Source organism: Xylophilus rhododendri (assembly GCF_009906855.1).
In the GTDB taxonomy this organism is placed as follows: domain Bacteria; phylum Pseudomonadota; class Gammaproteobacteria; order Burkholderiales; family Burkholderiaceae_C; genus Xylophilus; species Xylophilus rhododendri.
The window spans coordinates 2,244,139-2,300,714 of record NZ_CP047650.1; the positions used below are offsets into that span (position 1 = coordinate 2,244,139).

The 56,576-nt window shown below is 69.5% G+C and carries 50 protein-coding genes and 1 pseudogene (2 of these 51 only partly in view); 25 read left to right on the plus strand and 26 right to left on the minus strand.

Going from position 1 to position 56,576, the window contains the following annotated elements; all coding sequences use genetic code 11:
- A protein-coding gene (locus GT347_RS10380) for an aminotransferase-like domain-containing protein (RefSeq protein WP_160551880.1) crosses the window boundary here: on the minus strand, positions 1 to 207 show its 5' portion. The gene continues 1,005 nt to the left of window position 1, outside the view; 207 of the gene's 1,212 nt are visible here — the first part of the coding sequence; it begins with the start codon at positions 205 to 207; its stop codon lies beyond the left edge, outside the window.
- A gap of 271 nt (positions 208 to 478) precedes the next feature.
- Between GT347_RS10380 and GT347_RS10385 the strand changes: the two genes are divergently transcribed.
- Positions 479 to 2,470 (plus strand): helicase-related protein, encoded by a 1,992-nt coding sequence (locus GT347_RS10385; protein ID WP_229722823.1) that lies wholly within the window; start codon positions 479 to 481, stop codon positions 2,468 to 2,470.
- A 177-nt stretch (positions 2,471 to 2,647) separates the two neighbouring features.
- Complete coding sequence (locus GT347_RS10390) at positions 2,648 to 4,795, plus strand: TonB-dependent receptor (protein WP_229722824.1); 2,148 nt, start codon at positions 2,648 to 2,650, stop codon at positions 4,793 to 4,795.
- Here GT347_RS10390 and GT347_RS10395 read toward each other — a convergent pair.
- The 17 genes from GT347_RS10395 to GT347_RS10475 all read right to left on the minus strand — a co-directional run bounded on the left by GT347_RS10395 (position 4,792) and on the right by GT347_RS10475 (position 26,626).
- Entirely contained in the window at positions 4,792 to 6,516 is a 1,725-nt protein-coding gene (locus tag GT347_RS10395; RefSeq protein WP_160551882.1) for a M14 family metallopeptidase, read from the minus strand. The genes GT347_RS10390 and GT347_RS10395 overlap by 4 nt on opposite strands.
- A complete protein-coding gene (locus tag GT347_RS10400) occupies positions 6,513 to 7,379 on the minus strand; it encodes an ABC transporter permease (protein ID WP_160551883.1) in 867 nt (288 codons plus the stop codon). Before GT347_RS10400 ends, GT347_RS10395 begins: the two co-directional genes overlap by 4 nt.
- Positions 7,380 to 7,388: 9 nt before the next feature.
- A complete protein-coding gene (locus tag GT347_RS10405) occupies positions 7,389 to 8,312 on the minus strand; it encodes an ABC transporter permease (RefSeq protein WP_160551884.1) in 924 nt (307 codons plus the stop codon).
- 21 nt (positions 8,313 to 8,333) lie between these two features.
- Positions 8,334 to 9,863, minus strand: coding sequence for an ABC transporter substrate-binding protein (locus GT347_RS10410; protein ID WP_160551885.1), 1,530 nt, complete (start codon positions 9,861 to 9,863; stop codon positions 8,334 to 8,336).
- Between the two features lie 38 nt (positions 9,864 to 9,901).
- Positions 9,902 to 11,752, minus strand: a complete 1,851-nt coding sequence (locus GT347_RS10415; protein WP_229722825.1) for an ABC transporter ATP-binding protein — start codon at positions 11,750 to 11,752, stop codon at positions 9,902 to 9,904.
- A gap of 73 nt (positions 11,753 to 11,825) precedes the next feature.
- Complete coding sequence (locus GT347_RS10420) at positions 11,826 to 14,159, minus strand: molybdopterin-dependent oxidoreductase (RefSeq protein ID WP_160551886.1); 2,334 nt, start codon at positions 14,157 to 14,159, stop codon at positions 11,826 to 11,828.
- A gap of 10 nt (positions 14,160 to 14,169) precedes the next feature.
- Positions 14,170 to 14,898 (minus strand): IclR family transcriptional regulator, encoded by a 729-nt coding sequence (locus GT347_RS10425; protein WP_160551887.1) that lies wholly within the window; start codon positions 14,896 to 14,898, stop codon positions 14,170 to 14,172.
- Positions 14,899 to 14,931: 33 nt separating this feature from the next.
- Complete coding sequence (locus GT347_RS10430) at positions 14,932 to 16,407, minus strand: aldehyde dehydrogenase (protein ID WP_160551888.1); 1,476 nt, start codon at positions 16,405 to 16,407, stop codon at positions 14,932 to 14,934.
- Between the two features lie 41 nt (positions 16,408 to 16,448).
- Positions 16,449 to 17,534: an AbrB family transcriptional regulator gene (locus tag GT347_RS10435; protein WP_160551889.1), complete on the minus strand. Its 1,086-nt coding sequence runs from the start codon at positions 17,532 to 17,534 to the stop codon at positions 16,449 to 16,451.
- A gap of 59 nt (positions 17,535 to 17,593) precedes the next feature.
- Entirely contained in the window at positions 17,594 to 18,358 is a 765-nt protein-coding gene (locus GT347_RS10440; RefSeq protein WP_407704161.1) for a class II aldolase/adducin family protein, read from the minus strand.
- Positions 18,359 to 18,381: 23 nt separating this feature from the next.
- Positions 18,382 to 19,767 (minus strand): aminotransferase, encoded by a 1,386-nt coding sequence (locus GT347_RS10445; protein WP_160551891.1) that lies wholly within the window; start codon positions 19,765 to 19,767, stop codon positions 18,382 to 18,384.
- A 27-nt stretch (positions 19,768 to 19,794) separates the two neighbouring features.
- Positions 19,795 to 21,468, minus strand: a complete 1,674-nt coding sequence (locus GT347_RS10450; RefSeq protein ID WP_160551892.1) for a hydantoinase B/oxoprolinase family protein — start codon at positions 21,466 to 21,468, stop codon at positions 19,795 to 19,797.
- Positions 21,465 to 23,537, minus strand: coding sequence for a hydantoinase/oxoprolinase family protein (locus GT347_RS10455; RefSeq protein WP_160551893.1), 2,073 nt, complete (start codon positions 23,535 to 23,537; stop codon positions 21,465 to 21,467). The genes GT347_RS10450 and GT347_RS10455 overlap by 4 nt, the downstream gene beginning before the upstream one ends.
- A gap of 76 nt (positions 23,538 to 23,613) precedes the next feature.
- Complete coding sequence (locus GT347_RS10460; protein WP_160551894.1) at positions 23,614 to 24,285, minus strand: amino acid ABC transporter permease; 672 nt, start codon at positions 24,283 to 24,285, stop codon at positions 23,614 to 23,616.
- A gap of 12 nt (positions 24,286 to 24,297) precedes the next feature.
- A complete protein-coding gene (locus tag GT347_RS10465; RefSeq protein WP_160551895.1) occupies positions 24,298 to 24,972 on the minus strand; it encodes an ABC transporter permease subunit in 675 nt (224 codons plus the stop codon).
- Positions 24,972 to 25,769, minus strand: a complete 798-nt coding sequence (locus GT347_RS10470) for an amino acid ABC transporter ATP-binding protein (RefSeq protein ID WP_160551896.1) — start codon at positions 25,767 to 25,769, stop codon at positions 24,972 to 24,974. The genes GT347_RS10465 and GT347_RS10470 overlap by 1 nt, the downstream gene beginning before the upstream one ends.
- Before the next feature lie 5 nt (positions 25,770 to 25,774).
- Positions 25,775 to 26,626: a substrate-binding periplasmic protein gene (locus tag GT347_RS10475; RefSeq protein ID WP_160551897.1), complete on the minus strand. Its 852-nt coding sequence runs from the start codon at positions 26,624 to 26,626 to the stop codon at positions 25,775 to 25,777.
- Positions 26,627 to 26,765: 139 nt separating this feature from the next.
- Here GT347_RS10475 and GT347_RS10480 point away from each other — a divergent pair, with 139 nt between their 5' ends.
- Together GT347_RS10480 and GT347_RS10485 are read left to right on the plus strand one after the other, a co-directional pair.
- Positions 26,766 to 28,178, plus strand: coding sequence for an aminotransferase-like domain-containing protein (locus GT347_RS10480; RefSeq protein ID WP_160551898.1), 1,413 nt, complete (start codon positions 26,766 to 26,768; stop codon positions 28,176 to 28,178).
- A 32-nt stretch (positions 28,179 to 28,210) separates the two neighbouring features.
- Entirely contained in the window at positions 28,211 to 29,695 is a 1,485-nt protein-coding gene (locus GT347_RS10485) for an FAD-linked oxidase C-terminal domain-containing protein (protein ID WP_160551899.1), read from the plus strand.
- A gap of 66 nt (positions 29,696 to 29,761) precedes the next feature.
- On the opposite strand, the gene GT347_RS10490 is transcribed toward GT347_RS10485, so the two are convergent.
- A complete protein-coding gene (locus tag GT347_RS10490; protein WP_160551900.1) occupies positions 29,762 to 31,201 on the minus strand; it encodes a TackOD1 domain-containing metal-binding protein in 1,440 nt (479 codons plus the stop codon).
- A 234-nt stretch (positions 31,202 to 31,435) separates the two neighbouring features.
- Here GT347_RS10490 and rocF point away from each other — a divergent pair, with 234 nt between their 5' ends.
- Positions 31,436 to 32,344, plus strand: coding sequence for an arginase (gene rocF / locus GT347_RS10495; protein ID WP_160551901.1), 909 nt, complete (start codon positions 31,436 to 31,438; stop codon positions 32,342 to 32,344).
- Positions 32,345 to 32,446: 102 nt separating this feature from the next.
- Complete coding sequence (locus tag GT347_RS10500) at positions 32,447 to 33,712, plus strand: MFS transporter (RefSeq protein ID WP_160551902.1); 1,266 nt, start codon at positions 32,447 to 32,449, stop codon at positions 33,710 to 33,712.
- Between the two features lie 13 nt (positions 33,713 to 33,725).
- Here the strand turns inward: GT347_RS10500 and GT347_RS10505 are convergent, their stop codons facing one another.
- Positions 33,726 to 34,436 (minus strand): YggS family pyridoxal phosphate-dependent enzyme, encoded by a 711-nt coding sequence (locus GT347_RS10505; RefSeq protein WP_160551903.1) that lies wholly within the window; start codon positions 34,434 to 34,436, stop codon positions 33,726 to 33,728.
- A gap of 50 nt (positions 34,437 to 34,486) precedes the next feature.
- Between GT347_RS10505 and GT347_RS10510 the strand changes: the two genes are divergently transcribed.
- Genes GT347_RS10510 through GT347_RS10525 form a run of 4 tightly spaced genes read left to right on the plus strand, consistent with a single transcriptional unit; the run spans position 34,487 to position 38,352 of the window.
- Positions 34,487 to 35,530 carry a type IV pilus twitching motility protein PilT gene (locus GT347_RS10510; protein ID WP_160551904.1) on the plus strand — a complete coding sequence of 348 codons (1,044 nt, stop codon included), beginning with the start codon at positions 34,487 to 34,489 and terminating at the stop codon, positions 35,528 to 35,530.
- A gap of 55 nt (positions 35,531 to 35,585) precedes the next feature.
- Positions 35,586 to 36,218, plus strand: a complete 633-nt coding sequence (locus GT347_RS10515; protein ID WP_160551905.1) for a Crp/Fnr family transcriptional regulator — start codon at positions 35,586 to 35,588, stop codon at positions 36,216 to 36,218.
- 28 nt (positions 36,219 to 36,246) lie between these two features.
- Complete coding sequence (locus tag GT347_RS10520; protein WP_160551906.1) at positions 36,247 to 37,386, plus strand: PilT/PilU family type 4a pilus ATPase; 1,140 nt, start codon at positions 36,247 to 36,249, stop codon at positions 37,384 to 37,386.
- A 36-nt stretch (positions 37,387 to 37,422) separates the two neighbouring features.
- Positions 37,423 to 38,352 carry an NAD(P)-dependent oxidoreductase gene (locus GT347_RS10525; RefSeq protein ID WP_160551907.1) on the plus strand — a complete coding sequence of 310 codons (930 nt, stop codon included), beginning with the start codon at positions 37,423 to 37,425 and terminating at the stop codon, positions 38,350 to 38,352.
- A gap of 73 nt (positions 38,353 to 38,425) precedes the next feature.
- Here GT347_RS10525 and GT347_RS10530 read toward each other — a convergent pair whose 3' ends face one another.
- The gene (locus tag GT347_RS10530; RefSeq protein ID WP_229722826.1) at positions 38,426 to 39,739 is read right to left on the minus strand and encodes a phospholipase A; all 1,314 of its coding nucleotides are present in this window, start codon (positions 39,737 to 39,739) and stop codon (positions 38,426 to 38,428) included.
- Positions 39,740 to 39,884: 145 nt separating this feature from the next.
- Positions 39,885 to 41,957, minus strand: a complete 2,073-nt coding sequence (locus tag GT347_RS10535; protein ID WP_160551908.1) for an ATP-dependent helicase — start codon at positions 41,955 to 41,957, stop codon at positions 39,885 to 39,887.
- A gap of 153 nt (positions 41,958 to 42,110) precedes the next feature.
- Between GT347_RS10535 and GT347_RS10540 the strand changes: the two genes are divergently transcribed.
- From GT347_RS10540 to GT347_RS10555, 4 genes are all read left to right on the plus strand, one after another.
- The gene (locus GT347_RS10540; protein ID WP_160551909.1) at positions 42,111 to 43,067 is read left to right on the plus strand and encodes an AEC family transporter; all 957 of its coding nucleotides are present in this window, start codon (positions 42,111 to 42,113) and stop codon (positions 43,065 to 43,067) included.
- Positions 43,068 to 43,245: 178 nt separating this feature from the next.
- The gene (locus tag GT347_RS10545) at positions 43,246 to 43,497 is read left to right on the plus strand and encodes a hypothetical protein (protein ID WP_160551910.1); all 252 of its coding nucleotides are present in this window, start codon (positions 43,246 to 43,248) and stop codon (positions 43,495 to 43,497) included.
- Between the two features lie 30 nt (positions 43,498 to 43,527).
- A complete protein-coding gene (locus tag GT347_RS10550) occupies positions 43,528 to 44,121 on the plus strand; it encodes an SIS domain-containing protein (protein WP_160551911.1) in 594 nt (197 codons plus the stop codon).
- Between the two features lie 13 nt (positions 44,122 to 44,134).
- A complete protein-coding gene (locus GT347_RS10555; RefSeq protein ID WP_160551912.1) occupies positions 44,135 to 44,884 on the plus strand; it encodes a BON domain-containing protein in 750 nt (249 codons plus the stop codon).
- Between the two features lies 1 nt (position 44,885).
- Here GT347_RS10555 and GT347_RS10560 read toward each other — a convergent pair whose 3' ends face one another.
- The 3 genes from GT347_RS10560 to GT347_RS10570 form a co-directional block, all read right to left on the minus strand.
- Positions 44,886 to 45,827 carry an ROK family protein gene (locus GT347_RS10560; RefSeq protein WP_160551913.1) on the minus strand — a complete coding sequence of 314 codons (942 nt, stop codon included), beginning with the start codon at positions 45,825 to 45,827 and terminating at the stop codon, positions 44,886 to 44,888.
- A 73-nt stretch (positions 45,828 to 45,900) separates the two neighbouring features.
- A complete protein-coding gene (locus GT347_RS10565; protein WP_160551914.1) occupies positions 45,901 to 46,095 on the minus strand; it encodes a DUF2905 domain-containing protein in 195 nt (64 codons plus the stop codon).
- A 9-nt stretch (positions 46,096 to 46,104) separates the two neighbouring features.
- The gene (locus GT347_RS10570) at positions 46,105 to 47,256 is read right to left on the minus strand and encodes a class I SAM-dependent methyltransferase (RefSeq protein WP_160551915.1); all 1,152 of its coding nucleotides are present in this window, start codon (positions 47,254 to 47,256) and stop codon (positions 46,105 to 46,107) included.
- A 17-nt stretch (positions 47,257 to 47,273) separates the two neighbouring features.
- Between GT347_RS10570 and GT347_RS10575 the strand changes: the two are divergent.
- From GT347_RS10575 to GT347_RS10610, 8 genes and pseudogenes are all read left to right on the plus strand, one after another.
- A pseudogene (locus tag GT347_RS10575) lies at positions 47,274 to 48,088 on the plus strand (SDR family oxidoreductase).
- A gap of 29 nt (positions 48,089 to 48,117) precedes the next feature.
- Positions 48,118 to 48,489 (plus strand): dihydroneopterin aldolase, encoded by a 372-nt coding sequence (locus tag GT347_RS10580; RefSeq protein WP_160551916.1) that lies wholly within the window; start codon positions 48,118 to 48,120, stop codon positions 48,487 to 48,489.
- A 62-nt stretch (positions 48,490 to 48,551) separates the two neighbouring features.
- Entirely contained in the window at positions 48,552 to 48,761 is a 210-nt protein-coding gene (locus GT347_RS10585; protein ID WP_160551917.1) for an antitoxin MazE-like protein, read from the plus strand.
- Positions 48,761 to 49,093 (plus strand): type II toxin-antitoxin system PemK/MazF family toxin, encoded by a 333-nt coding sequence (locus GT347_RS10590; RefSeq protein WP_160551918.1) that lies wholly within the window; start codon positions 48,761 to 48,763, stop codon positions 49,091 to 49,093. Before GT347_RS10585 ends, GT347_RS10590 begins: the two co-directional genes overlap by 1 nt.
- A 24-nt stretch (positions 49,094 to 49,117) precedes the next feature.
- On the plus strand, positions 49,118 to 50,056 hold the full coding sequence (ttcA, locus tag GT347_RS10595) for a tRNA 2-thiocytidine(32) synthetase TtcA (protein WP_160551919.1): 939 nt from the start codon (positions 49,118 to 49,120) through the stop codon (positions 50,054 to 50,056).
- Between the two features lie 25 nt (positions 50,057 to 50,081).
- Entirely contained in the window at positions 50,082 to 50,711 is a 630-nt protein-coding gene (locus tag GT347_RS10600) for a DUF4136 domain-containing protein (RefSeq protein WP_160551920.1), read from the plus strand.
- An 89-nt stretch (positions 50,712 to 50,800) separates the two neighbouring features.
- Complete coding sequence (locus GT347_RS10605; protein WP_160551921.1) at positions 50,801 to 51,442, plus strand: histidine phosphatase family protein; 642 nt, start codon at positions 50,801 to 50,803, stop codon at positions 51,440 to 51,442.
- A 258-nt stretch (positions 51,443 to 51,700) separates the two neighbouring features.
- Positions 51,701 to 52,627, plus strand: coding sequence for a hypothetical protein (locus GT347_RS10610; protein WP_160551922.1), 927 nt, complete (start codon positions 51,701 to 51,703; stop codon positions 52,625 to 52,627).
- An 18-nt stretch (positions 52,628 to 52,645) separates the two neighbouring features.
- Here the strand turns inward: GT347_RS10610 and ruvB are convergent, their stop codons facing one another.
- A complete protein-coding gene (gene ruvB, locus GT347_RS10615) occupies positions 52,646 to 53,710 on the minus strand; it encodes a Holliday junction branch migration DNA helicase RuvB (protein WP_160551923.1) in 1,065 nt (354 codons plus the stop codon).
- Between the two features lie 73 nt (positions 53,711 to 53,783).
- Between ruvB and GT347_RS10620 the strand changes: the two genes are divergently transcribed.
- The 3 genes from GT347_RS10620 to GT347_RS10630 form a co-directional block, all read left to right on the plus strand.
- Positions 53,784 to 54,437: a lysophospholipid acyltransferase family protein gene (locus GT347_RS10620; RefSeq protein ID WP_229722827.1), complete on the plus strand. Its 654-nt coding sequence runs from the start codon at positions 53,784 to 53,786 to the stop codon at positions 54,435 to 54,437.
- A gap of 96 nt (positions 54,438 to 54,533) precedes the next feature.
- Entirely contained in the window at positions 54,534 to 54,710 is a 177-nt protein-coding gene (locus tag GT347_RS10625; protein ID WP_160551925.1) for a hypothetical protein, read from the plus strand.
- Positions 54,707 to 56,576: the 5' portion of a ParB/Srx family N-terminal domain-containing protein gene (locus GT347_RS10630; protein ID WP_160551926.1), read on the plus strand. It continues 107 nt past the right edge of the window; 1,870 of the gene's 1,977 nt are visible here — the first part of the coding sequence; it begins with the start codon at positions 54,707 to 54,709; its stop codon lies off the right edge, out of view. Before GT347_RS10625 ends, GT347_RS10630 begins: the two co-directional genes overlap by 4 nt.

The window sequence follows — 56,576 nt, forward strand, 5'->3', positions numbered from 1 at the left end:
GGTGGTGGCGTACTGCAGCGAGCTGCGGGCATCGGCGGCGGTGAGCACCTTGTCGCAGGCGGCGGCGAAGGCCTCGACCGGGAAGGCGGCGGGCGAGGGAAGGCCGCCGGCGAAGCTGATGATGCCGGGCCGCTCGGTGAGTTTGAGCAGGTCGCGGATCGCGGAAGACGTCATCTTGCGGGTGCGTGCCGCCAGGGTCCAGGTCATCGGGAAATCCTACAGAGATACGGGGTGCGCCGGCAGCGGAAGGGGCCGGACGCGGCAGGGGGTCTACTTTAAGGGGAGCGACCATCACAGTACCAGTACAGTTGTCGTCACAAACGGACGATCTGTATCTGCCGGCCCGTGGGCACACGGGGCTATCCGCACGGGAAAGCGCCGCGCGTGTCACATTAACGCCCTGCCCTGCGCGCCGCGCGCGGCCGTCCACACCCGCCAGCCCGCGACCTGCGAGCCCGCCCCTACCCTGTCCGCCCTCGTGATCTCCGACTCGTCCCAAGACCCAATCCAAGCTCAAGCCCACTCCGAACAGCCCAGCGCCGAAGCGCTGGCCGAACAGGTCCGTGAACTCAACGCGCTGCTGGCGCGCAGCCAGGCCACGCTGGTCAAGACCGAGAACGCGGTGGCCTTCAGCGTCAAGGGCGAGGTCACCGTCGACGGGCACCGGGTCGAGTATTCGCTGATCCCCGCCGAGGGCGTGCTCTCGCAGCTCGGCCGCTGGGTGAAGCTGGCGCCGCACCGCCAGGTGGCCCTGCTGGCCTCGCGCTTGCACGAACGCAGCGCCGCCGACTTCGAACGCGAGGTTACCGGCTTCGTGATGAACGCGCTGCGCCGCGCCTCCGCCGCCGGCGTGGAGACCGGCGCCTACTGCTGGGACGCCCTGCTGCGTCCGCGCGAGCGGGCCGAGATCGCCTTCCAGCTGGCACTCGACCGCATCGACGCCGCCGCCGTGCAGCGCAAGGCCACGCATGCCGCCGACCGCACCCGCGAGTCGATCAACCTGGCGCAGTTCCCCGAGACCTTCAAGACCGCCGCCGGCATGCGGCGCAAGATCATCGCCCTGCTCGGCCCCACCAATTCGGGCAAGACGCACGAGGCCATGGTGGCGCTGCAGAAGGCCAAGTCCGGCGTGTACCTGGCCCCGCTGCGCCTGCTGGCCCTGGAAAACTACGAACGCCTGCGCGCCCTGGGTGTACCGGTCAGCCTGATCACCGGCGAGGAACGCCGGGTGCAGGAAGGCGCCACCCACGTGGCCAGCACCGTCGAGATGGTCGACGTGCAGACGCCGGTGGAAGTGGCCGTGATCGACGAGATCCAGATGCTGGGCGATGCCGACCGCGGCGCCGCCTGGACCGCCGCCGTCTGCGGCGTGCCGGCCCAGACCGTCTACCTGGTCGGCTCGGCCGCCACCCGCGCCGCCATCGAATCCCTGGCCAAGCGCCTGGGCTGCGAATGCGAGGTGCACGAGCTGCAGCGCAAATCCAAGCTCGCCATGGGCGAGAAGCCGCTCGAATCGCTGCGCCAGCTGCAAACCGGCGACGCGGTGATCGCCTTCTCGCGCCGCGAGGTGCTGCAGCTGGCCGAGCAGGTCTCGCAGGCCGGTTTCTCGGTGGCGACCATTTACGGCAACCTCTCGCCCGAAGTGCGCCAGGCGCAGGCCGAGGCCTTCCGCGCCGGCCAGGCGCAGGTCGTCGTGGCCACCGACGCCATCGGCATGGGCCTGAACCTGCCGATCGCGCGTGTGGTCTTCACCACCGCCACCAAGTACGACGGCACCGAGGACGGCCCCATCCCCGCCTGGCTGGTGCAGCAGATCGGCGGCCGCGCCGGCCGTTTCGGCCTGGCGGAAACCGGCACCGTGCTGGGCCTGGGCGGGCCGGTGCACAAGTCGATCCGCAAGCTGCTGGCCGCGCCGCTGGAGCCGGTGCCGCGCACCGGTTTCTACGTGGCGCCTTCGCTGGAGCACCTGAGCCAGATCTCGCGGGTGACCGGCGAGACCCGCCTGCTGGAACTGCTGGCCCTGTTCCGCCGCAACATCGACGTGAACGACGTGTTCTTCGTGCCCACCTCGCTGACCGAGCAGTCCGACCGCGCCCGCTGGCTGGACGGCATGAAGATGTCGCTGGAAGAGCGTTTCCTGTTCTCCCTGGTGCCGCTGGCCACCCGCATCCCCAAGTTCCAGGAACTGCTGTGGAGCTGGGCGCGGGCGGTGGAAAAGAAGCTGCCCTCGCGCATCCAGGCCCTGGGCCTGCGCGAAGGCCGCTCCTCGCTGCAGGACGCCGAGGATGCCTGCCGCATCTACTCGGCCTACGCCTGGCTGTCCTACCGCATGCCGCTGCTCTTCCCCGAGGGGCAGGCGGCGGTGGAGATGGCGGTGGAGGCCTCGGCCTTCGTCAACGGCCTGCTCAAGCGCCAGAACCGGGGCGGCAAGCAGCACCGCAAACCGGGCATTCCGGCCCTGAAGCGCTGAGGGGGAACGCCGCCGCGCGGCGGCGTTCGGTGCGGAGAAAGCTGAATGTGGGCTGAACGCAACGACATGTGACAGTCGAAAACATATAATGCGAACTGTTCGTATTAGCTGTTGACGTTAGTACTCATGTCGTCGTGCGCTCCGGCGCGCTGTCCGCCTTTCTCTCCTCCGCATCTCATGAATCGCACTTCCCCTGCCCAGTTCGTCCGCACGCCCATCGCCACGCTGGCCCGCCAGATCGTCGGTTTCGGCATGCTGGCCGCGGCCGCCGGCGCTGGCGCCCAGACCGTCGATACGAAGATCCAGCTGAAGGACACCAATGTGTCCGAACAGGCGGAGGCCATCGGCGGGCTGCAGAAGACCTACTCGGGCGGCCAGCTGGCGCGCGGCGGCGACCTGGGCATCCTGGGCAAGACCGACCTGATGAACGTGCCCTTCAGCACCACCAACTACACCTCGGAGCTGATCGAGAACCAGCAGGGCCTGACCGTCTCCGACGTGGTGATGAACGACGCCTCGGTGCGCACCCTGCAGGCACGCGGCGGCTACGGCGACGACTACCAGATCCGCGGCTATTCCGTGGGCTCGCGCGACGTCTCCATGAACGGCCTGTACGGCCTGTCCCCGGCCACCCGCATGCCGCTGGAGATGATCGAGCGCGTGGAAGTGTTGAAGGGCCCCGGCTCGCTGACCAACGGCGTAGGCCCCAACGGCAGCGTGGGCGGCAGCATCAATGTGGTGACCAAGCGCGCCAGCGACATCCCGCTGACCCGCCTGACCACCACCTACATGGGCAAGGCCCAGTTCGGTACCCACCTCGACGTGGGCCGGCGCTTCGGCGAGGACAACCAGTGGGGCATCCGCGCCAACGGCGTGTGGCGCAACGGCGAAGGCAATATCGACGGCGGCCGCCAGCGCGTGGGCCTGGGCTCGCTGGGCCTGGACTATGCCGGCGCGCGGCTGCGCGCCTCGGTCGACCTGCTCTACAGCGAAGGCAAGACCGTCGGTTTCCGTCCCCAGGGCGCCTTCCTGGCAGGCATCACCCAGGTGCCGGCCGTGCCCGACAACCGCACCAGCTTCTATCCCGGCGCCGTGCTGAACGACAAGGCCAAGACCGTCATCACCCGCGCCGAATACGACCTCAACGATCGCACCACCGTCTACGGCAGCATCGGCTACAGCGACACCACCAGCGAGCAGAACTTCCCGACCGCGGCGCAGCGCATCAACTCGGCCGGCAACTTCACCGTGCGCAACGGCTACTACGACGAGTACAACAAGACCACCTCGGCCGATGCGGGCATCCGCACCAAGTTCGACACCGGCAGCGTCGGCCACACCGTGGTGCTGGCCGCCAACAGCATGCAGCGCGAGACCGGCTACTTCTACCAGCTGACCAGCACCGCCGTCGCCTCCAACATCTACAACCCGGCGCCGCTGCCGGCGATCGACTTCGCGCGCGGCACGCCGACCAAGAGCGCGGACCTGGAGCAGTACAGCGTCGCCCTGGCCGACACCCTGTCCTTCTGGGATAACCGCGTGCTGGCCACGATCGGCCTGCGCCAGCAGACCATCAACCAGAAGAGCGTCAACGGCTCCACGCCCTACAAGGCCGACAGCATCACGCCGCTGGTCGGCCTGGTGTGGAAGGCCGACCGCAACACCTCGGTCTACTTCAACCACACCGCCGGCCTGACCGCGGGCGGCGTGGCCGGCGCGGGCCTCACCAACCAGGGCCAGGTTTTCGCGCCGCAGAAGTCCAAGCAGAACGAGATCGGCATCAAGAAGGACTGGGGCACGCTGATCACCCAGGCCGCCGTCTTCGAACTGAAGAAGCCCAGCGCCATCACCGAGAACAACATCTACACCTTCGGCGGCGAACAGCGCAACCGCGGCCTGGAGCTGACCGCCTACGGCGAAGTGCAGCGCGGCCTGCGCCTGATGGCCAGCGCCACCTTTCTCGACGCCAAGCTCACCCGCACCGCCGGCGGCACCAACCAGGGCAAGGACGCACCGGGCGTTCCGGACAGCACCTACAACGTGGGCCTGGACTGGGACACCCCCTGGGTGCCGGGCCTGAGCCTGAACGGCCGGGTGATCAACACCTCGTCGATGTACTACGACTCGGCCAACCTGCTGAAGATGCCTTCCTGGACCCGCGTGGACCTGGGCGCGCGCTACGCGACCAACATCGCAGGCAAGAAGGTGGTGTTCCGCGCCAACCTGGAGAACGTGGCCGACAAGGGCTACTGGGTGGTCGCCAGCGGCTACGTGACCGTGGGCGCCCCGCGCACGCTGATGCTGTCGGCCGCGATCGACTTCTAAAGCTTTAGGTCCTGCAAAGCCCGGACGGCGGCCAATACGGTCGCCGTTTGTGTTTCATGGGCCAGGCGGAAGGGCTCGCCGTAGACCGTCTCGTCCGGGAACTCGGTCACCAGCGTGATCGGCGCGCCGGGCCGGTTCACCTCGCTGACGGTGCAGGCCGTGCCGTGGATGATCTCGAAGCCGAGTTCACCCGCATGCGTGCGGTAGGCGGCGCGCTGGCGCTCGTTGAAGGCCGGCAGGCCGGGCACCTCGGTGAGCGCCAGGCAGACGGCCTCGGTCAGCGCGCGTGCCCGTTCGCCCCAGCCCGCGTGGTGGCGTACCACCAGGAAGAAGCCCTTGGGCACCGTCCACAAATCGAAGCCGCGCGGGATGTAGCCGCTGAGCGGCCGGGTCCATTCATGCGCCGGATAGCCGTGCAGATTGATGTGCAGCGGCGCGCCGGACAGTGCCAGCGCCTGGTGGCGCGCCTCGCGTTCGTAGAAAGGCGGCTGGTCGCGGTATTCCAGGTCGTCGCCCATGGCGGTGTAGCGCGCGGCATGCTGCATGTGGCGCGGGCCTTGCCGGCACAGCTCGCGCTGCAGGGCATAGCCGTCGGGGTTCTCCAGGGGGATCAGGGCGAAGTGGCTGCCGGGCTGTGCGGCCAGCACCTGCGCGGCACGCAGGGCGCCGACCACGCCCGATGTCTCGTTGGCATGCTGGCCGCCGCTGATCAGCACCGGCGTGGCGCTGCCCCTGCGGTAGACGCCGCGCACCGCCCTGCCCTGCCGGCTGGTGGCCTCGAAACGTTCGCCTTCGAAGGCGGCGAGAAGACTCGCCACGCGGCCGGCCGGCAGCGCGGCGGCGGTGGCTTCGAGGGGCGTGCCGTCGTCCACATCGGGCTCGGGCTCCGGCACGGGATAGGGCACTGCCGCCACCCGCAGCCGGACCGATCCGTCTTCGCTGCCGCGCACGTCCGGCACGATCTGGCCGGGCTGCAGCCGGCGGTCGCCAGTGGGCCGGCCGCTGCGTTGCTGGAAGACTTCCAGCAAGGAGAAATACAGGTCCTCGTGCAGGGCTTCGTGGCTGTCGATCCAGCCGGTTTCCTGCACGGGGGCATGGTGGATGCCGGGCATGTCGATGCGCAGGTCCAGGCGTTCGAAATACGGTTCCGTCGCGGGCCAGGGGAACTGCATCACGCAGGTCATGGCGCGTTCGAAGACCTGGGCGTAATCGCAGTCGCGCGCCTGGCCGTCGAGCCAGGCGGTGGGCGAGAGTTGGGTCTCGCCGATGGCATCGCGGTGCACCCGGTTGGGCGCGAAGACGCGGTCCTGCCTGCGGCTGCCGTCCTGCCATTCCAGTTCGACTTCATAGAAGAGCTGATCGCTCGGCGCCGCCTGCGGCAGCAGCTCGAATGCGATGTCGGCCAGCAGGTCGGCCAGCGGATAGGCCTCCAGCGAAAACCGCCTCGCCGGTGCCGACGCATGCAGGGGATAGGCCACCTTCACGCGCCGCAGCCCCTGCATCTCCACCTGTTCCAGGAAATGGAAGACCAGCGGCTTGTAGGCGCTGAAGAAGCGCGCCTCGATGCCCGCTTCAGCCAGCCGAGCCTCGGCCGCACGCCGCGCGGCCGTGCCTTCGAACAGCCAGGCTTCGACCACCCCATCGGAGCGCGGCCGCGCCAGCAATTCATCCACCCACACGTCCAGCGTGCGGGCCATCGTCAGGTCCAGCAATACCGTCATGACGGCCTCCCCAAAGGATCGAGCCGGTCGCGCAGCCAGTCGCCCAGCAGGTTCAGGCCCAGCACCGTCAGCATGATCGCCAGGCCGGGAATCACACTCACCCACCAGGCGGTCTGCAGGTAGGTGCGGCCATCGGCCAGCATGCCGCCCCAGGTAGGGATCTGCGGGTCCACGCCCAGGCCCAGGAAGGTCAGGCTGCTCTCCAGCAGGATGTTCTCGGCCACGTTGAGGGTCATCAGGATCACCACCGGCCCCAGCACATGCGGCACGATGTGGTGGCGCAGCATCAGCAGGTCGCGCACGCCGAAGGAGCGGGCCGCCAGCACGAATTCGCGCTCGCGCAGAGACAGCACCAGCCCGCGCACCAGCCGTGCGTACTGCACCCACTGCGACAGGATCATGAACAGGATGATGTTGCCCAGCCCGCCGCCGAGGATGGAGATGAAGGTCAGCGCGATCAGGATGAAGGGCAGGGCCAGTTGCACGTCCACGCAGCGCATCAGGAACATGTCCCAGAAGCCGCGCCAGTAGCCGGCCACCAGGCCGACCGCCACGCCCAGGAGCACCGAGCCCGCCACCGAAACAAAGCCCACGAAGAGCGAGATGCGCCCGCCCAGCAGCACCCGCTCCAGCACGTCGCGGCCCAGCGGGTCGGTGCCCATCGGGTGCGCCCACTGGGCCAGCGGCGGCAGCAGGCGCGCGGCCAGGTCCATGCGGGTGCCCTGGTCCGGAAAGATCAGCGGCGACAGCAGCGCCAGCGCCACCATGGCGCCGGTCAGCAGCACACCCACGACGAATTCCAGCGAGCGCAGATGGCGCCAGCGCACAGCGCGCGGCACCGGGGGAGAAACGACAGACGACATGGGGCTCTTTTAGCTGTTGCGGATACGCGGATCGACGATGCCGTAGGCCACGTCCACCAGCAGGTTGGCCAGCACCACCAGCAGCGCCAGCACGGTGACCGAGCCCTGCAGCACCGGATAGTCGCGCGCAGAGATCGCATCGAAGGCCAGCGTGCCCATGCCGGGCCAGTTGAACACCTTCTCCACCACCACCAGGCCGCCGATCATCTTGCCGAACTGCAGGCCGATGTAGGTGATGAGCGGGATGGCGCAGTTGCGCAGCGCATGCTGGTAGAGCACCACGCTGTTCTTCAAGCCCTTGGCGCGCGCCACCATGATGTACTGGGCCGACAGCGTCTCCAGCATCGCCGTGCGCACCAGCCGGATGTTGGTGGCCGAGAAGATGATGGCCATGGTGAGCGTGGGCAGCACCAGGCTGATGGGTCCGTCCCAGCCCGAGGGCGGGAAGACCGGGAAGGCGATCGACAGCAGCAGCACCAGCATGATCGCCAGCCAGAAGTTGGGAAAGGACAGCCCCACCAGCGAGCCGATGCGGATCGCCTGGTCGATGGGCCCGCCCTGGTGCACCGCCGCCTGGATGCCCAGCGGGATCGAGATCAGCAGCGACAGCAGCAGCGAGGCGCCGGCCAGCGAGAGCGTGGCCGGCAGCGCATCGCCGATCAGCCGCGACACCGGCGTGCCGCCCAGGAAGCTGCGGCCGAAGTCGCCCACCAGCATGCCCTTGACGAACTCGGCGTACTGCACCGGGAAGGGCCGGTCCAGGCCCAGGCCGGTGCGGATGTTCTGCAGGTCCTGCTCGGTCACGCTGCCGGCGCCCTGCGCCAGCATGATGGCCGGGTCGCCCGACAGGCGCACCGCATAGGAGACGAAGAGCGTCACCACCAGCACCACGAACACGGCCTGCAGGAAACGCTTGATGAGAAAACCGGTCATGTGCTGGCGACGCCCCCGGCCTTATTCGACGGTGGCTTCGACGAAGCGGAAACGCCCGTCGGCCGGCAGCGCCAGGTTCCTGGCGCGCTTGTTCACGCCGTAGACGGTGTTCAGGCTGTAGAGCGGCATCTCCAGCGCCTGGTCGGCCACGTAGCGGCCGATCTCGCGCAGGGTCTTCTGGCGCTCGGCCTGGTCCCAGCTGTTGCGCTGGGTGTGCAGCAGGGCGTTGAGCTTGGCGTCGTCGTCGAAGGGGTTCCAGCGCTGCTTGGTGTAGTACATCGAATACGCGGTGTTGTCGTAGTCGAAGGTCCAGCCGCCCCACTGGTTCTGCCACATCTCGCCGGTCTTGCCGTTGGGGATGATGTCGTTGAGCAGCACATTGGTCTCGTAGGGCTTGAGCGAGACCTGGATGCCCACGCCCTGCAGGTAGGCCGCCACGGCCTGGGAGACCTCGCGGAAATTGCTGTCCGGGCCGCGGAAGTCCAGCTGCACCTGGGTGCCGGGCTTCACCCCCGCCTTGGCCAGCATGGCCTTGGCCTGCGCCGGGTTGAAGGGCAGGGGTTTCAGCGCCGGGTCGTAGCCGAAGGAGAGTTCGCCCTGGAAGCTGGCGATGGGCTTGGCCTGGCCGAGCAGGATGGTCTTGATGATGGCGTCGCGGTCCACCGCCATGATGAGCGCCTTGCGCACCTCGCGGTCCTTCATGATGCCGCGCGAGGTGTTGTAGCGCAGGGCCAGGGCGACCGGGCCGTCCATGCTGACCACCGCCAGCTTGGGGTCCTTCTTCAGCGTCTCCAGCATGGCCAGCGGCACCTGGTTGGCCACGTCCACCCGGCCGGCCTGCAGCTCGGCGGCCTGGGTGGCCGGCTCGGCGATGAAGCGGTAGACCAGGCTGTCGACCTTGGGCGCGCCGCCCCAGTAGTCGGGATTGCGGGCGAAGCTCAGGCTGACCTTCGGTTTGTATTCGGTGAACTTGAAGGGGCCGGTGCCGACCGGGTTCATGCCGAAGTACTCGCTGCCCTTTTCCTTGATGTACTTGGGCGGCACGATCATGGCGCCGTAGCCGGCGAGCTTGGTCAGCAGCACCGGGTCGGGCGACTTCAGGTACATGTCCACCGTCAGCGGGTTGACGACGACCACCTTGTCGATGGCCGCGTAGTTGGACTGCTGCGGGCCCTTCTTGCCTTCGTCGCCCAGCAGGCGGTCGAAGGTGAACTTCACCGCCTCGGCATCGAAGGGCTCGCCGTTGTGGAACTTGACGTTCGGCCGCAGGGTGAAGCGGATCTTGCTGTTCTTGTCCAGGAACTCCCATTTGGTGGCCAGGCCGGGCACCAGCTTCATGTCGGGCGTGCGCATGATCAGGCCGTCGAACACCTGGCCGCCGACCGCGCCCCAGGCCACGAGGAAGGTGGCGATCGGGTCCCAGTTGCCCGGGTCCTGGTGCAGGGCCACGGTGAGGGTGCCGGCCGCCCGGGCGTTCGTCATGGCCAGGGGGCTGGCCAGCGCGGCGATGGCGAGGCTGGCCGAAATCATGGTTTTCTGGAAGGTCCGCATGGGAGTCTCCTGTGGGATGAAAAGGAAAAAAAAGGGGTTCAGGCGCCGACGGCGGCCCGGTGGCCGGTGCCGACATCGACCAGCCGCAGCAACTCGGGCTCGTCGCCGACGCGCCGCATCGGGCTCGGGATCTCGCCCTCGATCAGCGCCAGGTTCTTCTGCCGGCCGGGCTCGGCCACCGGCACCGCCGCCAGCAGCTTCCTGGTATAGGCATGGGCGGGCGACTCGAACACCGCCTGGCGGGTGCCCATCTCGACGATCTGGCCCAGGTACATCACCGCCACGCGGTGGCTGATCTTCTCGACCACCGCCATGTCGTGGGTGATGAACAGATAGGACAGGCCGCGCTCGGCCTGCAGCTGCATCAGCAGGTCGATGATCTGCGCCTGGATGGAGACGTCCAGCGCCGACACCGACTCGTCCGCGATGATGAGCCGCGGGTTGCAGCCCAGCGCGCGGGCGATGCACACCCGCTGGCGCTGGCCGCCGGAGAACTCGTGGGGATAGCGCCGGGCGTGCTCGGGCTTCAGGCCCACGCTTTCCAGCAGCTCGGCCACGCGCTGTTCGATGGCGCGCTCGCCGTCGAGCAGGCGGTGGGTGCGGATCGGCTCGGCGATGGAAAAGCCCACCGTCTTGCGCGGGTCCAGCGAGGCGTAAGGGTCCTGGAAGATGTACTGGATGTCCTGGCGCAGCTGCAGCCGCCCGGCGGCATCCAGCGAGGAGAGTTCCCGCCCGTCGAAGCGGATGCTGCCCGAGGTGGGCGCCACCAGCTGCTGCAGCGTCTTGCCGATGGTGGACTTGCCGCTGCCCGATTCGCCGACCAGCGCCAGCGTCTCGCCCGGGTAGATGTCCAGGCTCACGCTTTCCACCGCATGCACCCGGTGGGTGACGCGGCCGAGCAGGTCGCGCTTCACGTCGAAGCGGGTGGTGAGCCGGTCGACCTGCAGCAGCGGCGCCTCGTAGCGCGCCGTGTCCTGCACCTGCGTGGTGCCGACCAGGCGGCGCACGCCGTCTTCCAGCACCGCCAGGGGCTCGCGTTGCGGCAGCGGCAGGCCGCGCAGGCTGCCCAGGCGCGGCACGGCGGCCAGCAGGGTCTGGGTGTAGGGGTGCTGGGGCGCGTTGAAGATCTGCTCGACCGTGCCCTGTTCCACCTTGCGGCCGCGCCACATCACCACCACGTCGTCGGCCATCTCGGCGACCACGCCCATGTCGTGGGTGATGAAGATGACGGCGGTGCCGGTGTCGCGCTGCAGCTCCCGGATGGTGTTGAGGATCTGCGCCTGGATGGTCACGTCCAGCGCCGTGGTCGGCTCGTCGGCGATCAGCAGTGCCGGCTTGCAGGACAGGGCCATGGCGATCATCACCCTCTGGCGCATGCCGCCCGAGAGCTGGTGCGGATAGGCATCGAGCAGCCGTTCGGCATCGGCCAGCCGCACCTTCTGGAGCAGCGCCAGGGCCTGCTTGCGCGCCTCGGCCGAGCGCAGGCCCTGGTGCAGCACCAGCGCCTCGGTGATCTGGTGGCCCACGGTGAACACCGGGTTCAGCGAGGTCATCGGCTCCTGGAAGATCATGGCGATCTCGTTGCCGCGGATGCCGAGCATGGTGGATTCGGTGGCTTTCGCCAGATCGATCTCGCCACCCTCGCGCGGCCGGAACCGCATCGAGCCCTCGGCGATGCGGCCGCGCGCGAAGTCGGTCAGCCGCAGGATGGCCATGGAGGTGACCGACTTGCCGGAGCCGGACTCGCCGACGATGGCCAGGGTGCGCCCGGGCGCCACGTCGAAGCTCAGGCCATCGACGGCGCGGAACACGCCCTGCGGGGTATCGAATTCGACGGACAGGCCCTGGACGGAGAGCAGCGGGGCGGGGAAATCAGGAGCGGTGGGCAAGGAAAAGCACTTCGGTAGCTGCAGCCGGCCGAAGCATGCAAGGCCCGGGCCAGCAGCGGCACCGGGCAAGTCCCTATGCCGTCGTGGTTCCCGCCGGCTGCCGGTAGGCGGTGACGTCCGGCGCCACGCCCGTGAAGCGTTCGAGCTGCACCAGGCAGGTATGGGCGCTGCAGCCCTGCGAGAAGGAGGAGGACGGGATGTCGGCCGTCAGCACATTGGGATTGCCGTGCTTGTCCAGCACCGGCGCGCCGGCCGCATCCGGCGCCGGATCGAACCAGGCGCCGGTGGACAGCCGCACCACGCCCTGGCGGATGTCGGCCGAGGGCACGGCCGCGGCCAGGCAGGCGCCGCGCGTGTTGAACAGCCGCACCAGGTCGCCGCGGACGATGCCGCGCGCCTGGGCGTCGGACGGATTCAGGTAGACCGGCTCGCGGCCCCCGATCTTGTCGGCGCGGCTGTGCGGGCTGTGGTCGAGCTGGCTGTGCAGCTTGTTGCGCGGCTGGTCGGAGATGAGGTGCAGCGGGAAGCGTTGCGCCACCGGGCTGCCCAGCCATTCGTGTGGTTCGCGCCAGCAGGCGTAGCCGGGGCAGTCGGCCAGGCCGAAGTCGGCGATGGTCCTGCAGAAGATCTCGATGCGGCCGGAAGCCGTGTGCAGCGGGTGCTTCACCGGATCTCGGCGGAATTCCTCCAGCAGCACCACCGGCTCGCCGGTCTGCGGCAGCGGCACCAGGCCCTCGCGCCAGAAGTCCTCGAAGGGCGGCAGGGCGACATCGGTGCGCTCGGCCAGTTTGGCCCGCCACTCGCCGTAGAGCCGTTCCAGCCAGCCGCGGGCGTCCAGCCCTTCGGTGAAGCCATCCTCGATGCCCAGCAGGCGCGACAGCTCCGCGAAGATGGCGTAGTCGTCGCGCGCCTGGCCGGCCGGCGGCTGCACGCTTTTCATGGCGGCGATCACCGGCTCGCGGGCGGCGTAGAAGATGTCCTCGCGCTCCAGGGTGGTGGTGGCGGGCAGCACGATGTCGGCCATCCTGGCGGCCGGCGTCCAGTACTGCTCGTGCACGACGATGGTCTCGGGCTTCTGCCAGGCCTGCACCAGCCGCGCCAGGTCCTGGTGGTGGTGGAAGGGATTGCCGCCGGCCCAGTAGACCAGGCGGATGTCCTGGTAGCGGTGGGTCACGCCGTGGTAGGTGAAGCTTTCGCCGGGCTGCAGCAGCATGTCGGCGATGCGGGCCACGGGGATGAAGTCGGCCACCGGATTCTTCTTCTGGTCGAAGGTGGGGCCGAAGATGCGCCGGTGGCGGCTGCCCATCATGTTCTCGGCGCCGTAGCAGCAGGCGAAGCCGCCGCCGGGCAGGCCGATCTGGCCCAGCATGGCGGCCACGCTCAGCAGCGCCCAGTAGGGTTGCTCGCCATGATGGGCGCGCTGCAGCGCCCAGGCCATGTTGATCATGGAGCGGTTGCCGGCCAGGTCCAGGGCCAGCTGCTCGATGTCGGCCGCGGGCAGGCCGGTGATGGCCGCCGCCCATGCCGGCGTCTTGGGCTGGCCGTCGGTCTCGCCGAGGAGGTAGGCCTCGAAGACCTCGAAGCCGGTGCAGTGGCTCTGCAGGAAGGCGCTGTCGTGCAGGCCGCGTACCCGCAGGGTGTGGGCCAGGGCCAGCAGCAGGGCGGTGTCGGTGTTGGGGCGTATCGGCCACCATTCGATCTCGCCGCCGGTGGCGAGGTCGTCCCGCGTGGGGCTGACGTTGATGAAACGCACGCCGGCCTGCTGCATCTTCTGCAGCCCGCCGCGCACCTGGTGGCCGGCCGTGCCGCCGACCGCCACCTGGGCGTTCTTGGCCGGCACGCCGCCGAAGGACAGGAAGATCTTCGTGTGCTGCGCCAGGGTCTCCCAGTCGGTATGCGAGTGCATCAGGTGGTCCATGGGCGCCACCAGGTAGGGCATCAGCGAGCGCGCCGCGCCCAGGCTGTAGGAATCCATGTGGCGCACATAACCGCCCCAGCAGTTGAGGAAGCGGTGGATCTGGCTCTGCGCATGGTGGAAGCGCCCGGCGCTGGCCCAGCCGTAGGAGCCGCCGAAGATGGCCTGGTTGCCATGCGCCTCGCGCACCCGGCGCAGCTCGCCGGCCACCAGGGCCAGGGCCTCGTCCCATTCCACTTCCACGTACTCGTCCTGGCCGCGCGGCACGGCCGGGCCGCCTTCGCGCGCCTGCAGCCAGCCGCGGCGCACTGCCGGCTTGCGCACGCGCAGGGCCTCGGTGGTCGGATGGTTCTGGAAGTAGCCGATCGGCGAGGGATCCGGGTCTCCCGCATAAGGGCCGATGCGGGTGCGCTCCGTGTGGGGTTCGTGCACCTCGTACAGGCCCCAGTGGGAGGCGGTGTAGACGGGTCGCTTGTCGGTGGCGTCGCTCATGGCTGGGGGTCTAGACGTAGAAGCGGGAGCCGAGCAGCGAGGACAGCTCCGCCGCCGTCGCGTAGATCAGCGGGCGCAGCCGCTCGATGCGTTCGGGCGTGAGCCGCGCGACCGGGCCGGAGATGGCCAGGGCGCCGATCAGGCCCTTGTTGTTGGAGAACACCGGCGCGGCCAGGCCGCCGATCTCGGAATTGCGCTCGCCATGCGAGATGTAGGGCAGCGTGGCGCGCTGCTGGTGGCTGCCCGACTCCAGCGGGTTGGTCTTCTCGAAGTCGATCAGCACCCGGCCGGCGGCGCCGCGGTCCAGCGCCACGGTGTCGCCCTCGGCCACATGCTCGCGCAGCACCTGCAGGCTGTTCTCGCGGAACAGGCACATGCGCTGGCTGCCCAGGCGCTGGAAGAAGGAGACGCATTCGTCCGAATCCTTGACCAGCGCCTTCATGCGCGGCCGGATGCGCGACTCCAGGTCGAAGCTGTCGGCATAGCAGCAGCCCAGGCGGTAGACCTCGGGGCCGAGCATGTAGCGCTTGCTGGCGTTGACGGTGACGAAGCCCTCCTCGATCAGCGACAGCAGCATGCGCAGCGTGGTGCTCTTGACCATGCCGGTGAGCACGCTGATCTCGCTGAGGGTGAGTTCGGGCGCGCGGTGGTTGAAGACCTTGAGGATCTTCAGCGCGCGCAGCGCCGCGTCCACGGGCCTGGTCTTGGCGGCGGCGGGGTTGGGGGTGGCGGTATCCATATCGATCGGGGGGAGTTCGCTACGGTGGCGGGCTCACAGGCCCGGGAAGGCCGACGGCGAGACGCCGGTGGTGTTGACCCAGACGCTCTTGGTCTGCAGGTAGCCGTCGATCATGGCCTGCCCGCCCTCGCGGCCCACGCCCGACAGGTCGTAGCCGCCGAAGGGCGAGCTCTGCGAGGTCATGCGGTAGGTGTTGACCCAGACGGTGCCCGAGCGCACCCGCGCCGCCATGCGGTGGGCGCGGCCGACGTCGCCGGTCCAGATGCCGGCGCCCAGGCCGAAGCGGGTGCTGTTGGCCAGGGCCACCGCCTCCTCCTCGGTGGAGAAACGCAGCACCGCCAGCACCGGGCCGAAGACCTCCTGCTGGGCGATGCGCATGTCGGCCGACACGCCGGTGCAGATGGTGGGCCGCACGAAGAGGCCGCCCTCCGGGCCGGTGAAGGAGTCGCCGCCGCAGGCCAGGGTGGCGCCGTCCTCGCGCGCCATGGCGATCATGCGCATGATCTGCTCGAACTGCGGCCGGTTGGCCACCGGGCCGACATGGGTGGCGGCGTCCATCGGGTCGCCCAGGCGGATGCGGGAGGCGATGGCGGTCAGGCGCTCGACGAAGGCATCGTGGATCGTGTCGGCCACCAGCAGGCGCGAGCCGGCCACGCAGCTCTGGCCGCCGGAGGCGAAGATGCCGCCGGCCACGCCCATGGCGGCCGCGTCCAGGTCGGCATCGGCGAAGACGATGTTGGGCGACTTGCCGCCCAGCTCCAGCGTGGCCGGCCGCATCCGCCTGGCCGCCGCCACGTAGACCGCGGTGCCCGAGCCGACGCCGCCGGTGAAGGCGATCTTGGCCACCTCGGGATGGTCGGTCAGCGCCGGGCCGATCTCCGCGCCCAGGCCGCAGACCACGTTGACCACGCCGTCCGGAAAGCCCGCCTCGCGCACCAGCCGGGCGAAGGTGAGGATGGAGGTGCTGGCATGCTCCGAGGGCTTGATCACGCAGGTGTTGCCCGCGGCCAGCGCCGGCGCCAGCTTCCAGGCCAGCAGGCGCACCGGCGAGTTCCAGGGAACGATCATGGCGATCACGCCCAGCGGCTCGCGCAGGGTGTAGTTGAGGTGGCCGGGCGCCTCCACCGGGATCACCCGGCCCTCGATCTTGTCGCACAGGCCGCCGAAGTAGCGGTACCACTCGGCCGTGTTCTGCATTTGCCGCAGCATCTCGGTATAGGTCTTGCCGTTGTCGCGGGTCTCGGCCAGCGCGAGTTCCGGGGCGTTGGCTTCCACCAGGTCGCCGAGCTTGCGCATCAGGGCCGCGCGCCGGGTGGCGCTGATGCCGGACCAGGCGGCCGAGCCGAAGGCGCGGGCGGCGGCCGCCACGGCGCGCTCCACGTCCTCGGGGGTGGAGCGCGGGATCTGCGCCCAGGCGCGGGCGGTCCAGGGGTTCTCGGTGTCCAGGTAGGCGCCCTGGGCGGGCGGGCAGTCCTGGCCGTCGATCAGGTTTTCGTAGCGTGGCGTCATGGCCGTTTGTCCTTGTCGATCCTGAAGAAATGGGAAGGGGGCTAGACCAGGCGCAGCGCGCGGGCGCAGCGCCAGACCGGCTCCAGCAGCAGGTTGCTGAACACCACCCGCACGAAATGAAAGCCCAGCACCAGCGGCACCGAGACCTTGAGCGCCTGGGCGGTCACCGCCATCTCGGGCATGCCGCCGGGCGCCATGCCCAGCAGGGTGCCGGCCAGCGGCAGCCGGAAGATCCAGGCCGCGGCCAGGCCGATGACGATCAGGATGAAGGCCAGCACGATGGACGAGAGCACCGAGGCCGCCAGCAGGCGGCGCGAGCCGCGGATGAATTGCGGCGTCATGCTCGATCCGAGCGAGATGCCCAGCACCGACTGGGCCAGCACGATCCATTCGGCCGGCACAGGTTCGGGCGCCACGCCGCAGGAGGCGAACACCGCCGTCAGCAGGCAGGGCGCCAGCATCCAGGGATTGGGAATGCCCACCTTCTTGCCGAGGAAGGCCGCGCCCAGGCCGGCCAGCCACCACAGCAGCAGCAGGCCGGGCGATCCGGGCGATCCGGGCGAGCCGGGCTGGTGCGCCACCGCCGCAGAGGCGAAGGCATGGCCGGCCGGCCCCTGGATCTCGTGCGCCGACAGCAGCGCCACCAGGGCCGGATAGACCAGCACCACCAGCACCAGCCGGATGGTCTGCGCCAGCACCACCTGCTGCTCCGACACGCCGGCCTCGCGCGCATGGATAGCCATCAGCACCACGCCGCCGGGCGTGCCGCAGAAGAAGGCCGTGCGGGCATCGAGCCCGCCGTAGCGGCTGAACACCTGGGCGCCGACCAGGCCGGCGGCCACCGTCAGCATGGCGCAGAGCACGATGGCCGGCAGGCTGCCGAGCAGCGACAGCAGCACCGCCTGGCTGAAGGTCTGGCCCAGGGCCAGGCCGAGGAAGATCAGCACATAGGGCCGGATCGCCTCGATGTTGACCGACAGCCCCAGCTGCGCCAGTGCCGCCGAGGCGCCGAGCGCGCCCAGCAGCCAGCCCAGCGGCACGCCGGCGCCATGCGCCAGCCAGCCGCCGGCCGTGGAGACCGAGAGGACCAGCACCAGCCGGAGCGCCCAGGCCGCCTTGCGCTGCACCTGGACGCTCCGTCTCCTGCCTGCTTCCCCCCCGGTCGCAGCCTTGATGTCCGGTCCGCTCATGTCCACACGTCGGAATGCTCCGCGTCGATCAGCCGCAGCGCGGCCACCCAGGCCATGTCGACCCAGGCCGGTATCTCCTCGTGGCGGTACTGCCCTGCCGTGTGCTCGCGCACGGCCATGGGCGGCATGACGATCTGCTCCATGCCGCCGGACTGCGCGGCCAGCTGCGCCTCGCAGGCGCGCTCCAGGAAGTAGATGTGGTCGAAGGCCTCCGGCACGGTGCGCCCGCCCACCAGCAGGCCGTGGTTGCGCAGGATCATGGCGCGGTGGCTGGCGCCCAGGTCGCGCACCAGGCGGGTCCGCTCGTCGGTGTCCAGGGCGATGCCCTCGTAGTCGTGGTAGGCCAGGTGGCCATGGAACTTCAGCGCATGCTGGCTGATCGGCAGCAGGCCGCATTGCTGCGCCGACACCGCGATGCCGGCGCGCGAATGCGTGTGCACGATGCAGCGCAGGTCCAGGCGCGCCTCGTGCAGCGCCGAGTGGATGACGAAGCCGGCGCGGTTGACCACCTGGTCCTCGGCGCCCGCGTCGATCTTCTGGCCCTCCAGGTCGATCTTCACCAGGTCCGAGGCCCGCATCTCGTGGAACATGCGCCGGTAGTCGTTGATCAGGAACTGGTGGCGTGTGCCCGGCAGGCGCGCCGAGATGTGGGTGTAGATCAGGTCCGACCAGCGGAAATGCGCGATCAGGCGGTAGAGCGCCGCCAGCTCGCAGCGGATGGTCCATTCCTCGGCCGGCACCTGCGCCGGCCGGTGTTGCATGCAGTCCATCGGGGCGGCCCTTCTCAGCGAACAGCGCCGAACACTTCGTCCAGCGCCAGGCCCAGGCGCTCGAACATCTCCTGCACCTCGGCGGCCGAGATGATCTGCGGCGGCGACAGGGCCACGCGGTTGCCCACCAGGCGCACGATCAGGCCGCGGGCGCGGGTGGCGGCGTCGATGCGCGCCATCAGCGCCGCGTCGGCCATGGCCTTGGTGGCGCGGTCGGTGACGATCTCCACCGCGCCGATCAGGCCCACGCCGCTGGCATCGCCCACGTACTCGCGGTCGGACAGGCCCGCCAGGCCGGCGAGGAACAGGGGCTCCACGCTCTTGACGTGGCCGATCAGGTCCATCTCCTCGTAGATGGTCAGCACCTCGTGCGCCACCGCGCAGGCCATGGGATGGCCGCCGTAGGTGTAGCCGTGGGCGAAGCTGCCGAGGCGGTCGGTCTGGGCCATCATGCCGTTGAAGACCCGCTCGCCGATCAGCACCGCCGAGATCGGCACCATGGCCGCCGACAGGGACTTGGCCGAGCAGATCAGGTCGGGTGTCATGCCGTAGGTCTCGCTGCCCCACATCTCGCCGGTGCGGCCGAAGCCGCAGATGACCTCGTCGGCCACCAGCAGGATGTCGTACTTGCGCAGCACCGCCTGGATCTTGTCGAAATAGCCGGCCGGCGGCACCACCGCGCCGCCCGAGCCCATCACCGGCTCGGCCCAGAAGGCGGCGATGGTCTCGGGGCCCTCGCGTTCGATCATGGCTTCGAGCTCGGCCGCCAGGCGGCTGGAGAAGGCCTGCTCGTCCTCGCCCGGATGGGCGTGCCGGTAGTGGTAGGGCATGCCGGTGTAGAGGAAGCCGTCGAAGGGCAGTCCGAAGCCGGTGTGGAAGTTGGCCTTGGCGGTCAGGCAGGCGGTGACGGCGCCGGTGCCGTGGTAGGCGCCCAGGCGCGAGATGATCTTGCGGCGCTGCGGCTGGCCCTGGCCGGCCCAGTGGTACCAAACCAGCTTGAGCGCGGTGTCGTTGGCCTCGCTGCCGGAGCACTGCAGCAGCACCTTGTCCATGCCGGGCGGCGCGAAGGAGGCGAGCTTGGCCGAGAGTTCGGCGGCCGCCGGGGTCGAGGCGCTGCGGAAGTTGTGGTAATAGCCGATCTCGGTCATGACCTTGGCGGCCACCGCGCCCAGGCGGGCGTTGCCGAAGCCGAGCGAGGCGCACCAGAGGCCGGCGGCGCCTTCGAGGTAGCGCTGGCCGGCCTCGTCCTCCACGTAGATGCCGTCGCCGCGGGTGATGATGCTCGGGCCCTGCTCCAGGTGGCGGCGCAGGTTGGTGTGCGGATGCACCGAATGCGCCGCGTCCATCGCGGCGATGGGCGAGAGCGCCGGGCTGGCGGTGGGGTTCAGGATCAGGGACATGGGAAGAGGCTCCGGAAGGGGGTTGTCTTAGAGGGCGGGGTAGTCGCGGGCCGCGCCGGCCGCGCTGACGTAGCCGTCGGCGATGTCGTCGGCCAGGCGGGCCGGGTCGCGTTCGGCCGCCGGGCCGTAGCCGCCGGCGCCGGCCAGGCGCAGGCGCAGCAGGTCGCCGGCCTTCATGTCCAGCATCTGCTTGCTGATCAGGCGGGTTTCCACGCCGTCGCGCACCAGGATGGAGGAGGCCAGCGCGCCGGCGCCGCCGCCGTCCATGCCGTGCGGCGGCTTGACGTGGCGGTCGCCCAGCAGCGTGAGCGTGGCCGAGCCCGAGAGCAGCTCGATGTCCTTGGCCAGGCCGCAGCCGCCGCGCATGCGGCCGGCGCCGCCGGTGTCGGGCAGCAGGGCCAGGCGGTGCACCACCACCGGGCTGCCGGCCTCGTGCACTTCCACCGGGATGTTGGCGCAGTTGATCACCGGCGCCGTGCCCTCCAGGCCGTCGCTGTCGTGGCGCGCGCCGTAGCCGCCGAACAGCAGGTCGTAGTAGATGAAGCGCTTGCCGGTCCTGTCGTCGATGCCCGAGAGGATGGGGTTGGACCAGTGCGAGAAGGCCGCCATGGTTTTGTGCGGCAGGGCCTTGGCCATGGCGCCGTTGATCAGCTCGAAGATGCGGATCTGGATCGCCGCCCGGCCGCCCGAGGGCGCCGGGAACTGCGGGTTGAAGAAGCAGCCCGGCCGCGCCTTGACCTCGATGGCGCGCAGGCCGCCGTCGTTCTGCGGCAGGCTCGGGTCGGTCAGGCACTTCACGGCGAAGAAGCCGTGCGCGCGGGTGAAGTTGAAGTAGGCGTTGATGGCCGCGCCCACCTGGTCGCCGGAGCGCGAGAAGTCGATCGACAGGCGGTCGCCGGCCACTTCGATGTCCACCGCCACCGGGATCAGGCCGCCCTCGCCTTCGCCGATGCCGTCGAGGTAGTCGTCGAAGCTGTACCTGCCGTCCGGGATCTCGGCGATGCGCTCGCGCATGCGTTTCTCGCTGGCGTCGAGGATGTGGTCGATGCAGGCGTCGAGCACGCCGGCGCCGACCGATTTCACCAGCTCGGCATACCGCGCCACGCCCACCTCGTTGGCGTTGCGCTGGGCCGCCAGGTCGCCCACCACCGCGTCGGGCAGGCGGATGTTGCCGGTGAGGATGCGCATGATCTCCGGGTCGAACACGCCGGCGCGGATCATCTTCACCGGCAGGATGCGGATGCCCTCCTGGTAGGCCTCGGTCACGCCGATCACCTTCTGCGAGCCGGGCGCGGCGCCGCCCACGTCCACCTGGTGGGCGATGTTGACGATCCAGCCCCAGAACACGCCGTCGATGAAGGCCGGGTGCACCATGTAGAAGTCGGGATAGTGGCCCGAGCCCAGCGCGCTGTCGTTGGTGACGATGGCGTCGCCCGGCTGCAGGCTGTCGCCGGGGTACATGGCCGACACGGTCCTGACCACCGCCGGCATCGAGCCCAGGTGGCCGGGCGTGAAGTTGCCCTGCGAGAGCAGCCGGCCGTGTCGGTCGAACACGCCGGTGGAGAAGTCGTCGGCCTCGCGCACGGCTTCGGAGAAGGCGGTGCGGCGCAGGGTGGAGCCCATCTCCTCGGCGATCGAGACGAGGTTGTTCCAGACCAGCGAGATGGTGATGGGGCTGACGGTGGGAAGGTCTTGCTTCATGCCTTGGCTCCGATGCGGACGATGAGGTTTCCGTGCGCGCTGAGTTCGGCGACATCGCCGTGCAGCAGCAGGATGGTGGTTTCGGCTTCCTCGATGACGCAGGGGCCGGTGACCGGCTGGCCCGCCTTCAGGCGGTAGCGGTCGTAGATGGCGATCTCCTCGCCGGGCGCGCCGGGGGTGAACCAGGCGGTGCGCGTGCCGATGCGCGGCTCGCCTTCGGAAGGCCGCGAGGGCGAGGCCAGGCCGGCGCCCAGGGGCATGGAGCCGTGGAAGGTCCAGTCCACCGCCTCCACCGCCCGCGCCGCGTCGTGGTAGCCGTAGGCCTTGCGGTAGGCCTCGCCGAAGGCCTCCTGGAAGGCCTGCAGGAAGGCGCCCTCTGGCAGCGCCACGTCGGGCACGTCGACATTGATCTCGTAGCCCTGGCCGGCGTAGCGGGCGGTGGCGGTGAAGCGTTCCTCGCGGGCCTCGCTGCGGCTCAGCCGGTCCAGGTCGGACGCCGCCTTGCCCTGCAGTTCGGCATGCAGGCGGCGCACCGCGGCCAGCGCGCCCGGCTCCATGGCGGTGACCTGGGTCACGGTGTAGTCCACCTTCGGATCGGCCGCCAGCAGGCCGACCGCCGAGCCCACGCCCGCGCCGCGCGGCAGCACCAGCGTGGGGATGTGCAGGTTGCGCGCCAGGCGGGCCGCATGCACCGGGCCGGCGCCGCCGAAGCCCACCAGCGCGTATTTCGCCGGGTCGCGGCCGCGCTCGACCGACATCACCCGCAGCGCGCGCTCCATGTTGGAGGTGGCCATGAGGTGGATGCCGAGCGCGGCCTCCTCGATGGAAATGCCCAGCGGCTGCGCCAGGTGGATCTCCACCGCGCGGCGGGCGCCTGCCAGGTCGAGCTGCATGTTGCCGCCGTTGAAGGCGCCCGGGTTGAGGTAGCCCAGCACCAGGTTGGCATCGGTCACCGTGGGCCGGGTGCCGCCGCGGCCGTAGCAGACCGGGCCGGGCTCGGAGCCCGCGCTCTCGGGGCCGATGCGGATCGCGCCCAGCTCGGCCATGGCGATGGAGCCGCCGCCGGCGCCGATCTCCAGCATCTCGATGGCCGAGATGTTCAGCGGCAGGCCCGAGCCCTTGGTGTATTGCACCTGGTCGACCTCGAAGGTGGGCAGGATGGCGGGCTCGCCGGCGTCGATGGCGCCGAGCTTGGCCGTGGTGCCGCCCATGTCGAAGGTCAGCAGGTCGGGCATGGCCTCCTCGCGGCCGATGGCGCGGCACATCAGCACGCCGGCGGCCGGCCCGCTTTCGACGATGCGCACCGGCAGGCCGGTGGCGAGTTCGGGCGAGACCAGGCCGCCGTTGCTCTGCATGATGTAGAGGTCGGCGGCGATGCCCTCGGCCTTGAGCGCCTGGTCCAGGCGCCTGACGTAGCGCGAGACGATGGGCTTGACGTAGGCATTGGCCACCACGGTGGAGGTGCGCTCGTATTCCCGGAAGCGCGGCGACACCTCGCTGGAGAGCGATACGTCGATCTCCAGGCCCAGCACGGCGGCGCGTTCGGCGACGAAGCGTTCGTGCGCCGGGTTCACATAGGAGTGCAGCAGGCAGATGGCGACCGCCTCGTAGCCCCGCGCGACGATGTCGCCGAGCAGCGCATCGACCTCGGCGGCGACCGGCGCGACGTGGGCCTTCTCGCGCAGGAAGCTGCGTTCGGGCAACTCGAAGATGTCGCGCCGGCGGATCAGCGGCTCCGGCTTGGCCAGGTGCATGTTGTAGGTGGAGTAGCGCTTCTGCCGGCCCAGCAGCAGCACGTCGCGAAAGCCCTCGGTGGTGATCAGCGCGGTGCGCGATCCCTTGCGCTCCAGGATGGCGTTGGTGGCCACGGTGGTGGCGTGCAGCAGCATGCCGACGCTCGATGCGGCCACGCCCTCGGCGGCCAGCAGGTCCTTCACGCCCTGCACCACCGCCTTCTCGGGCGCGGAGGGGGTGGACAAGGTCTTCCAGTAGCGGGTCACGCCGCGGGTCTGGTCCTCCAGCACGAAGTCGGTGAAGGTGCCTCCGATGTCGAAGGAAAGGCGGATCATGTTTTCCATAGATGCGGTCGGCGGTTCCACTGGCGGGAATCCGATTCCATTTTTCGAAGGGACAAAAGAAAGCCGTTCAACGGGCGGCGAGGGAGCGCTGCTCCAGGTGCGACAGCATGCGCACCACCGGCCACAGCAGCACCAGGTAGATCAGGGCGGCCGCCACCAGCGGCGTGGCGTTGAAGGTGTTGCCCTGGGCCATGCGGGCCACGCGCAGCAGCTCCGGCAGGGTGACCACGCTGGCCAGCGAAGTCAGCTTGACGGTCTCCAGGATGTTGCTGATGAGGTCGGGCGTCATCTTGCGCACGGCCTGCGGCAGCACCACGTGGATCAGGGTCTGCAGCGCGTTCAGGCCGGTGGAGCGGCTGGCCTCGACCTGGCCCTTGGGAATGCTCTCGATGCCGGCACGGAACACCTCGGCGAAATAGGACGAGGTGTTGAGCACCAGGGCCAGCACCACCGCCATGAAGGTGGACAGCTCGATGCCCAGGAAGGGCAGCGCGTAGTAGGCGAAGACCAGCAGCACCAGCGGCGGGAAGGCGCGCAGGAAATCGACGTAGGCCATCATGGCGATGTCCAGCCAGCGCAGGCCGAAGGACTGGGCGCAGGCCACCAGCAGGCCCACGGCCAGGCCCAGCGGCACCACCACCGCGCTCAGCTCGGCGGTGACCAGCAGGCCGCGCATGAGCTGCGGCCAGACCAGGGCCAGGATGTCGAAGTTGAGGAAGTTGAGCAGGAAGGCGTCCATGTCGTCGGGTCCTCAGCGGGCGGTCCAGGCGTAGCGGCGTTCCAGCCGGCGCGACAGCAGCACCAGCGGCAGCAGCAGCAGCAGGTAGCCGATGGCGGCCATGGTCAGCGGCGTGGTGTTGGCGCCCTCGGCCAGGGCCTCGGAGGCGCGCGAGAGCATGTCGGGCACGGCCACGGTGGAGGCCAGGGCGGTGTTCTTGACGGTGGCCACCACGCGGCTGGTCAGCGGCGGCACCACCACCCGCACGGCCTGCGGCAGGATCACCAGGCGCAGCGTCCTGGCCAGGCCCAGGCCGGTGGAGCGGGCGGCGTCCCACTGGCCCTTGTGGATGCTGTTGAGGCCGGCCCAGAAGACCTCCTCGGCGAAGGCCATGAGGATGGCGCTGAGCACCGCCCAGGCCACGAAGAAGCCCGGCAGGCGCAGGCCCAGCAGCGGCAGGCCGAAGTAGCAGACGATGATCAGCACCAGCGGCGGCAGCGCGCGGCAGATGTCGGCGAAGACCACGATCAGGAAATTGGCCGGCTTGAAGGCGAAGGTGCGCAGCGCCGCCAGCAGCAGCCCGCCGGCCAGGCCGGTGGCGACCACCAGCACGGCCATCTGCACCGTCTCCCACAGGCCGAAGGCGATCGAGGGCCCGTACTTCAGCATGAAGGCCGGGTTGAAGAAGTTGTCGACGATGGGCGACATCAGCGCTCCACCTGCGAGAGGAACTCCCGCGTGCGCGCATGCTGCGGCTGGCCGAAGACCTGCTGCGCCGTGCCCTGCTCCACGATGGCGCCGTCGGCCATGAAGACCACGGTGTCGGCCGCCTCGCGGGCGAATCGCATCTCGTGGCTGACCACCATCATGGTCATGCCGCTGTCGCGCAGCTCGCGCATGGTCTGCAGCACGCCGTTGACCAGCTCCGGATCGAGCGCGCTGGTGGGCTCGTCGAACAGCACCACCTTGGGCTGCAGCGCCAGGGTGCGGGCGATGCCCACGCGCTGCTGCTGTCCGCCCGAGAGCTGCGAGGGGAAATGCCCGGCGCGGTCGGACAGGCCCACGCGCTTCAACATGGCGTGGCCGATGGCGTCGGCCTCCTCGCGCCCCTTGCCCAGCACATGGCGCAGGGCCAGGGTGACGTTGCCCAGGGCGCTCATGTGCGGATAGAGGTTGAAGGACTGGAACACCATGCCCATCTGCGTGCGCAGCCGGTTCACGTCCACATGGGGCGAGTAGATGTTCACGCCGTCGACCAGCACGTCGCCGGAGCTCAGCTCCTCCAGGCGGTTGCAGCAGCGCAGCAGCGTGCTCTTGCCCGAGCCCGAGGGCCCGATCAGGAAGACGCACTCACCCTGGCGCACCCGCAGGTCGATGCCCTTGAGCACCTCGGTCTGGCCGTAGCTCTTGCGCACCTTGACCAGCTCGACCACCGTCTTCGCCGGCGCTGCCTCGGGCGCGGCGGCCCGGGCCGCCTCGCCGGCCAGCCAGGTCTCTGCCGCCATGGCCTTCATTTGCACTTCGGGGCGGGAACGCTGGCGTCGTAGCCGGCGAAGCCCGGCTGGCCGACACCGGCGCTGACCTTCATCATGGCGCCGTCGGGCAGCGCCTCCAGGCCGGTCCACTTCTTGTAGATGGCCGCCAGGGTGCCGTTCTTCTTCAGGCACTGCAGGGCCAGGTCGACCGCGTCGCGGTTGGCCTTGTCGTCCTTGCGGAAGCCGTAGCCGTAGACCTCGCCGTTGTTGATCACGTAGTCGGAGGTGGCCAGCACCGGGCTCTGCTTGGCCACGTAGCCGGCGACGGCGCTGTAGACCAGGGCGGCGTCGGTCTGGCCGCTGGCCACCGACTGGATGGCGTCGCTGTTCTTGTCGTAGCGGTTGATGGTCCAGCCGAATTCGGCCTGGCGGGCGGTGAGCCACTTGTCGAACAGGTTGCCCTTGTTGACGGCGATGACCTTGCCCTTGAGGTCGGCGGGCGTGCTGACCTTCACGCCGCCCTTCTTCAGCACGAACTGGTAGGTGGCGTCGCCGTAGGCCTGGGCGAACAGCACCTGCTCGGAACGCTCCTTGGTGATCATGGCCGGCGACAGCACCATGTCGAACTTCTTGGCGTTGAGGCCGGCGAAGGTTGTGGACCAGGGCTGGTCCATCACCTCGATGGTCTTGCCCATCTCCTTGGACAGCGCCGCGGCGATGTCGATGTCGATGCCCTCGTAGCCGCCGCTGGGCTTGGCCGAGGAGAAGGGCTGGTAGCCCACGTCGGAGGCGGCCACGATCTTGCCCTCGGCGTGGACCGCGCCGCAGAACAGCAGGGACACGAAGAGCAGGGGCCGCAGGCGGGAGAGGTCTCGGGTAGCAGGCATCGGGCGCATCCTTAAAAAGAAAAGTTCTACTGAGTGGAACAAGGTTCTATTTATGGATGAGCAACATGCATGCCAGCGCGGCGGCACGCATTCGGTGCGGCGTTTCGGGGGGCTGCGGGGCAGGACGTACAGTCGCCCCATGCTCACCCGCACCGCATCGCAGACCCTGACCGAGCAGCTGGCCGGCCGCTTCGCCGAGCGCATCCGCGCCCGGCTGCTGGCGCCGGGGGCCCGGCTGCCCTCGGTGCGCGAATGCGCGCGCCAGCACGAGGTCAGCCCGCACACGGTAGTGGCCGCCTACGACGTGCTGCTGGCCCAGGGCCTGGTGGAGGCGCGGCGCCAGCGCGGCTTCTTCGTGCGCGACACGCTGGCCCTGCCGGTGCCGCCCGCGGCTGCCGGCCAGGCGCCCGATGCCGGTCCGCTGCCGGCGGGCTCCGGCATGCATGCCACCGCGCTGATCCGCGGCATGTTCCACCAGTCTTCCCGGCCGCAGCCGGGCTCGGGTGTGCTGCCGGCCGACTGGATCGACCTGCCGGCCCTGCCGGCCGCCGTGCGCAAGGTGGCCGCCAGCAAGGCCTGGGCGAAGGCCTCGCTGCAATACGGCGAACCGATGGGCGATGCCGGCCTGCGCGCCCTGCTGGCGCACCGGCTGGCGGCGCAGCACATACCGGCGACGGCCGAACAGATCATGACCACCGTGGGCGCCACCCATGCGCTGGACATCGTCAGCCGCACCCTGCTGAAGGCCGGCGATCCGGTGCTGGTGGAGGAGCCGGGCTGGTCGGTGGAATTCGCCCGGCTCGAAGCCCTGGGCATGCGGGTGCTGCCGGTGCCGCGCCGCGCCGACGGGCCCGACCTGGACGTCATGGCGCGTTACTGCCAGACCCATGCGCCCAGGCTCTTCGTGAGTGTGAGTGTGCTGCACAACCCCACCGGCTACAGCCTGGCGCCGGGCGCGGCGCACCGGCTGCTGCAGCTGGCGCAGGCCTTCGATTTCCACATCGTCGAGGACGACACCTACGGCCACATCGCGCCCGAACACGCCACCCGGCTGACCGCCCTGGACGGCCTGCAGCGCACCATCTACGTGGGCGGCTTCGCCAAGATCCTGGCGCCCAACTGGCGTGTGGGCTACCTGGCCGCGCCGGCGCCCCTGGTGGAACGCCTGCTCGACACCAAGCTGCTGGCCACGCTGACCACCCCCACCCTGCTGGAGCAGGCTCTCGCCATCTGCATGGAACAGGGCCAGCTGCGCCGCCATGCCGAGCGGGTGCGCATCCGGCTGGATGCGGCGCGCAACCGCAGCGTGGAGCTGGCGCGCGCGGCCGGCTGCGTGTTCGCCGCCGAGCCGGCGGGGCTGTTCGGCTGGGTGGATACCGGGGTCGATACCGATTTGCTGGCCCAGCGGATGTTCGACGATGGCTATCTGCTGGCGCCGGGCGCCTTGTTCCTCGCCGGCCGGCAGGCGTCCACCCTGATGCGCATCAACTTCGCGACCACGCAGGACGCGGCCTTCTGGAGCGCCTTCTCGCGGGTGCGCGCCACGCTCTAGCTCCGACAAACGAATCCCGCAGAAGCCACGCCATGGACATCACCGCTGCGCCCCCCACCGCCACCGAGCAGCGCGCCGCCGTCGCCGCCCTTTCGCAGGTGCTGCCCGCGCACGCCATCCTGTGGCAGAGCGAGGACACCACACCCTACGAATGCGACGGCCTGAGCGCCTACCGCCAGCGGCCGATGGCCGTGGTGCTGCCCGAGACCGAGGACCAGGTGCAGGCCGTGCTGCGCACCTGCCACCGCCTGGGCGTGCCGGTGGTGGCGCGCGGCGCGGGCACGGGGCTGTCCGGCGGCGCCCTGCCGCACGCACGCGGCGTGACGCTGTCGCTGGCGCGCTTCAACAAGATCCTGAAGATCGACGCCCGCGCCCGCACCGCCATCGTGCAGTGCGGCGTTCGCAACCTGGCGATCAGCGAGGCGGCCGCGCCGCACGGCCTCTACTACGCGCCCGACCCGTCCAGCCAGATCGCCTGCACCATCGGCGGCAACGTGGCCGAGAACTCCGGCGGCGTGCACTGCCTGAAATACGGCCTGACGGTGCACAACGTGTTGCGCGCCCGTGGTTTCACCGCCGACGGCGAGCCGGTGGAGTTCGGCTCCGAGGCGCTGGACGTGGCCGGCCTGGACCTGCTGGCCGTGCTGGTCGGCAGCGAAGGCATGCTGGCGGTGGTGACCGAGGTCACCGTGCGACTGGTGCCCAAGCCACGCCTGGCGCGCTGCATCATGGCCAGCTTCGACGACATCCGCAAAGCCGGCGACGCGGTGGCCGCGGTGATCGCCGCCGGCATCATCCCGGCCGGCCTGGAGATGATGGACAAACCCATGACCATCGCCGTCGAGGACTATGTGCACGCCGGCTACGACCTGGAAGCCGAGGCCATCCTGCTCTGCGAATCCGACGGCACACCCGAGGAGGTGGCCGAGGAGATAGACCGCATGACCGCCGTGCTGCGCGGCTGCGGCGCCACCGCCATCACCTGCAGCGCCGACGAGGCCGAGCGCCTGCGTTTCTGGAGCGGCCGCAAGAACGCCTTCCCCGCCTCCGGCCGCATCAGCCCCGACTACATGTGCCTGGATTCGACCATTCCGCGCAAGCGCCTGGCCGACATCCTGCTCGCCATCCAGGCGATGGAGCAGAAGTACGGCCTGCGCTGCTGCAACGTCTTCCATGCCGGCGACGGCAACCTGCATCCGCTGGTGCTCTTCGATGCCAACGATCCGGACCAGCTGCACCGCTGCGAACTCTTCGGCGCCGACATCCTGGAGACCAGCGTGGCCATGGGCGGCACGGTGTCGGGCGAACATGGCGTGGGCGTGGAGAAGCTCAACAGCATGTGTGTGCAGTTCAGCGCCGAGGAGAACGCGCAGATGCTGGGCGTCAAGCATGCGTTCGACCCGGCCAGCGTGCTGAACCCGGGCAAGGTCATCCCCACCCTGGCCCGCTGCGCCGAGTACGGCCGGGAAGTGGTGCGCGGCGGGGTGCAGAGGTTTGCGGAGCTGCCCAGGTTCTAGTCCGGCCGGACCGGCCAGGCGGCATTAGTCCGCAAACACAAAGATACATATTTTGGAGACGGACTCTCAGCCGCCCAGCCGCTTCATCAGCGCCGCCGCATCCTCGCCCGAGTTGCGCCGCTCGGGCAGCTGCATGCCGCGCACATCGATGCGCAGCTCCTTCACCAGCTCGCGGAACTCCGCCAGGGCCAGCACGCCGTCGATACGCCGGCGCGCGCCGAGCGCATCGGAGAAGGGCAGGTAGAACCAGAGACGGTCGCCGTTGATGCGAGTGGTGTTGTCCGAGGCGCGGATCAGGCCGCGCAGCTGGCGCGCGAACTCGGCCAGGCTCAGCGTCAGCCGGGTGGCCAGGGGGCTGCCGTCCTGCAGCAGGCCGGTGTCGTGCAGGGAGACCAGCAGCAGGCCGAAGCCCACCTCGGCGCGGCGCGACTGCGCGGCCAGCGCCCAGTCCACCGTGCGGATGAACTCCTGCGGCTGCACCGAGTTGAGGGTGTCGAACACCGCCAGCGGCTGCTGGCGCGAGCCGGTGCGCAGATAGGCCTGGCCGGCGGCGGTCAGGCGCAGGGAGGCGATCTCGCGGATCTCCAGTTCGTCCGGGCTGCAGACGTGGTCGCAGTCCAGGCAATGGGCCTGCGTCACGCTGGTGGCGAAGGCCTTCTGGCAGTGGCCGCAGACCTGCTGCAGGATGGGCTCCTCCTCGTCCACGCCGATGTTCGGCTCGGCCGCATCGCAGCGCGGGCAGACCAGGCCGTCGCGGCGCAGGAAGTCGCTTTCCGGCGCCACGTAGCCGCAGGCGAAACAGGGCAAGGCGGCGGTGGTGCGGATGTCCAGGCCACCGCAGGTCGGGCAGACCTCCACGAAATGGATGTGCGCACTGTTGCAGCGGCAGCAGTGGCGGGTGCGGTCGACCAGCTTGGCGGGCTCCAGCAGGCGGCCGCGCAGCATGGTGGCCAGGCAGGAGCCGACGTCGTCGTGCGGGCTGGCCAGCGCCTCGGCCAGGGGATAGCGGTAGAGCAACTTGTGGCGCCGGTCGCGCTCGGGCCAGAGCTGGCTGCCCTCGCGCACCTGCAGGAAATACAGCAGGCGCTCGATCAGCGGCAGGCCGTTGGGCGACAGGCCCAGTTCCTCGCGGGCGGCGCGGGCGCGGTCGCAGATGTCCAGCGCGTCGACCAGGTCGGCCGCGGCATCGGCCAGCGGCGCCGTGCGGCCCGGCGCCGAGAGCACCGGCAGATACCACCAGGGCGAGCGGCGGATGCGGTCGAGCAGCGCATCGGCGTCGCTCGCCTTCAGGCCGCGGCCCAGGTAGAAGCCGGCCGGCTCCTCGGTCAGCCGGGCCACGTCGGCCCACTGGTGCACGGCGCGCTCCCGCGGCCGGGCGGGCCAGGGGGCGCTGTCGGCCCGAAAGATCAGCAAGGGGGGCAGGTCGGGATCGGCGAGATCGGCCGCATCGACGGCGAAGGACGCAGCGATCTGCTGCGGCGCGGGCATGGCGAGCTGCATGGACATGAGATCGATTCCTGAAACGGCGGGAGCGGCGTTCCCGGCACGGCGGCGGGCTGGCGGCTCGGATGGGTGGAAAAAGCGAAATCGATTATTCGAGGCGACCCCAAATGCATGCGCCCACTTACAGCAGTAAAACAATTGATTGCATGTAAACAATCGATTCAAGAAAACCCGCATCCGGAGCCCCTATGCCGCCTCGCGCACAATTCCTTTTTTGCTCGTTCCGGAGGCTCCGCCATGCAGACCCGTGTCCACCTGATAGGCGCGCCGACCGACGTCGGCGCCAGCGTGCGCGGCTGCAGCATGGGCCCCGAGGCGCTGCGGGTGGCCGGCATCGCCCCGGCCTTGCGCCAGCTGGGCCTGGAGGTGCAGGACCAGGGCAATCTGGCCGGCCCGCTGGCGCTGGAGCGGGCCTCGGCCCACGAGCCGCACCACAACCTGGAAGAGGTGGTGGCCTGGAACCGGGCGGTGTTCGATGCGGTGTCGCTCTCGCTGGCCGAGGACGCGGTGCCGGTGATGATGGGCGGCGACCACTGCCTGGCGATCGGCTCGATCAGCGCGGTGGCGGCGCATTGCCGGCGCGAAGGCAAGCCGCTGCGGGTGCTCTGGCTGGATGCCCATACCGATGTGAACACCGAGGCCACCAGCCCCAGCGGCAATCTGCACGGCATGCCGGTGGCCTGCCTGCTGGGGCGCGGGCCGGCGGCGCTCAGCGGCTGGAGCGGCAGTGCCCAGGCGATCCGCGCGCAGGACATCGATTTCCTGGGCATCCGCAGCGTGGACCCGGGCGAGCGCCTGGCCATCCGCAGCTTCGGCCTGTCGGTCTACGACATGCGCTACATCGACGAGCACGGCATGCGCGCGGCCATGACCGAGGCCTTGATGGACGTGGACGACAACACCCATCTGCATGTGAGTTTCGACGTCGACTGCCTGGACCCGGCCGACGCGCCCGGCGTGGGCACCGCGGTGCGCGGCGGGCCCAGCTACCGCGAGATGCAGCTGTGCATGGAGATGATCGCGGACACCGGGCGGCTCGGCTCGCTCGACGTGGTGGAGGTCAATCCCGCGCTCGACGTGCGCAACCGCACGGCGGAAGTGGCGGTGGAGCTGCTGCAGAGCCTGTTCGGCCAGAGCACGCTCTAAACCAGAGCACCCGGCACAGGCTTGGGGCGTGCTGCGGGCGAGCCAGGGCGATCGCTGCTAGGCTCATGGGCTTTTCGCAGCGCGATACCGCCCCTTCACGCCATGACTCCTCCCGTTCCCACCGCGGCTCCACTCCTGGCTCCGGGCCGGGAACGCGCCCTGCTCTGGCTGCTCGCACTGACCCAGTTCACCATCATTGTGGACTTCATGGTGATGATGCCGATGGGGCCGCAGATCATGCAGGCCTTCACGGTGGGACCGGCGGCCTTCGCCGCGGCGGTGTCGGCCTATTCCTGGTGCGCCGGCATCTCGGGCCTGCTGGCCGCCACCTATATCGACCGCTTCGACCGCCGCAGGCTGCTGCTGGTGGTGTATGCGCTGTTCGCGCTGTCGAACCTGATCTGCGCGCTGGCCACCAACTACCACGCCCTGCTGCTGTCGCGCGCCTTCGCCGGCCTGACCGGCGGCGTGCTGGGCTCGCTGGTGCTGGCCATCATCGGCGACGTGATCCCGCCGCAGCGGCGCGGCGCGGCCATGGGGGTGGTGATGACCTCCTTCTCGCTGGCGGCCGTCGCCGGCGTGCCGCTGGGCGTGGTGCTGGGCGCGCATTTCGGCTGGAGTTCGCCCTTCTTCGAGCTGGTGGTGCTGTCGGTGGCGATCTGGGTCGGCGCCTGGAAGGTGATCCCCTCGCTCACCGCGCATATCCGGGTGCCGGCGGTGCCGCTGTCGCGCACCCTGCCGGACCTGTGGTCGCTGATGCGCGAGCCGGCGCACCTGCGCGGCTTCGCGCTGACCGCGCTGGTGATGGGCGCGCACATGCTGATCGTGCCCTTCATCTCGCCCAACTTCGTGGGCAACCTGGGGGTGCAGCCGGAGAGCATCTCGCTGATCTACATGGCCGGCGGCGCCGCCATGTTCTTCACCTCGCGTGCGGTGGGCCGCATGGCCGACCGCTTCGGCAAACGCGAGGTGTTCCGCATCGCCGCCCTGTGCTCGCTGCTGCCGGCGCTGTTCATGACGCACCTGCCGCAGCTGCCGCTGTGGGGGCTGATCCTGTTCTTCCCCTTCTTCATCGTCAGCGGCAACGCCCGCATGATCCCGGTGCAGGCGCTGCTGACCACCGTGCCCGAGCCGCACCGGCGCGGCGCCTTCATGAGCGTGAACTCGGCGGTGCAGCAGATCGCCACCGGCACCGGCGCCTGGATCGGCGGGCTGATGCTGACCATCTCGCCCTCCGGCCACATCTCCGGCTACGGCACCAACGGCTGGGTGTGCTGCGCCTGCATCGTGCTGGCGATGTGGTGGGTGGGCAAGGTGCAGTCGTACGGCGAGAGCCCGGCTTCGGCGCAGCCGGTGCGCGCCGCCTGAGGCGCGGTTTGCTTCAGTCCGCGGCGGCGGCGGCAGGCGCAGGCGGCCGGCTGCCGAAGATGGCCGAGCCGACCCGCACCATGGTGCTGCCGGCGGCGATGGCGGCCTCGATGTCGCCCGACATGCCCATCGACAGCGTGTCCAGCGGCAGGCCCTGCGCGACGAGCGCATCGAACAGCTCGCGTGCACGGCGGTGCACCGCCAGCTGACCCGCGTAGTCGGCCGCCGGCTCGGGAATCGTCATCAACCCGCGCAGGCGCAGGTTCGGCAGCGCCGCGACAGCGCGGGCCAGTTCGGGCAGGTCCTGCGGCGCCACGCCTGACTTGTTGGCGCCGCCGTCGATATTGACCTGCAGGCAGATGTTGAGCGGGGCCATGCCGGCCGGCCGCTGCTCGGACAGGCGCTCGGCGATCTTCAGTCGGTCCACCGACTGCACCCAGTCGAACTTCCCGGCCGCCAGCCGCGTCTTGTTGGACTGGATCGGGCCGATGCAATGCCATTCGATGTCCAGGCCCGGCAGCGCATCGATCTTGGCGGCTGCCTCCTGCAGGTAGTTCTCGCCGAAGGCCGTCTGGCCCGCTTGCAGCGCCTCCTGCACCGCGTCGGCGCCGAAGGTCTTGGAGACGGCCAGCAGGCGCACTTCGCCTGCGTTGCGGCCGGCCGCCCGGCAGGCGGCGGCGATGCGTTCGCCAACTGCCTCCAGAGTGTTACAGATCGTTGTCATAATGGTCCGGAGCGTAGCAAAACGATCCGGCTAATCAGTAGGGAGCTTGAGTGGATATCACACAGTTGCTGGCCTTCAGCGTGAAGAACAAGGCCTCCGACCTGCATCTGTCGGCAGGCCTGCCGCCGATGATCCGGGTCCACGGCGACGTGCGCCGCATCAATGTCGAGCCGCTGGACCACAAGATGGTCCATTCGATGGTCTACGACATCATGAACGACACCCAGCGCAAGGTGTACGAGGAGTTCCTGGAGATCGACTTCTCCTTCGAGATCGAAGGCCTGGCGCGTTTCCGGGTGAACGCCTTCAACCAGAACCGCGGCGCGGGCGCGGTGTTCCGCACGATTCCCTCGAAGATCCTGACGCTGGAGCAACTCAACGCGCCCAAGATCTTCGCCGACCTGGCCATGAAGCCGCGCGGCCTGGTGCTGGTGACCGGCCCGACCGGCTCCGGCAAGTCGACCACGCTGGCCGCCATGGTCAACTACCTCAACGAGAACGAGCACGGCCACATCCTGACGGTGGAAGACCCGATCGAGTTCGTGCACGAATCCAAGAAGTGCCTGATCAACCAGCGCGAGGTCGGCCCGCACACCAGGAGCTTCGCCTCGGCCCTGCGTTCGGCCCTGCGCGAGGATCCGGACGCCATCCTGGTCGGCGAAATGCGCGACCTGGAAACCATCCGCCTGGCCATGACCGCCGCCGAGACCGGCCACCTGGTCTTCGGCACCCTGCACACCTCTTCGGCCGCCAAGACCATCGACCGTATCGTCGACGTGTTCCCCGCCGAGGAGAAGGACATGGTGCGGGCGATGCTTTCCGAATCGCTGCAGGCCGTGATTTCGCAGACCCTGTGCAAGACCAAGGACGGCACCGGCCGCGTGGCGGCGCACGAGATCATGCTGGGCACCTCGGCCATCCGCAACCTGATCCGCGAGTCCAAGATCGCGCAGATGTACTCGGCCATCCAGACCGGCAACGGCGTGGGCATGCAGACCCTGGACCAGAACCTGACCGACCTGGTGCGGCGCAACATCATCGCGCCCGCCGAGGCGCGCTCCAAGGCCAAGAGCCCGGAAAACTTCCCCGGCTGAAAAAGGCGAACGTGTTCTTTAATCGACAGGCCACAAGCCATTGGGAGAAAAGTGCATGAAAGGCATCCTCGGACTGCTCGGCAGGAATCCGGTACCCCCGACCCCTGCCGGCGAGGCGACCGACTCGGTCTTCTTCTCCACCGCCTTTGCCGACCAGGGCGTGGATGCCACCCTGCTGGTGCCCTGGGACGCACGTGCGGTGGAGATCGGCGCTCGCCGGCTGGCCGCCGGCCGCGGCATCAAGCTGATGCAGCACCTCTGGGCGCGCGACAAGCACATGTGCTCGCTGGAGCCCGAACGCATCGCCCTGCTGGAGCGCTTCTTCCACTTCGCCACGGTGCCCGCGGGGCGCGAGATCATCCGCCAGGACGAGTACGGCAACTTCATGCTGGTGCTGCTCGAAGGCGGCATCTCGGTGGACCGCCGCCAGCCCTGGGGTGAACGCCTGCGCCTGGCCGAAACCCGCCCGGGCGACATCCTGGGCGAGATGTCGCTGCTCGACAGCGGCCTGCGTTTCTCGGCCTGCACCACGCTGACCGACTGCGACGTGGCCGTGCTCAGCGCCGAAGCCATGGACGAGATGATGGACGCCGAGCCGCACACCGCCTGCCACCTGGTGGCGCTGCTGGCCCGCAAGCTGTCGCTGCGGCTGCGCATGGTCAGCGCCAGCCTGGGCGAGAACAAGTAAACCGCCGGCAGCCCCGGGGAAACGAGTCATGGAACGCGATCAGGCCAGTAAATTCATCAACGACCTGCTCAAGCTGATGATCAGCCGCGGCGGCAGCGACATGTTCATCACCGCCGATTTCCCGCCGGCGATGAAGGTGGACGGCAAGCTCACCAAGGTCTCGCCCCAGCCGCTGAGCGCGGCGCACACGCTGTCGCTGGCCCGCTCCATCATGAACGACCGGCAGGCCTCGGAATTCGAGCGCACCAAGGAGTGCAACTTCGCCATCTCGCCGGCCAGCATCGGGCGCTTTCGCGTGAACGCCTTCGTGCAGCAGGGCAAGGTCGGCATGGTGCTGCGGCTGATCCCGACCAACATCCCCACGCTCGACACCCTGCGCATGCCGACGGCGCTCAAGGAAGTGGTGATGGCCAAACGCGGCCTGTGCATCCTGGTGGGCGCCACCGGCTCGGGCAAGTCGACCACGCTGGCGGCCATGGTGGACTGGCGCAACGAGAATTCCTACGGCCACATCATCACCATCGAGGATCCGGTGGAGTTCGTGCATCCGCACAAGAACTGCGTCGTCACCCAGCGCGAGGTCGGGCTCGATACCGACAACTGGGAGATCGCGCTGAAGAACACCCTGCGCCAGGCGCCCGACGTGATCCTGATGGGCGAGATCCGCGACAAGGAGACGATGGAGCATGCGATCTCCTTCAGCGAGACCGGCCACCTCTGCCTGGCCACCCTGCATGCCAACAGCGCCAACCAGGCGATCGACCGCATCATCAACTTCTTCCCCGAGGAGCGACACCAGCAACTGCTGATGGATATCTCGCTCAACCTGAAGGCCATGATCTCGCAGCGCCTGATCCCGGTGCAGGACGGCAAGGGCCGGGCCGCGGCGGTGGAGGTGATGCTGAACACGCCACTGATCGCCGACCTGATCTTCAAGGGCGATGTCTCCGAGATCAAGGAGATCATGAAGAAGAGCCGCAACCTGGGCATGCAGACCTTCGACCAGGCGCTGTTCGACCTGTACGAGAGCAACGCGGTCACCTACGAGGACGCGCTGCGCAATGCCGACTCGCTCAACGACCTGCGGCTGCAGATCAAGCTCAACAGCCAGCGGGCCAAGGCGCAGCAGGATCTCTCCAGCGGAACCGAGCACCTGCAGATCGTTTGATCGGCCGGTCATATCGACTGGCTTAAGCTGTCATCCATGAGCACACTCAACTCCAAAACCTATTCCGCCACCCCTTCCCGCAAGGTCGCCTTCCTGGGACTGGGTGTGATGGGCGGGCCGATGGCCGGCCATCTGCAGCTGGCGGGCCACCAGGTCACCGTCTTCAACCGCACCGCCGCCAAGGCCCGGGCCTGGGCGGACGAGTTCGGCGGCAGCCATGCAGCCACGCCGCGTGAAGCAGCGCAGGGCGCCGAGATCGTCTTCTGCTGCGTCGGCAACGACGACGACCTGCGCGCGGTCGTGCTGGGCACGCCCGATGGCGAGGGCGGCCGCCAGGACGACGGCGCGCTGGCCGGCATGGACAAGGGCGCGATCTTCGTGGACCACACCACCGCCTCCGCCGACGTGGCGCGCGAGCTGTACGCCGCCGCCCGCGCGCTGGGCCTGCAGTTCATCGACGCACCCGTCTCCGGCGGCCAGGCCGGCGCCCAGAACGGCGCGCTCACGGTGATGTGCGGCGGCGACGCCGAGCCCTTCGCCGTGATCGAGCCGGTGGCAGCCGCCTTCTCGCGCGCTGTCACCCTGATGGGCGAGGCCGGAGCCGGCCAGCTCACCAAGATGTGCAACCAGATCTGCATCGCCGGCATCGTGCAGGGCCTCTCCGAAGCCATCGCCTTCGGCCAGCGTTCCGGGCTCGACATGGGCAAGGCCCTGGAAGTGATCGGCAAGGGCGCCGCCCAGAGCTGGCAGATGGACAACCGCGGCAAGACCATGGTGCAGGGCCAGTTCGAATTCGGCTTCGCCGTCGACTGGATGCGCAAGGACCTGGGCCTGGTGCTGGACGAGGCCCGCCGCAACGGCGCGCGGGTGCCGGTGACGGCGCTGGTGGACCAGTTCTACGGCGATGTGCAGCTGATGGGTGGGCAGCGTTGGGATACGTCCTCTCTCCTCAAACGTCTGACCTGAGTCGACATCCAGTCCAACAAAAAGGCCCTGCCGGAGCGATCCGGCAGGGCCTTTTGTCTGGCGCAGGGTCGGATCAGAAATCGACGATGGAGAAACCGACGCTCAAGACCGTGCGCTTGCGGTTGTAGTCGATCAGGCTGTCCCCATAGCCGCTGAACAGCTGGGTGTGGAAACGCAGCCCGCTGTAGCTGTTGCCCTTGCCGTCGCCGATGGAGCGCAGCCATTCCAGCCGGCCCGAGCCATGGGCCTCGCCGCCGGGCGAGCCGCGCAGCGTGGCGATGAAGGTGTTGCGGGTGCTGGGGTTCCAGGTGACGGCCACTTCGCCGCGGCCGATGTAGTTGGAGATGCCCGGGTTGTTGTCGTCGGCGGCGGACTCGTGCAGGCGCTTCCAGATGCGGCCGGTGACGGTGTAGCTGTTGTCCTTCTCGAAACCGGCCATCAGGTAGACGCGGTTCCAGCTGCGCGAGAGCGGATCGCTCTGGCCGTTGGACTGGTGCACCAGGCCGGCGCCGCTGTAGCGCCACTTCCAGCCGAAGGGCAGGTCGGCGGTGGTGGGGTAGACGTAGATCGCCTCGGGTTCGTAGTCGGTGCTGCGGAAGGGCCGCGACAGGCCGCTGTTGAAGAACTGCCAGTAGGACTGCTGGCTGTAGGCCAGCCACAGCGAGTCGCGCAGCGGCGCATCGGCCGGGGTCAGCAGGCCGCTGGCCAGCTTGGTGCGCACCGACAGCTGCAGCCGCACCTCTTCCTTGCGGTAGTCGCTGGTGGTGGTGGCGCTGTTGGCGGGATTGAGCGAGGTCGGCTGCTGGTTGACCGAGTTGGAGCCGATTACCGACAGGCTGTTGGCCCGGAATCCGCGCAGGCTGAAGGTCGGGCAGTTGCTGCCGGACTCCAGTTCCCAGAAGCGCGACAGGTCGGAGAACTGACGGTCCTTGCAGCCCTGCTCCAGGCCGACGCCGATGATGCCGGTGGAGGCGGTGGCGGTGGTCGCGCCGCCCGGCGCGGTGGCGGGCTGGGCGCTGGCCAGGGCGGCGGTGACATCGGCCTTGATCGCCGAGGCGGCGGCACCCGGCGGCGGGTTGTTGGACACGGCCGAGGCGTCGGCCGAGCGCTGCTCCACCTGGTCGACCAGCTTCTGCTGGCTGCTGGCCCATTGGTCGAAGCAGGCCAGGCGTTCGTTGCCGGCCGTGAGAGCCTGGCATTGCTGCCAGGCGGTGACGGCGGCGGCGCGCTGGGGGGTGAGCTGCGCGACCGGCGCCTTGGCATTCGCGGCCGGCTTGGCCTGGGCGAACGCGCCGGGCGCCAGGGCCAGCAGCACCGCGCCAGCAGCAAGACTGGCGGGCAGGCGGCGTGCCGCGGGCGGCATCGAAGAAGGTGTCGTCGGGGGCATCGGGGAGGCTTTCGTCCGGGGCTGGGGGAATCGAGGGCCCTGACGGCGGGCCTGCGGCCGGGGCGTGAGCATGCTACCCGGGGTTTCCCTGCCGGCGTGTCGGATACCGCGCTTTCCTGCGCCGCAGTTTGGTGCGTCGGCGCGCTCAGGCCTGCGACTTGGCGGCACTGGCCGAGGCCTCCGCCCGCTTGGCGAATTCGGCGCGCAGCGCCCGCAGCTTCTCGCGCGGGTCTTCCTTGGCGGTGGTCTTGTCCAGGCCCATCTCGGCGATGAAGCGGCTGGGCATGGCGGCCACCATCTCGCGGCCCTTCTTGCGGCGTTTGGTCCAGCTGACGGCCAGGGTGCGCTGGGCGCGGGTGATGCCCACGTACATCAGGCGGCGCTCTTCCTCGAGGCGCTGGGTGGTCTCGGCGCTGACCACCTTCTGGCGGCCGTTGTCGTCTTCGAGCTTGAAGGGCAGCAGGCCTTCGTTCACGCCGATCAGCATCACATGCGGCCACTCCAGGCCCTTGGAGGCGTGCAGGGTGGAGAGGGTGACCACGTCCTGGTCCTTCTCGCGCTCGCTGATGGTGGACAGCAGCGACACCGTCTGCACCACCTCCAGCAGGCTCTTGGTGGGGCTGGGGATGTTGGCGCCGGAGGCGTCGTCGATGACACCGCCGCTGCGCTGCGACATCCAGTCGATGAAGTCCAGCACATTGCCCCAGCGGGCGGCGCCGACCTTCTCGCTGTCCTCGCTGTCGAGCAGGTGCTGCTCGTAGCCGATTTCCTTGAGCCATTCCAGCAGGAAGGCCTTGGAGTCCTCCGCGCCTATGGTGCGGCGGGCGCGGTATTCCAGGTCGTTGATGTAGCGGCCGAACTCCAGCAGCTGGGCCATGGCCCGCTCGGGCATCAGCGCGGCCAGGGAGGACGAGAACAGCGCGGCGAACAGGCTGAGCTTGTAGCTGCTGCTGTATTCACCGAGCTTGCCCAGCGTGGTGTGGCCGATGCCGCGCTTGGGTGTGGTGATGGCGCGCAGGAAGGCCGGGTCGTCGTCGTTGTTGACCCACAGGCGCAGCCAGGAGCACAGGTCGCGGATCTCGGCGCGGTCGAAGAAGCCGGTGCCGCCCGAGACCTTGTAGGGGATGTTGGCCCGGCGCAGCGCCTTCTCGAAGGGCTTGGCCATGTGGTTGGCGCGGTAGAGCACGGCGAAGGAGCGCCACTCCTTGTGCTGCGAGGTCTCGCGCAGGCTCTGGATGCGGGCCACGGCGCGTTCGGCCTCGTGCTCCTCGCTGTCGGCATCGACCACCCGCACCGGCTCGCCCTCGCCCAGCTCCGAGAACAGGGTCTTGGGATAGAGCTTGGGATTGGGCTGGATGACGTTGTTGGCCGCGCGCAGGATGGCGCTGGTGGAGCGGTAGTTCTGCTCCAGCTTGATGACCTTGAGGGTGGCGTAGTCGACCGGCAGCTTCTTGAGGTTGTCCAGCGTGGCGCCGCGCCAGCCGTAGATGGACTGGTCGTCATCGCCCACCGCGGTGAAGCGGCCGCGCTCGCCGACCAGCAGCTTCAACAGCTCGTACTGGGTGGCGTTGGTGTCCTGGTATTCGTCGACCAGCACGTGGTTGAGGGTCTTCTGCCACTTCTCGCGCACCTCCGGATGGTCGCGCAGAAGGCGCAGCGGCATGCCGATCAGGTCGTCGAAGTCCACGCTCTGGTAGGCGGTCAGGCGCTCCTCGTAGCGCTCCATCACCTTGGCGATGATGCGTTCGTTGTCGTCCGCCGCCACGGCCAGCGCCTCGGCGCTGCTCAGGCCCATGTTCTTCCACTTGCTGATGGTCCACTGCCAGATGCGGGCGGTGGCCGCGTCGGTGGTGCCGCCGGCGGCGTCCTTGATGATGCCGACCACGTCGTTGGCGTCGAGGATGCTGAACTGGGGCTTCAGGCCCAGCACCGCGCCGTCCTCGCGCATCAGGCGCACGCCCAGGGCGTGGAAGGTGCAGACGGCCACGTCCTTGGCCTGCTTGCCGATCAGGTGCTGCGCCCGCTCGCGCATCTCGCTGGCCGCCTTGTTGGTGAAGGTGATGGCGGCGATGGATTTGGGCGCCAGGCCGGTCTGGATCAGCCGGCCGATCTTCATGGTGATCACCCGTGTCTTGCCCGAGCCGGCGCCGGCCAGCACCAGGCAGGGGCCGTGCAGGTAGTTGACGGCTTCTTGCTGGGCGAAGTTGAGACCGGACATGGGGGAGGGAAAACGGGAGGCGGGGGAAGGAGAAAAAGCGCACGGCCAGGGGCGCCGTCGGGAATCGGCGCGGCGGGCGGCGGCCGCGCGGCCAGCCGGGCATGATAACGGCGCGTCCGCCGCCTTCCGCCCCACCGCCCCCAGCACCCCACCGTGTCATCCGTCTTCGCCGTCACCTTTCCCTTCTTCGCCCTGGTGCTGATCGGCTATCTCGCCGCCCGGCGCGGCATGCTCTCCATCACCGCGATTCCCGACCTGAACAGCTTCGTGCTGTATTTCGCCCTGCCCTGCATGCTGTTCCGCTTCGGCGCGGGCGCGCCGCTGGCCCAGCTGCTGGATCCGCGCACCGCCGCGGTCTACCTTGGCGCCGGCATCCTGATGGTGGCGCTGGCCCTGCTCTACGCCCGGCGCGGCGGCTGGAACTGGAACGACGCGGCCTTCGGCGCCCTGGTCACCGCCTTTCCCAACACCGGCTTCATGGGCGTGCCGCTGATCGTGGCCCTGCTCTCGCAGGCCGCGGCCGGCCCGGTGGTGCAGGTGATGGCGATCGACATGGTGATCACCAGCTCGGCCTGCATCGCCCTGTCCCGCCTGGACGGCGCGGGCGCGCACGGCATGGCCATGGCGCTGCGCCAGGCGCTGCGCGGCATGCTGGTCAACCCGCTGCCCTGGTCGGTGCTGCTGGGCGGGCTGGCCTCGGCAGCCGGCCTGCGCCTGCCGCAGCCGGTGGACCAGACCCTGGCCCTGCTCGGCAACGCGGCGCCGCCGGTGGCCCTCTTCACCATCGGCGCGGTGCTGGCGCGTTCGCAGATGGGCCACGACACCGCCGTCGGCTGGACAGCCTATGTGCCGCTGGCCATCGCCAAGCTGGTGCTGCATCCGCTGCTGGTGCTGGGCGGCGCCGCGCTGGCCGCGGCCCTCGGCGTGCCACTGCCGCCGGTGGCGCGGGCGGCGATCGTGCTGGTGGCCGCCCTGCCGGCGGCCAGCAACGTGGCGGTGCTGGCAGAACGCTTCGGCGCGCACAACGGGCGCATCGCACGGATCATCATGGTCTCGACCGTCTTCGCGTTCCTGAGCTTTTCCGCGGCCGTGGCCTGGGTCGGACCGTAGAAGCCGGTTAGTGCCCGGACACCTTGTCGGTCGGGTGGCCGCCTTCGTCGCCGAAAAGCGGGGTTTCGTCGCAAAGTCCGCCTTGGCGTGACGTGTATTTCTAGCATCGGCCCCGTGTCGCGGGAGTCACCCCGCACAGCCAACATCGAGAACGGTCCCTATGGGTTCTAAATTCAGCATGAATCTGGAGCAGCTGCGCGCCACGGTCAACGCGGGCGGCGTCCAGAAGGTCACCCTGGAAGGCAAGGGCGACGGCTTCATCGTGAAGATCACCACCATCAAGGGCCCCGAGGCCACGCTTGCCCGGGTGCGCGGCCCGGAGGCGCGCTGCTTCATCAACCCGCGCTCGGGCCTGGGCATGCTGCGCGAGGCTGGCGTGATGCAGGTCATGGTGGACCTGACCCACTGGGAGCCGGCGCCCAAGAAGTAGCGCGCGCGGCGGCCGTTATCATCGCGGCCCATGCTAGAACACCGCATCCAGCAGCAATTCATCGACAGCGCCGACCTGAACTACCAGGCTTCCGAAGCCCTGAGTGTGCCCATCGCCCTGGCGGTGCAGGCGGTGGTCGCCTGCATCACCGGCGGCGGCAAGACCCTGGCCTGCGGCAACGGCGCCTCGGCGGCGCTGGCGCAGACGCTGGGCGCCCACTTCGTCGGCGGCTTCGAACGCGAGCGCCCGGAACTCGCCGCCATCACCCTCACGCTGGACGGCGCGCTGCTCTGCCCCGCCGGCCTGGAACCCGACACCGCCGCGGTCTTCGCCCGCCAGGTGCGTGCGCTCGGCCATGCCGGCGACGTGCTGGTGGCCCTCTCGGCCGGCGGCAACTGCGCCAATGTGATGAGCGCCATCGCCGCGGCCCACGAGCGCGAGATGACGGTGGTCGCCCTCACCGGCCGCCACGGCGGCCGCATCGCCGGCATGCTGCGCGAGACCGATGTGCATGTGGCCGTGCCGCACGACCGGCTGGCGCGTGTGCACGAGGTCCACCTGCTCACCCTTCACTGCATCTGCGATGGCGTGGATGCGCAACTCCTCGGCGAACGCGAGCCCTGAACAGAGCCCCGACATGACCTCCATCACCATCCCCTCCTCCTTCTCCCGCCTGCGCCTGCCCGCCACGGCGCTCGCCGGCCTGGCCCTGCTGACGGCCCTCAACGGCTGCGTGCCCCTGGTCGTCGGCGGCGCGGCCGTGGCCGGCACCGGCATGGTGGTGACCGACCGCCGCACCGCCGGCACCCAGCTGGAGGACGAATCGATCGAACAGCGCTCCGGCAGCGCGGTGCGCACCAATTTCGGCGACCGGGTGCATGTGAACGTCACCAGCTACAACCGCCAGGTGCTGCTGACCGGCGAGGTGCCGACCGCCCAGGACAAGGAACGGGTGGAGCAATACGTCTCCCGCGTGGAGAACGTGCGCGGCGTGGTCAACGCCCTGGACGTGGCGCCGGCCAGCAGCTTCAGCCAGCGCTCGCAGGATTCGCTGATCACCGCCAAGGTCAAGGCCAGCTTCGTCGACGCCAAGGACATCTATTCCAACGCCTTCAAGGTGAGCACCGAGCGCGGCGTGGTCTACCTGATGGGCCGGGTGAGCAAGCGCGAAGCCGACCGCACGGCGGAGATCGCCCGCGGGGTGTCGGGCGTGAGCAAGGTGGTGCGGGTCTACGAACTGATCAGCGAGCAGGAGCTGGCCGAGCTCGGCCGGCAGCAGGCGCCGGCGGCCAGCACGGCCACGCCGGCACCTGCGCCGGTCGCGGCTCCCGCGCCTGCACCGGCGGCGGCGCCGCAGGGTGGCGCGGTCGTCACGCCGGTACGCTGAGTCAGTCGTCGATCAGGGCCAGGGCCGCGTAGTCGCCGACCTTCTCGGCCAGCCCGGCGGGCACCAGTTCCACGCCCGCCGTCAGCGCGGGCAGGTGGCCCGCCACATAGGCCTGCAGCTTGGGCAGCAGCAGGTCGCGGTGGTGCCAGAAGACGCTGCCGCCCAGGCTGATGCGCTGCAGGTCGAGCAGCGCGACGATGTTGTAGAGGCCGCGGCCCATGGTGCGGCACAGCGCATCGACGATGCCGATGGCATCGGCATGGCCCTCGCGCGCGGCCTGCAGCAGGGACTCCGCGCCGTCGAAGCCGCGGTCCGCGAAACGCCGGCCGATGGCATTGCCCGCCACCAGCGATTCCAGGTCGCCATGGTTGCCGCAGCCGCACAGCGCATGGTGGTCGTCGTCGCTGACGAAGGTGTGGCCGCCGTGGCCGGCATTGCCGTTCTTGCCGCGCAGCGCCCGCCCGTCCACGCACAGGCCCATGCCGATGCCGGTGCTCCAGGTGACGTAGGCGCAGTCCGCGATACCCTGCAGCGCGCCCCAGCGGCGTTCGGCCTCCAGCGCGGCGACGCAGTCGTTCTCCACCCGCACATGGGCGAAGCGCTGGCGCAGCGGGGCCTCGATGGGCACGGTCTTCCAGTCGTTGGGCAGCTTGCGGGCGGGGCCGGCCATGCCGCCGCAGATATTGGGCGTGGCCAGTTCGATCATGCCGTCCTTCAGCACGAAGGGCCCGGCCGAGGACACCCCCACGCGCTCCAGCAGCGCCGGATCGATGCCGGCCTCGGCGCAGGCCTCGTCCACCATCTGCAGGATCTGCCGCGCCACCGCATCCGGCCGGCCCTGCTTGGCCGTCGGCTGGCTGCGCCGGTGGATGAGCTCGCGGCTGCCGGGCGGGGAAAGGCTGACCGCGACTTTGGTGCCTCCGATGTCGACGCAAACACGCATGGGCTGCTGTCCTTCTGATGCTGATCGCAGGAGTTTAGGAGCGCCGGCCCGGCGGCGATGTAAGCCGCAGCCGCTACAGCAGCTTGGCGATGGCCGCGGCGACCATGCCGGCCAGGATGGTGCTGGTCACCGGCAGGTTCCATTCCCGTCCGCGCCAGCGCCAGCGCAGGTCGCCCGGCAGGCGCCCCAGGCCGAAGCGGCCCAGCCAGGGCGCGGCCCAGCTGATCAGGATCAGCACCAGGAAAATGACGAGGTAGAGGCGGATCATCTGCGGCGCCTAGAGGCGGTGGCTGCGGTCGCCATGGGCGAAGCCCACCGGCATCCATTCGGGCGGCAGCTCTCGGCCCAGGGCGATCACCTTGAACAGCTCGCCCATCTCGTGCTCGTTGACCAGCAGCAGCGGCAGGTTGCGCTGCGCCTGCGGCAAGGCTTCCAGCATCGCGCCCAGGCCGCAGTTGTAGAGGAAATGGCCCTGGCTGGTGTAGCCCAGCAGCTCCAGGCCGGCGTCCTGCGCGGCCAGGGCCACGCCGGTGAAGTCGACATGGGCGGTGATGTCCTTGTCGCCCACGTCGGCCAGCGGATCGCTGTCGGCGCGGTGCGCGCGGTGGCACATCACCGTGCCCATGTGGCGCTGCGGGTGGTAGTACTCGGCTTCAGGGAAACCGTAGTCGATCAGGAAGGCCGCGCCGCGCGCCAGCCGGTCGCCCAGGGTGGCGACGAAGCCGCGGCCCTGGGGATGGATCTCGGTGAGGTAGTCGTGCGGGCCGGGGATATCGACCGGCGGGCGCAGCGCCGTCGGCCGGTCGCTCCAGGCGAAGGCGCCGGCCTCGCCCAGGCAGACGCCGCGCTCGAACCACTCGCCCTGCTTGCGCGCCAGCAGCTGCACCGGCATCGCATCCAGCACCTCGTTGCCGACCACCACGCCCTCGATGCGTTCCGGCAGGCTGTCGGCCCAGCGCACCCGCTCGCCGAATGCCGCCAGGGTCTGCTGCTGGCGCGCGCGCAGGGTGCCGGAGAGATCGACGATGGTGTAGCGCGACACCCGCTCGCCCAGCGCCCCCAGCAGCTCCCGCGCCAGGGCGCCGGTGCCGGCGCCGAACTCCCAGACCTCGTCGGTGCCCGAGGCCTCCAGCGCATCGGCCACCTGCACCGCCAGGGCGCGGCCGAACAGCGGCGAGAGTTCCGGCCCGGTGACGAAATCGCCGCCGCCGCCCGCTGCATCCGGCATGCGGCCGAACTGCGCCGCATCGCGGGTGTAGTAGCCGGCGCCCGGCGCATACAGCGCCAGGGCCATGAAACGATCGAAGCCGATCCAGCCGCCGGCACCCGCGATCTCTCCGGCGATGAGGCGCGCCAGGGCATCCGAAGGCTCCGGGGGCTGCGCCGAAGCGCCGGCCGACGAGGCCGTTAAACTGCAAAAGACTGCCATTGCCGGGATTGTCCCCGATGCCCGACCCCTCCTCCTCCCCCCTCGACCGACCGCCCCCGCCGAACGCCCGCACCGTGCTGGTCACCGGCGCCGGCCGCCGCCTGGGCCGCCAGATCGCGCTGGCCCTGGCGCAGGCCGGCTGGCAGGTCGCCGTGCACTTTCGCAAGTCGCGCACCGAATCCGCCGAGACGGTCGGCGACTGCCGCGCCCTCGCCGGCCGCGAGGACGCAGCACAGGCCTTCGAAGCCGACCTGTCCGACGAAGCCTCGATCCGCAACCTGGTACCCGCCGTCGCCGCCCATTTCGGCCGGCTCGATGCGGTCGTCAACAACGCCTCGCTCTTCGAGCAGGACAGCGCCGCCGACTTCGGCTTCGCCAGCCTGGAGCGCCACATGCGCAGCAACACCGGCGCCCCCATCCTGCTGGCGCAGGCCCTGGCCGAGCATGCGGCCGCGCGCGACGGCGCCCCGGGCGAGGCCGCGGTGGTCAACCTGCTCGACCAGAAGCTGTGGAACCAGAACCCGGACTTCCTCAGCTACACCCTGTCGAAGGCCGCGCTGGAAGCCGCCAACACCATGCTGGCCCTGGCCCTGGCGCCGCGTGTGCGGGTGATCGGCGTGGCGCCCGGCCTGACCCTGACCAGCCACCTGCTGGACGACGCCGCCTTCCAGAAGCTGCACGCCCTGTCTCCGCTGGGCCGCTCCTCCACCCCGAGGACGTGGCCGCCACCGTGCGCTTCGCGCTGGAGAACCGCTCCATCACCGGCACCACGCTGCTGGTCGACGGCGGCCAGCACCTGCAGCGCTTCGACCGCGATTTCTCGCTGATGTGATGCCTCCGACCACCGATCCGAAAGCCCCCATGTCCCAATCCCACGGCCGGCAGATCCTGACGCTCAGCGGCCTGCGCTTCGATGCCAGCCTGGGCATCCTGGACCACGAGAAGACCGCGCCGCAGCCGATCCGCGTCGATGCCGAGCTCAACCTCGGCCCGCAGAACCTGCTGCCGCACGACGACGACATCCTGCATGTGTTGGACTACCGCAAGGTGCGCCGCATCATCATCGACGAGTGCACCGCCGAGCATGTGAACCTGCTGGAGAGCCTGATCGGCAAGCTGGCCCTGCGCCTGCTGCAGCTGCCCGGCGTGCTGGGCGTGCGGGTGAAGATCGCCAAGCTGGAGATCTTCGATGACTGCGAGGTGGCGATACGGGTGGAGACGGGGCTCTGGTGAGGCAATGGCCGCCGATCCGGCGTGCAGCGGTAGAATTTCATGAAATCCTTGCTGGAAATATCATGAATCACCCCCACTCCGAATCACAGGACGCCGTCGCACGCCATCGCGAATCCCGGCGTGCGGCGGGTCTCAAGCTCAAGCAGGTCTGGGTACCAGATACCCGCAGCGCGCTGTTTGCCGAGGAACTGGAACGTCAATGCCGGGCCGTCGGCGACGATGGCCTGGCATTCGCCGAAGCAGCCGCTCAGGCCTTGGACGGCTGGAAGTAATGGCCGAAGTCAAACGCGGCGACGTCGTCGCCGTGTCGCTGCAGGGCGACTTCGGCAAGCCGAGGCCTGCCCTGGTGGTGCAGGCCGATGGTCTGGCCGGACTCGGCAGCGTCGTGGTGTGCCCACTGACGAGCGACCTCCGCGACGCCCCGTTGTTCCGCGTCACCGTGGAGCCGGACCGCGCCAACGGCCTGAAATCGCTTTCGCAGGTGATGGTGGACAAGATCTCCACCCTGCCCCGCGACAAGCTGGGCGAGGCATTCGGCAGCCTGAATGCCGACCGCATGCGTGCCGTGGAGCGCGCGATGTTCGTAGTGCTCGGCCTGGCCTGAGCCGAATTTTTTGAGGAGACCGCCATGAGCGCCGTCTGGACCGAATCCGAAAACACCGCCGCCACCGCATCCGCCGATGCCGCCCCCCAGCGCCTGAAGATCGAGCGCGAGACCCACAAGCTCGAAAAGCGCCTCTGCCGCGAGGTGGGCCGCGCCATCGTGGACTTCAACATGATCGAGGAGGGCGACCGGGTCATGGTCTGCATGTCCGGCGGCAAGGACAGCTACGGCATGCTCGACATCCTGATGAAGCTGCAGCAGCGCGCGCCCATCCGCTTCGAGCTGATCGCCGTCAACCTCGACCAGAAGCAGCCCGGCTTTCCCGAGCATGTGCTGCCCGAGTACCTGGGCAAGACCGGCGTGCCCTTCCACATCGAGAACCAGGACACCTACAGCATCGTCACCCGCGTGATCGAGGAGGGCAAGACCACCTGCGGCCTGTGCAGCCGGCTGCGCCGCGGCATCCTCTACCGCGTCGCCGACGAGCTGGGCGCCACCAAGATCGCCCTGGGCCACCACCGCGACGACATCCTGCAGACCCTGCTGCTCAACATGTTCTTCGGCGCCAAGATGAAGACCATGCCGCCCAAGCTGGTGAGCGACGACGGCAGGCATGTCGTCATCCGCCCCATGGCCTACGTGGCCGAGAAGGACCTGGTGCGCTGGGCCCAGCACCGCGAGTTCCCGATCATTCCCTGCAACCTCTGCGGCAGCCAGGAGAACCTGCAGCGGGTGCAGGTGGGCGAGATGCTGCGCGAATGGGAGAAGAAATTCCCCGGCCGCATCGAGAACATGTTCAGCGCCCTGCAGAACGTGGTGCCCTCCCATCTGCTGGATGGAACCCTGCATGACTTCAAGGGTCTCAAACCCACCGGCGTGGCCAGCGAGCAGGGCGACAAGGCCTTCGATCCAGAAAGTTTTGTTGCACCCTCACCCGCAGGCCTCAATATCGTGGCGGTGTGACGCCAACCGCCGTCAGGAGACAGCCATGAAACGTATCGCAGCGCTTTTCCTCGTCGCCGCCGCAGCCGCGCTGGCCGGCTGCTCGACCACCCGCCTGGTCGACAGCGATGTGCAATCCTTCTCCACCCTGCCCGCCATCCCGCCGGGCGCCAGCTACCGCTTCGAACGCACGCTCTCGCAGCAGACCGTGCCGGTGCAGCAGAACATGCTGGAGACCGTGGCCCAGCAGTCGCTGGAGCGGGTCGGCCTGAAGCACGACGAAACCAGCCCCACCTACAGCGTGCAGGTGGGCCTGCAGGCGCAGCGCCGGGTGGAGTACGACCCCTTCGGCCCGGGCTTCGGTCCCGGCTGGGGCCCGTACGGCGGTTTCGGCCCGGGCTGGCGCCGGGGTTACTACGGCGGCGGCTTCTACGGCTATCCCGGCGGCCGCTTTCCGGACCGCGTGATCTACGCCCAGCAGGTCGGCCTGACGGTGCGCGACATCGCCAGCGGCCGCATCGTCTACGAGACCCATGCAGCGCACGACAGCCTCTATCCCGCCGACACCCAGGTGCTGACGGTGATGATGGATTCGGCCCTCTTCGGCTTCCCGCAGGCGCCGGTGGGCGTGCGCCGGGTCAACGTCGAGATTCCCAAGGTCAGCAGCGCACGCTGAGCGCCTTTCACCGGCGCGACACCAGCGCTCACACCGCCCTGTGCACGGCCCTGCTATTCTGCAGGGCCGTTTTTCTTGCCCGATGGTCCATGGACGCCACCCGCATCATTGCCATCCGCCACGGCGAAACCGCCTGGAACGTCGACACCCGCATCCAGGGCCAGCTCGACATCCCCCTCAACGAAACCGGCGAATGGCAGGCGCGCCAGCTCGGCCGCGCGCTGTCGGCCGAGCCGATCGCCGCCGTCTACGCCAGCGACCTGCAGCGCGCCCACCGCACGGCCGAGCATGTGGCCGAGGCGGTCGGCGGCGTGGACGTGCAGCCGATCACCGGCCTGCGCGAGCGGCTCTTCGGCACCTTCGAGGGCCTGACCTTCCACGACATCGAATCCACCCTGCCCGAGCAGGCGCACCTCTGGCGCACCCGGGTGCCGGATTTCGCGCCGGAGGGCGGCGAATCGCTGCTGCAGTTCCGCGAACGGGTGCTCGACACCCTGCACCAGCTGGCCGCCCGCCATCCCGGCGAGCAGATCGTGCTGGTCGCCCACGGCGGCGTGATGGACGTGCTCTACCGCGCCGCCACCGGCCAGGAGCTGCAGGCGCCGCGCACCTGGAAGACCGGCAATGCGGTCATCAACCGCCTGCTGTGGACACCCGAATCCGTCACCCTGATCGGCTGGGCCGACGATTCGCACCTGGACCCCGGCACGCTGGACGACACGACGACCTGATCGGCGAAGCCGGGCCGGGCGCGAAAGCGCATGGAAGTTTCGCCTTGCGAATCCATCTTTTCGCAAGAATCTTCGTTCGCCATTAAAGATTGACGAGAGTGCGCTTCTTTCAGGAGCCTCTCGATGTCACCGATCCCGACCCGGCACGCCTTGCTGGATCGTTTTGCGCCCCCCGTTCTTGGCGCGTTTCCCGCAACCCCGGGCGGAATCGCCGCCCCGCCCCGCGCGTCCAGCATTTCGGCATCGTCGTTCTGCGGCTTGCAGGAACCGGAAGGCCACGGCGCCGCGATCGCGCTGCCGGCAATCGCCGGCCAAGCCGGCTGCGGCGACTTCGCCGCCCCGCCCGACAACCCGCCACGCCCCAGCTTCGTCATCGCCGGCAAGCGCCAAACCCAGAGCCTGTACGGCATGGGCATACAGCAGCTCGCTCACTTTTTCGGCGACTGCAGCCTGCACGCCCTGGATCGCGGCACCCGGCGCATGCTCCAGAAGCGCCAATCGACGCAGCTGCGGCGCTTCGGCGAGATGCCTCCACGCACCCTCGGCGAAATGCGGCTGCTGCAGGCCATCCGCAAGCCGGTGGGCCTGGTCGATCTGGCGCGCCACCGGCGCGGCGCCGAACCGCTGCTGGTGGTGCTGAGCGGGCATTCAGGTCCCGGCTCCCGCTGCCTGGGCACCACACCCATGAGGGACGTGGCCGCATCGCTCCAGGCCGCCGGCTTGCGGGACGGCGACGTCATCTACCTGTCGGCATGCTTCGGCGCCGACTCGCGCAATACCGACAGCACCGACCCGGCCGTGCTGGCGGATTCAGCGGCCGGCAGCCAGGGCCAGGGTACCCGGCTGCTGCCGGCCGGGCAGCACCTGGCCGATGCGCTGGGCGGCCTGGGCCTGGGGCGCTGCGCCGTGGTGGCCGTGCACAACTATGTGGAGACCCCGGCGCACAAGGACCTGCGCACCCGCAAGATCCGCTATCACGCCCATGTCGGCCAGGAGTACTCCTCCACGCAGACACCCCGCCCACGCCAGGCCATCGCCAGGGCGGCGCGGGTGTTTCGCAGTGGCAGGCCGCCTTCGGCGCTGCTGGCGGATCTCGCTGCCGGCGATCGGCAGGCGCTTGCACCGGCACTGGGCTTTCTGGATACCGTCACCCCCAGGCAGCTCGCGGCGCCGGCGGCAGCTTGAGGCGGCCTGCCCTGGCTCCTAGGAGAACAGGTCGGCGCCCCGTGAAGGCGGCGTCACCTGCAAATGCCGGTAGGCCGCCAGGGTCGCGATGCGGCCACGCGGCGTGCGCTGCAGAAAGCCCTGCTGGATCAGATAGGGCTCGATCACGTCCTCGATGGTGCCGGCCTCCTCGCCGATGGAGGCGGCGATGTTGTCCAGCCCCACCGGCCCGCCGTCGAAGCGGTGGATCAGCGCTTCGAGCAGCTTGCGGTCCATCACGTCGAAGCCTTGCGGATCCACGTCCAGCATCTTCAGCGCCCGGTCGGCGATCGGCAGGGTGATGCGGCCGTCGCCCTTCACATCGGCGTAGTCGCGCACCCGGCGCAAGAGGCGGTTGGAGATGCGCGGCGTGCCGCGCGAGCGGCGGGCGATCTCGAAGGCGCCCTCCTCGTCGATCGGCACGTTGAGCAGCCCGGCGCTGCGTTTGACGATGCGCGCCAGCTCCTCGGGCGTATAGAACTCCAGCCGCGCCACGATGCCGAAGCGGTCGCGCAGCGGGTTGGTCAGCATGCCGGCGCGGGTGGTGGCGCCGACGAGCGTGAAGGGCTGCAGGTCGAGCTTGATGCTGCGCGCGGCCGGGCCTTCGCCGATCATGATGTCGATCTGGTAGTCCTCCAGCGCCGGATAGAGGATTTCCTCCACCACCGGGCTCAGGCGGTGGATCTCGTCGATGAAGAGCACGTCGTTCTTCTCGAGATTGGTCAGCAGCGCGGCCAGGTCCTTGGGTTTTTCCAGCACCGGGCCGCTGGTCTGGCGCAGGTTCACGCCCAGCTCGGCGGCGATGATGTGGCTCAGCGTGGTCTTGCCCAGGCCGGGCGGGCCGAAGAGCAGCACATGGTCCAGCGCCTCGTCGCGTTTGCGCGCGGCGCCGATGAAGATCTCCAGCTGCTCGCGCGCCTTGGCCTGGCCGATGTATTCGTCGAGCAGCTTGGGGCGCAGCGCCCGCTCGATCGCCTCTTCCTGGGGCGATGCGGGCGAAGCCGATATCACCCGGGCGGGCGAGGGGCCGGGCGGCGGGGCGAAATCGTCGGTGTGGATGGTCATCTGGAGAGCGGTACGCGCAAAGGCGGATTGTGCCCAAGAGTGCAGTCACAATCCGGCGGATGAAAGTGAGTACGTGAGCCATCCCCTGAGCCGCTGGGCCGCGGGCGTCCTGCGCGACAGCCTGCTGCTGCTGACCCGGGCCTTCACCCGGGTGCGCGCCGTCCGCCCGCCCGGCGAGCCGCGCGCGGAGCAGACCCTCTACTTCGCCAACCACAACAGCCATGGCGACTTCATGCTGCTGTGGGCCACCCTGCCGCCGGCCCTGCGCCGCGACACCCGGCCGGTGGCCGGCCGCGACTACTGGCTGGCCTCCCGCCTGCGCCGCTTCGTCGGCGAGAAGGTGTTCTGCGCGCTGATGATCCGCCGCGACGCATCCCAGCCCGGCCCCTCGCCGGTGGACCAGATCGTCGAAGCGCTGCACGAAGGCAGCTCGCTGATCTTCTTTCCCGAGGGCACCCGCAACATCGGCGAAGAGATCCTGCAGCCCTTTCGCAGCGGTCTCTTCCACGTGGCCCTGGCCTGCCCGCAGGTGCGGCTGATGCCGGCCTGGATCGAAGGCACACGTGAGCTGCTGCCCAAGGGCGCCTGGCTGCCGGTGCCCTGCCGCTGCACGGTGCACTACGGCACGCCGATCCAGCGCCTGCCCGGCGAGGAGAAGGACGCCTTCATCGCCCGCGCGCGGCAGGCCCTGCTGGCGCTGCGGCCGGCGCAAGCGGGCCGGACCTGACTCGGCTGTCATGCCGACGTCACCGTCCTTTCACAGAATCCGCGGCTGATCCGCGCGGCCCGCGCCGCGTTCTTGCGACCCGCCACTGATTCACCGATGCCCCTCATTCCCAGCCGCATGCCGGCCGCCCTGACCCTGCTCGCCTGCGCCGCCCTCACCGCCTGCGGCGGCGGCAACGATCCCGTCATCGTCGGCGGCGGCGGCAGCACCGTCCAGCCCGTGAGCACCACCCTGGCCCCCTGGCCGGCGGCTCCAGCTATACCGGCACCATGAGCTTCGGCGACACCGTCTCCCTGACGGTGGACAGCACCGCCAAGACGGTCGTCCTGAAGTTCCTCGACTCGCACTTCGGCCTGGCCGGCGCCATCAGCAGCGCCTACACGGTGCAGGCCGACGGCTCCTGGCTGGCCCAGGGCTTCAGCGCCGTCGCCAACTCCGGCGCGCCCGCAACGCTCACCAGCACCCTGCTGAGCGCCATCCGCCTGCGCCTGCACAGCGAGACCAACCTGATCACCGGCACGCTGGAGAAGCTGCCCAACCTCAAGCGCGCCGACGGCAGCCTGCTGCAGGGCGAGATCGTCGCCTCCAACCTCGGCGCGGCCAGCCTGTCGGCCGTGGCCGGCACCTACAGCTTCGTGCGCCAGTCCACCGGCTACAAGGCCGACGGCAGCGTGGCCGCACCCACCGCCGTGGCCTACGGCCAGCTCAAGGTCGCGGCCGACGGCAGCGTGCGCGTCTGCGACAGCACCGCCTACAGCGACAGCTGCAGCGGCGGCCAGACCGGCACCCTGGCGGCCGATGCCGACCAGGCCAACTACCCCGGCGCCCTGGTGCTGACCCTCGCCGGCAGCCGCGTCGGCCGCGTCGTCGTGGCCGCGCGCAGCGGCGCCACCACCCTGTCGGTGGACGCCTATGCCGGCGCATCCGACGGCAGCAGCACCACCGGCACCTGGCTGCTGCAGTCGGCCGCCACCGCGGCCGCATCCACCGCGCTCGACGGCGAATGGCTGTGCGCCGAGCCCGAAGTGCTGTCCACCGGCCTGCCCTCCGGCCGCACCCTGCGCCACTACGTGACCGTGGCCGGCGGCACGCTGCAGACCGACACGGTCGATACCGACATCAGCCTCAGCGCCAACACCGTGAACGGCCTGTTCACCGGCACCTGGGCCGACACCAAGGCCAATGCCCGCGCCTTCGTGCCGCTGTCCGCAGGCACCGTCTACTACGTCGGCAACACCGGCAGCACCACCGCCACGGCCGGCGCCTTCTCGGGCGTCTGCCACGCCCTGCCCGCCCAGGCCACGGTCAGCACCTACCTGAGCGCGCCCACCACCGGCACCGCCGTGATGACCATCACCCTGGCCGATGCCCGCCCCACCCAGCCGGCCATCGGCTACGACCAGGTCTATTACAAGCAGGCGCGCTACCGCAACACCGCCAACAGCTCGACGCAATACCGCAAGGAGTTCGACGACTGGTGCGAGGCCGCTGGCCTGACCGACGCCAAGAGCAAATCGGTGGTGCTGGGCACCTCCAAGATCAACGACTCCAGCACCTTCACCTGCTCCGGCTCCAGCACCGCCCTGGACACCGCCAGCATGAAGAGCGCCGTGGTCGGCCCCAAGGGCCTTCTGTACCTCACCGACGGCCACCACAGCTTCACCAGCTTCTGGCACGCACCGGACGGCGGCGGCTCCACCGTCAAGATCCCGCTCGTCATGAAGGGCAACTACAGCAGCTATACCAACGCCGCCTTCTGGCGCGCCATGCGCGCGGCCAAGACGGTCTGGCTGAAGAACCCCGACGGTACCGCCATCACCCCGGCCGACCTGCCGACCCAGCTGGGCATCGGCAACGGCCTGCAGGACGACCCCTACCGCTCGCTGATCTACTTCACCCGCGACGTCGGCTACAGCCAGCCGGCCAACAGCACCGAGTTCCTGGAGTTCTACTGGGCCGAGTGGCTCAAGGCCGCGCCGCAGAGCATCGACCTGTCCAAGTACACGCTGACCGACGCCACCAGCTACCTGTCGGCCATCCGCGCCGCCGCCACCGACATGGTGGGCACGGCCGACACGACCATCATCGGCTCCTCGGGCAAGACCGCGCTGGAGATGGGCAAGCTCGCCGCCTTCAGCG

Bases quoted from the DNA above. Each gene is read 5' to 3' on its own strand.
- GT347_RS10555 (WP_160551912.1), top strand. From the start codon at position 44,135: ATGACCTCCATCACCATCCCCTCCTCCTTCTCCCGCCTGCGCCTGCCC.
- GT347_RS10460 (WP_160551894.1), bottom strand. From the start codon at position 24,285: ATGGACGCCTTCCTGCTCAACTTCCTCAACTTCGACATCCTGGCCCTG.
- GT347_RS10625 (WP_160551925.1), top strand. From the start codon at position 54,534: ATGCCCCTCATTCCCAGCCGCATGCCGGCCGCCCTGACCCTGCTCGCC.
- GT347_RS10570 (WP_160551915.1), bottom strand. From the start codon at position 47,256: ATGGCAGTCTTTTGCAGTTTAACGGCCTCGTCGGCCGGCGCTTCGGCG.
- GT347_RS10505 (WP_160551903.1), bottom strand. From the start codon at position 34,436: ATGACAACGATCTGTAACACTCTGGAGGCAGTTGGCGAACGCATCGCC.
- GT347_RS10470 (WP_160551896.1), bottom strand. From the start codon at position 25,769: ATGGCGGCAGAGACCTGGCTGGCCGGCGAGGCGGCCCGGGCCGCCGCG.
- GT347_RS10545 (WP_160551910.1), top strand. From the start codon at position 43,246: ATGAATCTGGAGCAGCTGCGCGCCACGGTCAACGCGGGCGGCGTCCAG.
- GT347_RS10450 (WP_160551892.1), bottom strand. From the start codon at position 21,468: ATGAAGCAAGACCTTCCCACCGTCAGCCCCATCACCATCTCGCTGGTC.
- ruvB (WP_160551923.1), bottom strand. From the start codon at position 53,710: ATGACCATCCACACCGACGATTTCGCCCCGCCGCCCGGCCCCTCGCCC.
- GT347_RS10465 (WP_160551895.1), bottom strand. From the start codon at position 24,972: ATGTCGCCCATCGTCGACAACTTCTTCAACCCGGCCTTCATGCTGAAG.
- GT347_RS10580 (WP_160551916.1), top strand. From the start codon at position 48,118: ATGTCCCAATCCCACGGCCGGCAGATCCTGACGCTCAGCGGCCTGCGC.
- GT347_RS10500 (WP_160551902.1), top strand. From the start codon at position 32,447: ATGACTCCTCCCGTTCCCACCGCGGCTCCACTCCTGGCTCCGGGCCGG.
- GT347_RS10425 (WP_160551887.1), bottom strand. From the start codon at position 14,898: ATGGATACCGCCACCCCCAACCCCGCCGCCGCCAAGACCAGGCCCGTG.
- GT347_RS10410 (WP_160551885.1), bottom strand. From the start codon at position 9,863: ATGCGGACCTTCCAGAAAACCATGATTTCGGCCAGCCTCGCCATCGCC.
- GT347_RS10560 (WP_160551913.1), bottom strand. From the start codon at position 45,827: ATGCGTGTTTGCGTCGACATCGGAGGCACCAAAGTCGCGGTCAGCCTT.
- GT347_RS10455 (WP_160551893.1), bottom strand. From the start codon at position 23,537: ATGATCCGCCTTTCCTTCGACATCGGAGGCACCTTCACCGACTTCGTG.
- GT347_RS10605 (WP_160551921.1), top strand. From the start codon at position 50,801: ATGGACGCCACCCGCATCATTGCCATCCGCCACGGCGAAACCGCCTGG.
- rocF (WP_160551901.1), top strand. From the start codon at position 31,436: ATGCAGACCCGTGTCCACCTGATAGGCGCGCCGACCGACGTCGGCGCC.
- GT347_RS10565 (WP_160551914.1), bottom strand. From the start codon at position 46,095: ATGATCCGCCTCTACCTCGTCATTTTCCTGGTGCTGATCCTGATCAGC.
- ttcA (WP_160551919.1), top strand. From the start codon at position 49,118: ATGAGCGCCGTCTGGACCGAATCCGAAAACACCGCCGCCACCGCATCC.
- GT347_RS10445 (WP_160551891.1), bottom strand. From the start codon at position 19,767: ATGTCCCTGATCCTGAACCCCACCGCCAGCCCGGCGCTCTCGCCCATC.
- GT347_RS10600 (WP_160551920.1), top strand. From the start codon at position 50,082: ATGAAACGTATCGCAGCGCTTTTCCTCGTCGCCGCCGCAGCCGCGCTG.
- GT347_RS10520 (WP_160551906.1), top strand. From the start codon at position 36,247: ATGGAACGCGATCAGGCCAGTAAATTCATCAACGACCTGCTCAAGCTG.
- GT347_RS10585 (WP_160551917.1), top strand. From the start codon at position 48,552: ATGAATCACCCCCACTCCGAATCACAGGACGCCGTCGCACGCCATCGC.
- GT347_RS10550 (WP_160551911.1), top strand. From the start codon at position 43,528: ATGCTAGAACACCGCATCCAGCAGCAATTCATCGACAGCGCCGACCTG.
- GT347_RS10440 (WP_407704161.1), bottom strand. From the start codon at position 18,358: ATGCAACACCGGCCGGCGCAGGTGCCGGCCGAGGAATGGACCATCCGC.
- GT347_RS10395 (WP_160551882.1), bottom strand. From the start codon at position 6,516: ATGACGGTATTGCTGGACCTGACGATGGCCCGCACGCTGGACGTGTGG.
- GT347_RS10490 (WP_160551900.1), bottom strand. From the start codon at position 31,201: ATGTCCATGCAGCTCGCCATGCCCGCGCCGCAGCAGATCGCTGCGTCC.
- GT347_RS10515 (WP_160551905.1), top strand. From the start codon at position 35,586: ATGAAAGGCATCCTCGGACTGCTCGGCAGGAATCCGGTACCCCCGACC.
- GT347_RS10400 (WP_160551883.1), bottom strand. From the start codon at position 7,379: ATGTCGTCTGTCGTTTCTCCCCCGGTGCCGCGCGCTGTGCGCTGGCGC.
- GT347_RS10485 (WP_160551899.1), top strand. From the start codon at position 28,211: ATGGACATCACCGCTGCGCCCCCCACCGCCACCGAGCAGCGCGCCGCC.
- GT347_RS10535 (WP_160551908.1), bottom strand. From the start codon at position 41,957: ATGTCCGGTCTCAACTTCGCCCAGCAAGAAGCCGTCAACTACCTGCAC.
- GT347_RS10430 (WP_160551888.1), bottom strand. From the start codon at position 16,407: ATGACGCCACGCTACGAAAACCTGATCGACGGCCAGGACTGCCCGCCC.
- GT347_RS10590 (WP_160551918.1), top strand. From the start codon at position 48,761: ATGGCCGAAGTCAAACGCGGCGACGTCGTCGCCGTGTCGCTGCAGGGC.
- GT347_RS10475 (WP_160551897.1), bottom strand. From the start codon at position 26,626: ATGCCTGCTACCCGAGACCTCTCCCGCCTGCGGCCCCTGCTCTTCGTG.
- GT347_RS10530 (WP_229722826.1), bottom strand. From the start codon at position 39,739: ATGCCCCCGACGACACCTTCTTCGATGCCGCCCGCGGCACGCCGCCTG.
- GT347_RS10420 (WP_160551886.1), bottom strand. From the start codon at position 14,159: ATGAGCGACGCCACCGACAAGCGACCCGTCTACACCGCCTCCCACTGG.
- GT347_RS10405 (WP_160551884.1), bottom strand. From the start codon at position 8,312: ATGACCGGTTTTCTCATCAAGCGTTTCCTGCAGGCCGTGTTCGTGGTG.
- GT347_RS10480 (WP_160551898.1), top strand. From the start codon at position 26,766: ATGCTCACCCGCACCGCATCGCAGACCCTGACCGAGCAGCTGGCCGGC.
- GT347_RS10390 (WP_229722824.1), top strand. From the start codon at position 2,648: ATGAATCGCACTTCCCCTGCCCAGTTCGTCCGCACGCCCATCGCCACG.
- GT347_RS10525 (WP_160551907.1), top strand. From the start codon at position 37,423: ATGAGCACACTCAACTCCAAAACCTATTCCGCCACCCCTTCCCGCAAG.